Here is a 56,938-nt window from a genome sequence, read left to right as displayed (position 1 = left end):
GCCGACGGTCTGGCGGATGCTGATCCAGGCCGATCTCACGCAGCTGAAGCGCCCTCCGCGCGAGGTCGTCGCCGCGGGCGAGCCGCTCAACCCGGAGGTCATCGAGTCCGTACGCCGGGCCTGGGGCGTCACCATCCGGGACGGGTTCGGCCAGACGGAGACCGCCGTCCAGGTCTCAAACAGCCCGGGCCAGCGGCTCAAGGAGGGCTCCATGGGCCGGCCGAGCCCCGGCTTCCGGGTCACCCTCGTCGACCCCGTCAGCGGGCGCGCGGACGTCGACGAGGGCGAGATCTGCCTCGATCTCTCCAACGACCCGGTGGGCCTGATGACCGGCTACCACGGCGACCCCGAGCGGACGGCCGAGGCGATGGCCGGGGGCTACTACCGCACCGGGGACATCGGTTCCCGCGACGCCGACGGGTACATCACCTACATCGGCCGGGCCGACGACGTGTTCAAGGCCAGTGACTACAAGATCAGCCCGTTCGAGCTGGAGAGCGCACTCCTGGAGCACGAGGCGGTCGCCGAGGCCGCCGTCGTCCCGGCGCCCGACCCGCTGCGGCTCGCCGTCCCGAAGGCGTACGTGGTCCTCGCGGAGGGCTGGACGCCCGACGCCGAGACCGCGAAGGTGCTCTTCGCGCACTCCCGCGCGGTGCTGGCGCCGTACAAGCGGGTGCGGCGCATCGAGTTCGCCGAGCTGCCGAAGACCGTGTCGGGCAAGATCCGGCGGATCGAGCTGCGCGAGCGCACCGCGAAGGGCGAGGGCACGGAGTACGCGGAAGGGGACCTCGCATGACGCTGTCGTACGCCCACGGGGCGAGCACCACCCCGCTCCTCGGCGACACGATCGGGGCGAACCTCGACCGGGCCGTCGCGACCTGGCCGGAGCGCGAGGCGCTGGTCGACGTCCCCGCCGGGCGCCGCTGGACGTACGTGCAACTCGGTGCGGACGTCGAGCGGTTGGCCGACGCGCTGCTCGGCAGCGGGGTCGCGAAGGGCGACCGGGTGGGGATCTGGGCGGTGAACCGCGCCGAGTGGGTGCTCGTGCAGTACGCGACCGCCCGCATCGGCGCGATCATGGTGAACATCAACCCCGCCTACCGCGCGCACGAGTTGGCGTACGTCCTTCGGCAGGCCGGCGTCTCGCTGCTCTTCGCCTCGCTGAGCCACAAGACGAGCGACTACCGCGCGATGGTCGAGGAGGTCCGCGCGGAGTGTCCGGAGCTGCGCGAGGCCGTCTACTTCGGCGATCCGAGCTGGGACGCGCTGTTCGCCCGTCCCGCGGGGGACCGCCGGCCGGCCGAGCTCTCCTGCGACGAGCCGGTCAACATCCAGTACACCTCCGGTACGACGGGCTTCCCCAAGGGGGCCACCCTCTCCCACCACAACATCCTCAACAACGGTTTTTCCGTCGGGGAGATGATCGCCTACACCGAGCACGACCGCGTCTGCGTGCCCGTTCCCTTCTACCACTGCTTCGGCATGGTGATGGGGAATCTCGCGGCCACCTCGCACGGCGCCTGCCTGGTCATCCCCGCCCCGTCCTTCGACCCCGCGGCCACCCTCCGCGCGGTCGAGGAGGAGCGGTGCACCTCGCTGTACGGCGTGCCGACGATGTTCATCGCGGAGCTGAACCTCCCCGACTTCGGGGCGTACGACCTCTCGACGCTGCGCACCGGGATCATGGCGGGTTCCCCCTGCCCGGTGGAGGTGATGAAGCGGGTCGTCGCGGAGATGAACATGGCGGAGGTGTCGATCTGTTACGGCATGACCGAGACCTCTCCCGTCTCGACCCAGACCCGCCGCGACGACGACCTGGAGCGGCGGACGGGGACGGTCGGCCGGGTCATGCCGCACGTCGAGGTGAAGATCGTCGACCCGGCCACGGGCCTGACGGTGGAGCGCGGGACGGCGGGCGAGCTGTGCACCCGGGGGTACAGCGTGATGCTGGGCTACTGGGACGAGCCGGAGAAGACCGCCGAGGCGATCGACCCGAGCCGCTGGATGCACACCGGGGACCTCGCGGAGATGCGCGAGGACGGGTACGTCAGGATCGTCGGCCGCATCAAGGACATGATCATCCGGGGCGGGGAGAACGTCTACCCACGCGAGATCGAGGAGTTCCTCTACGGCCACGAGAAGATCGCCGACGTCCAGGTCGTCGGCGTGCCCGACGAGCGGTACGGCGAGGAGATCCTCGCCTGCGTGATCCCGCGCGACCCGGCCGACCCGCCGACCCTGGAGGACGTCACGGCCTTCTGCCGCGACCGGCTTGCGCACTACAAGATCCCGCGCCGGGTGGAGATCCTCGCCGAATTCCCGATGACCGTGAGCGGGAAGGTACGGAAGGTGGAGCTGCGACGGCGGTACGGGGGTGAGGGCGGGGGCGGCGCGCACTGATCCTCCCGGGGTCGGCTTCGGGGAGCGGAAGCGCTCACCCAGCCCCCGGCCGGGCACCCGTCTCCGGGGCCGTCGGCATCCGCCCCGCCGCGCGCCCCCCTCGTCACCCGCCCGGCCGGAAGCCGGGAGCGCCGGCCCCGGCCAGGTCCCGGCGCATGCACACCCGCGGCCAGGTCGCCAGGCCGTGCGCCGCCTCGGCCCGTTGGATGGCCCGCAGGCCGGCGGTGAGCGCCGGGTCCGCGTCGGTGAGGGCGCGGAAGCCGAGGCGGGTGTAGTACGGCGCGTTCCACGGCACCTCGCTGAAGGTCGTCAGCGTCAGCGCGGTCAGCCCCCGCCGCCCCGCGCCCGCGGCCAGGTGCTCGATGAGCGAGCGTCCGATGCCGCGGCGGGCGGCGGCCGGGTGCACCGAGACCTGTTCGATGTGGGCCGCCCCGTCGACCGGGTCCGTGAGCAGATAGCCGATCGGGAGGTCGGCCGCGTCGGCCGCCACCCAGGCGCGGCCGGCCCGCCGGTAGGTGTCCAGGACGTCCAGGGAGAGCGGTTCGTCGTCGGCGATGGCCGCCATGCCGAGGGAGCGGAAGGGCTCGCCCGCGGCCCGTTCGATGTCCTGGAGCACGGGGAGGTCGGTCGGTGTGGCCGCTCGGATGCGCATACGACGAGTATGGCGCGCGGCCTCAACGGGTGTCGCGGGTCAGCAGACCGCCGTCGCGGGAGAACCGGGGCAGGAACAGGGCGAGGGCGGGGTCGCCGTACAGCGCGACGTACAGCTGGACCAGCTCCCCGTCCGAGACCTCGGCGCGGTCCGCCGGCAGCGGGTGCCGCTCGCGGAGCCCCGCCAGGAGCCGGTGCGCGGCGCGCGAGGTCGGCGGCAGCCGGAGGAGCACCGCCGCCCCCGCCAGCGGGACGGCCACCAGGGCGAGGGCCAGGACGAGCCCGCCGCCGGACGGCATGGCGGTCAGCAGCCCCGCCGCCAGCGTGAGCGGTACGCAGCCGAGCAGGGCCCGCACGAGCGGCGCGCGCCCCGGAGGCCGTACGAGACCGGCGCGCCCCAGCTCGCCCCACAGCGCGTCGACAGCCCGGCGCGCGGCCGGGCGGGCCGCCAACACCCTTATGTCCAGAGCGCGTTGAAGTGAGCGGTGCACTCCGAGCTGTATCGGGTCGCGGGTCTGTCCCGGGCCGCCGTTGGCGCGAATGGTGCCCTTGCGCCCGGCGGCCACGGCTCCCCGCTGGTGCAGGGCGACGAGGGCCACGGTGACGGCGGCCCGCCGTCCGCCCCGCAGGAGGGCGAGCGCCTGCGGGGACAGCTCCACCCCCTGCGGGCTGCGGTTTCGCAACAGAACCGCCGCCGCGACCAGTTGGCCGCAGGCCGCGGCGAGGAACCACCACATCTCGATCGGCATCACGCCCACCCCCCAAGGGAGTTGTGCCCACGAGAAGCTTGATCGTCACGCGGCGCATGGCCGGATTCCATGGCCCGTAACGCCCGTTTGTGGGGTGGTATCCACCCTTTCTGAGCTCGGAATCATTTATTCCAAGCACCGCACAACTTTCGAGTAGCGTAATTGGCCGATCGCGAAAGGTTGACGGACGGCATTCCCGATCATTAGCTTGTCGGATGCCGCGCACACCATGCCCGGCCGCACGGCCTGAAATACTGCTCGACTCCCTGTAGAGGATCACCCCTTCCTCGCAGGTCCGAATACGGTCACCCGCCAGCCGGAGGCAGTACGTTGTATGAACACCCGAAAACGGGTGGGTTTGCGCTCGTGGCGTTCCCCCCACCCGTACAGTCCTTCACGCACCTTTCCCGCCCCCGCCGGGCCCCCCTGATCTGCGTCGGGGCCCCTGTAGCGAGCCAGTCGGCGGTGTTCTGACGGTCGTCCCGGTAGACGGCCCATCCTCTGCGGTTGCGAACCCATATCACGTCCGGCGTGCCTAGTGCGTCCTTTTTCCGCACTCCGTCACATGCCTGAGATGTGTCATGCCCATGCCCTTTTGAGGTCCATTCCGCATCACCTTTTCCCGACCCTTTACTGACGATCATTTTGCCTGGCTGGAAATCGCCTGCCTTGGTCCGGACTTTTATCGGACACGGGTGAATTCCGGCTGTCCGCCGTACACGAGTCGAAAGGTCCCGGCTGCGATGACCCACGCCCCCACGAAGGTCCTCACCAGGAAGCGCGTCCTGCCCAGCGGCGAGAACGGATCCCTCTGGGCCGCGCGGCCGTCCTACGGCGTCTTCGAGTTCCGCGGCAGGAAGCTGCGCATCGGCGTCGACGACCCTTCCGAGGTGCTGTTCCCCACCGACTGCGGCCTCAGCCTGGTCGCCGCGCTCGACGGTGAGCACGCCCTGGACCTCGAAGGCGTCCGCGCGCTCGACGTCGGCTGCGGTTCCGGCCTCTACACCGTCGCGCTGCTCGCCGCCGGCGCCGCGCACGTGACCGCGCTGGACATCAACGCCGCCTCGGCGCCCGAGACCCGGTCCAACGTCGAGCTCAACGGCCTGGACACCGGGCGCCTCTCCTGCGTGACGGCCGACCTGGCGCAGTACACCCCCGCCACCAAGTTCGACCTGGTCGTCACCAACCCGCCGCACCTGCCGCACGACCCGAGCTACGCCACCGACAACGGGCTCGAGACCGCCCTGGTCGCCGGCCGGAACGGCCGCGCGCTGTACGACGCCGTCGTCGCCCGCATGGACGACCTCCTCGCCCCCGGCGGCCGGCTGATCATGGCGCACTCCTCGCTCGCCGACGTCCCGCGCACCATCGCCGATCTCGAGATGCGCGGCTACGAGTGGCGCACGCTCGAAGTGTGCGAGATGGACATTCCGCTGCTGGCCTACGCGGAGCACAAGGAGACCATGCTCGGCATTCTCGAGGCCCAGCGGGCGATCGGCAGCGCCGAATTCGAAGGAGAGCGGTTCTCGGTCCACGCGCTGGAGTTCCGGCGGCCGGCCGACGCCGCGCTGTGAACCCCCGGAACTCCGCCGCGCGTTCCGAGCCGCAATTCCGCCCGCAGAGCTCCGCACCGCACCACCACACCACGAGGGACATCAGATGACCGCTGAGACCGCTGAGGGAAGCACGCTGCGCGTCACGGCAGCCGAGGTGAACGGACTGCTCGGCCGCTATATCACGGAGACGTTCGACGCCGACCGGAAGGCCGCGCTGCGCGAGCAGTTCGCCTCGGAACACATCGTCCCGCTCCGGCAGCTCTGTCCGCCCGAACTCTTCGCGCCGATCAAGGACGAGGCCTGCTCCATCATGGACAGGTACGGGGTGAACCACGACCTCGTCTTCGAGATCACCGACAACACGCCGCGCAGCATGACCACGGTCGGGCAGCCGGTGATCAAGGACGAAGGCCCGCTGATCGACGCCTTCTACTTCTCGTCCGAACTCCTCGGATTCGTCTCCGACATCGTCGGCGAGCAGGTGCACTCCTGCCCGTACGCCGGCGAGCACTACGTCATCAGCCGCCTCGGCAAGTCCGGTGACACCCACGGCTGGCACTGGGACGACTACACCTACGGCATCATCCTGGTCCTCGAAGCCCCGCACTACACCGAGGGCGGATTCGTCCAGGCCGTCCCCCACACCTCCTGGGACAAGGAGAACCCGGACGTCTACGGCGCCCTGATCAGCAGTCAGGTCCGTTCGTACGCGCTGGAGGCGGGCGACGCGTACGTCGTCAAGACCAACACCACGATGCACCGCGTGCACCCCATCCGCGGCGAGGGCCGCCGCACCATCGTCAACATGACGCTGGCCAGCTCCGAGGACCTGACCAAGTCGCTGACGCACGAGACCAACGACACCCTCTTCGGTGGCGTCCGGGACCCCCGAAGTGCCGGCTGAACCGATGCGGCCGTCCACCGAGGAGCCGTCGGTGCCCTCCCGTGAGCCGATGCCGTCCCACCGCACCGAGACCCCGCGCGCCGGCGACGGCGCGCGCCCCGGCCGGTCGACACAGCCGCGTGAGACGATGCGCGGCCTGCCGCGCGCCGTGCAGCCCTTCCTGACCTGGGTGACCGGAGTGCCCCTGGCCGGTGCCCGGCCGCGGGTGCTCTGGCGGCCGACCCTGGCCCTGATCGCCGGCGCCGTGCAGACCGCCTTCGGCATCGCCCTCGGCGTCTACGCGCTGACCTGCCCGTGGTACGTCCTCGTCCCGCTGGTGCTGCTCTCCTGGCCCACCACCGCCGGCGGCATGCGCCGCCTCGACGTGGTCGTCGTCCACCAGACGCTGCACAAGATGTTCACCGGCTCCACCGCCGGGAACCGCGTCGTCAGCGAGATCATCACCACCCTGCTGTGGCGCCCGCCGTACGACGGGAACCGCCAGGAGCACCTCACCCACCACGCCTTCCCCTGCTCCCTCAAGGACGGCGACACCGTCTACCTGCAGAGCACCGGCGCCCGGCCCGGCATGACCCGGCGGGAGTTCCGGCGCTACCTGCTCAAGGCCGTCCTGTCCCCGGCGCACCACTGGGGTTTCCTCTCCAGCCGGATCCGCGCCAACTTCCTCGCCCGGTCGCCGCTCTACCGCATGGTGATGGCGTACACCTACCTCGCCGGCACCGCCGCCTTCCTCTGGTTCACCGGCTGGTGGCTCCCCTGGCTGCTCTTCTGGTTCCTCCCGGCCACCTTCTTCTTCCAGAACCAGACCCTGCTCTACACCCTCAGCGAGCACCGCTGGTGGCTGTACGACAACGCCGAGCGGCTCACCAAGGCCCAGCGCGACCAGCTCACCTTCGGCCGCTTCTGCGGCGCGCCCGTCCCGGACACCACCGGCGCCGGACCGCTCGCCCGCTGCGGCGCCTGGACCGGCTGGTGGCTGCGCATGGTGCTGCTCTACGCGCCGTACCGGACGTGGATCCTCGTCGGCGACACCGTCCAGCACGACCTCCACCACGTCCGCCCGAAGGTCGACTGGGCGAACTCCTCCTGGATCCGCAACGAGGACCTGGCGACCGGCAACGCCGAACGCTACTTCGAGGCGTGGGGCGGCCTGCTCACCCACGTGTACGTCGGCAACAGCGTCCGCGACTGGGTCACCGCCACACCGTCCGCACCACTCACCACCACCAGGACGGGGTGACCCGATGACCTCCGGACCCCACTCCGTGCTCGTCGTCGACGGCACCGGACGCGGCCACGCGATCTGCGACCTGTTCACCCGCACCGACGCGCACGTGACCGTCCACTACGGCCCCGGCTGCGACGTCGTCAACCACCCGCGCATCCTGCCCGCCGGCTCGATCAGGCTCGACGATCCCCGCACGGCCCTCGACTACCTGGCCGCGCACCCCGTCGAGTTCGTCTTCGTCTCCAACATCGACGCCCTGTCCCAGGGGTACGTCGACGAGCTGCGCCGGGCCGGCCACCGGGTCATCGGGCCCACCGCGGCCGCCGCCGCCCTGGAGTCCAGCAAGACCCGCGGCAAGGAGTTCTGCCGCGACCACGGCATCCCCGTCGCCGAGTTCGAGGTGTTCACGGACGCGGCGAAGGCGAGGGAGTACGTCGCCTCGCGGCCGTACCACTGTGTCGTCAAGACCGACGGGCTCACCCCGGACGGCGACGGATCGGTGGTCTGCGACACCCCGGGCGAGGCCCTCGCGGCGATCGACCGGTTCGAGGCGGAGGCCGCGCGCACCGCCGACGCCGGCGACGGCCCCGGGCTGCGGCTCGTCGTCGAGGAACGCCTCACCGGCCGCGAGATCTCGGTGTTCGCCCTCCTCGACGGCGACAGCGCCCTCGTCTTCCCGACCGCCATGGACTACAAGCGCACCCTGGAGGCCGACGCCGGCAAGAACTGCGACGGCATGGGGTCCGTGGCCCCGCACCCGTACGACAGTCCCGCGCTGTGCGAGGAGCTGCGCGCCACGCTCGTCGACCCGCTGGTGCGCGGACTGCGGGCGGAGGGGCTCGACTTCACCGGCTTCGTCTACATCGGCGCCATGCTCACCCCCCGCGGCCCGGTCGTCATCGAGATCAACGCCCGGTTCGGCGACTCCGAGGCCCAGGTCGTCCTGCCGGGCGTCCGCAGCGACTTCACCGAGCTGTGCCGCGCCGTCCTCGCCCGCGACCTCGCCCGGCACCGGCTCGACACCGACGGCCTCGCCCGCTGCTCCGTCGCCCTGGTCCAGGGCTGCCTGGACCAGGCCGACCCGCAGGCCCTGGTCGGCTGGCCCTTCGGCGCCTTCGCCACCGGCCAGCCGGTCCACGGCCTGGACCGGTCCGACGGGCCCGCCGAGCCCCGTCCGGCCGACGGCCCCGCCGAGACGGTCGTCTTCTGCGCCAACGTGCGCCGCGACACCGCCGGCGTGCCGCGGACCACCGGCGGCCGCGTCGTCCACGTCGTCGGCGCCGGGCGGACGCCCGAGCAGGCCCGGCGCAGGGCCTACGACCGCATCCAGCGCATCTCCTTCCCCGGCATGCGCTACCGCACCGACATCGGGGCCGAACCGGCCGCGGCCACCGCGCCGCACGCCGACGCCGTCCCCACAGGGAAGTGAGAACGCCATGCCCCGCAGAAAAGCGTTCGTCCTCTTCGAGCTGATGAACGCCATGCTCTACACCGCGCAGGAGGCCAAGGCGCGAGGCTTCGACATCGTCGCCCTCAACCACAACCCCCTGTGCGCGGCCGGCCCCTTCACCGTCCCGGACGGCCTCGTCGACGAGCGCGTCACCATCGCCTCGTGGACCGACACCCCGGCGCTCGACGCCGTCCTGAAGGACCTGGCCGACCGGTACGACATCGTCGGCACGCACAGCATGTTCGAGCCGACCCTGCCCCACCAGGCCGCCCTGCGGCAGCTCGCCGGCCTCCCGACGACCGACCCGGCGACCCTGCTGCGCATCCTCGACAAGACCCGGGTGCGCGCCACGCTGCACGACGCGGGCCTCTCCGCGCTGCGCGGAGTCCCGCTCGACGAGGCGCTGGCCTGGGAGAGCTGGGAGTTCTCCCGGGCGGCCGTCCTGAAGCCCGCCAACGGCACCGGCAGCGCGCTCTGCTTCGAGGTCTCCACCCTCGCCGAACTGCGCGACACGGCCGAGCGGGTCCGCACCGCCGACGTCGTCAACCCCCTGATGCGCGACTACATCCGGGCCCACGGCGGCTTCGTCCTGGAGGAGAAGGCCGAGGGCGAACTCCTCTCCGTCGAATCCGTGGTGCACCGCGGCGAGGTCGGCTTCGTCACCCTCACCGGACGCTACGTCCTCGCCGCCGACCCGGTCGTCGAGCAGGGCATGCAGACCCCCTACCACCACCCGCGCCTCGCCGAGCTGGTGGAGAAGTCGCGCGCGGTCCACGAGTGCCTGGGCTTCCACCACGGGCCCACCCACCTGGAGTTCATGGTCGCCGACGACGGCACCGCCGAACTCATCGACTTCAACCCGCGCGCCGCCGGCTTCGCCTCCCCGGTGTCCATCGGAGAGGCGTACGGACTCGACTACGCGAGCGTCCTCGTCGACGTCGGGTGCGGCGTCGCCCCGGACCTCGGCTTCACCGCCCGGCCGCCCCGGTACGCGGTCGAGATGGTGGTCCTGCCCCCGCCGGGCACCACCGAGTTCCGCACCATCGAGTTCCCCGCCGACAGCATCGCCGCCCGCGCCACCAAGAGCCCGGGGGAGCGGCTCAGCGGCCGCGCCGACCAGCTCGACGCCGTCGGCATGTTCATCGTCACCGCCCCCACGGCCGCCGAGGCGCACCGGCGCGGCCTCGCCGCCCGCCAGGAGGTCGTCGTCAACGGCGTTCGGCTCGGCGACAACCCGCACAACACCGTCGCCTTCTCCGAGCACATCGGCCGGGAGCTGCCCGCGCCCGCCGGACCGCAGTCGTGACCGCCCCCGCACCCGACAGAGAGGGAACCATGAACCAGGGCCCAGGCCTGGCCGAGGTGTACGAGGACCGTGAATCGGCGGTCCGCTCCTACGCGCGGTCCTTCCCCGCCACCTTCGAGACCGCCAGCAGGGAGTTCCTGGTCAGCGCGGACGGAACCCGCTACCTCGACTTCCTCGCCGGGGCCGGGGCCCTGAACTACGGCCACAACCCGGAGTTCGCCAAGCGGGCCCTCATCGACCACATGGAGCGCGACGGCCTGACCCACGGCCTCGACCTGGCGACCACCGTCAAGCAGGACTTCCTCGAGACCTTCCGGGACCTCGTGCTGAGGCCGCGCGGCCTCGACCACAAGGTGCAGTTCTGCAGCCCGTCGGGGACCAACGCGGTCGAGGCCGCCCTCAAGGTCGCCCGCCTGGTCACCGGGCGGACCAACGTGATCGCCTTCGGCGGCGGTTTCCACGGCATGAGCACCGGCGCGCTCGCCGCGGTCGGCTCCGACTTCTACAAGCAGGGCCTGCGCCCCACCCTCTCCGGGGTCACCCACGTGCCCTACCCGGACTCCCCGATGGGCCCGTTCGACAGCCTGGACCTCCTCGACCGGCTGGTGGGCGACCCCAGCTCCGGCGTCGAGAAGCCGGCCGCCGTGCTCCTGGAGACCGTCCAGTGCGAGGGCGGGGTGTACGTCGCCCCCGACGCGTTCCTCACCGCGCTGCGCCGCTGGTGCGACACCCACCGGGTGCTCCTCGTCGTCGACGACATCCAGGTCGGCTGCGGCCGTACCGGCTCGTTCTTCTCCTTCGAAGAGGCCGGCATCGCCCCCGACCTGATCACCCTCTCCAAGTCGATCAGCGGCTACGGCCTGCCGATGGCGCTGCTGCTGCTCAAGCCCGAGTACGACATCTGGAAGCCGGGCCAGCACAACGGCACCTTCCGCGGCAACCAGCTCGCCTTCGTCGCGGCCACCGCCGCCCTGCGCGCCCACTGGGCGGACGGCGCCGACCCGGCCTTCGGCGCCGAGGTGCGCCGCAAGGGCGAGCTGGTCACCGACCTCCTTCGGCGCGAGGTCGGCACCCGCTTCGGCGCCCTGCTGCGGGGCCGCGGCCTCATCCAGGGCATCGACCTCAGCGGCACCAACATTTCCGGCGCCAAGGTCTCCCGCCGCTGCTTCGACCACGGACTGATCGTGGAGACCTGCGGCCGCGACAGCGAGGTCGTCAAGATCCTGCCGCCGCTGATCGCGGAGGACAGCAGCCTGCTGCGGGGCCTGGAGATCATCGTCGAGGCCCTCTACGACGAGGCGGAAGGCGCCCGCAGGCGCCCCGCGACCGACGGACGCGCCCCGGTGGCCGCGGCCTCATGACGACGAGCGAAGGAGCGGCCCACGTGGACACCGACACCCCCTCCCGTACCCCCGACGGCGGCGACACCCCCGCCACCATCCTGATCATCGGCGGGCGGCTGGAAGCCCTGCGCAAGGCCAAGGAGCTCGGCCTGCGGATCGTCTTCCTCCAGCACAAGGAGCGCCTGCTCCCCGGCCAGGCCGAGGTCGCCGACGTGCTGCTGCTGGTGGACTACCTCGACTGGGAGGTGACCCGCCCCCTCGTCCGCGCCGCCCACGAGGCGTACGGCTTCACCGCGGTCATGACCCTGGTGGAGCAGGCCACCGAACTGGCCGGCCGGATCAACGACATGCTGGGCTTCGACGGCACCTCGTACGAGGTGGCGCGGCGCTTCCACGACAAGCTGCGGATGCGCGAGTGGCTGCACAGCACCGGCTTCGAGTCGGTGGGCTGCGCCGAGGTCGCCTCCGCCGACGACGTGCGCGACTTCGCCGGACGGTACGGCTTCCCGGTCATCGTCAAGCCGCTGGACGGCACCGCCAGCCGGGGCATCGCGGTCATCGACGGTCCGGAGGAGGCGGACGAGGCGTGGGCGGAGCTGACCGGCCTGCGCGGCCGCGACGACCTGCCGATGGCCACCTTCTACCCCGTCGACCGCTTCATCGCCGAGGAGTACATCGACGGCGTCGAGTACAGCGTCGAGAGCTTCTCCTTCGACGGCCGGCACATCGTCGTCTCGATCACCGACAAGTTCGCCGACGGCTGCGTCGAGATGGGCCACGCCCTCCCGGCGATCCTGAGCGCCGAGGACGAGACCGTCATCGAGGACCACGTCGTCGGCTTCCTCACGGCCATGGGACTGAAGGACGGTGTCGGCCACACCGAGATCAGGCTCTCCTCGAAGGGCCCGCGGATCATCGAGGGCCACGACCGGGTCGCCGGCGACCGGCTCCTGGACTTCATGGCCGTCACCCACGGCTTCGACATCGAGCGGTACGCCTCCGGCTGGCCGACCCGCGTCCTGCCCGCTCTCACCGCCCGCCCGGAGCCCGTCCTCGGCGCCGCCACCAAGTGGGTCAACGGCGAGCCCGGCATCGTCGAGGGCGTCGAAGGGGTGGAGGAACTGCGCGCCGAGCCCGGGGTGTTCGGTGTCGACGTCCACGTGGCCCCCGGCGACGTGATCGAGCCGATGAGCGACAACTTCGGCCGCCACGTGCAGGTCCTGGTCACCGCCGACACCACCGCGGCCGCCATCGAGCGCATCGACGCGCTCATCGGCCGGGTGCGGGTCGTCACCCGTCCCGCCGCGGGCTGAGCCCGACGCCGCCCCCACGAGTCAACGAGAGAGAGCCGGGACAGTGGCAACCACCCTCGCACCCGAGACGGTCTGGCAGAGGCTCGGCGTACCGCGCCTGAAGGGAAACGGAAGGTTCGTCTCCGCCAGCCTCATCGACAGCCTCGGCACCGGGCTGATCATGGCGTTCACCCTGGTGTATTTCGCCAGGACGACCTCGGTCTCCGTCACGGCCATCGGCGCCGCGATGACCGTCGCGCGGCTGATCGCCCTGCCCGCCTCGATCGTCGTGGGGCCGCTGATCGACCGGTTCAGCGCCCGCCGGACCGCCGCCTGGGGCAACCTCGTCTCGGTCGCCGGATACCTCGGCTTCCTCATGGCCCACTCCGTGTGGCAGATCATCCTCGTCGTCTTCCTGGTGCAGGTCGGCCACACCACCTACTGGACCTCCAGCAGCGGTCTGGTGGTGCTGGCCTCGCCGGAGGACCGGCGCACCAGCTGGTTCGGCTTCATGACGGCCCTGCGCAACACGGCGATGGGCATCGGCGGCGCGCTCGCCGCCTTCGCCTTCACCCTGGGCGAGGGGACCGCCCTGCACGCCATCGTGGTCGGCAACGCGGTCAGCTACGTCCTGGCCGCGACCCTGCTGTTCTCGTGGCGGCCGGCCCGGCAGGAGCCCGCCGCACCGGCCGCCGGCGCCGACGTCGCGGATCAGGTGCAGCAGGTCAAGGCCGGTTACGCGACGGTCCTGCGGGACGTCTCGTACACCCTCCTCATCGGCGTCAACGCCACCCTGGTCTTCGGCCAGATGCTGATCAAGGTGCTCCTCGCGATCTACATCGTCGACGCCCTGGAGCTGCCCGCCTGGACCGCCGGCACCCTCATCGTGGTCAACGCGGTCCAGGTCTCGCTCACCCAGACCCTCGTCTCCAAACGGACCGAGGGGTCCCGGATGACCCGGGTCATCATGCTGGCGGCGGTGCTCAACGCGGCCGCCTTCGGCCTGTTCGCCGTCCTCTACACGACCCCCGACGCCGTCACCTACGTGGGGCTCTTCCTGGCGATGGTCGTCTTCACCCTCGCCGAGGTCATCGCGTTCCCCGCCGTCGAGACGCTCAGCGTGTCGATGGCACCCGCGCACATCCGTGGCCGCTACCTGGCCACCTACCAGTTGTCCTGGACCGTCGGCGAGGTCGCCGCGCCAGGTCTGCTCACCTTCCTGCTCGCCAGGGGCGAGGTCCTGCCGATGCTCTTCCTGCTGGGGCTGAGCCTGCTGGCGATCCCGCTGCTGCTGGTGCTGGAACGGCGAGCGCAGCACACCACGAAGTCGATCGGAGAAACCGCATGAGGACAGTCGCAGTGATATCGACGCGTGGCTTCGGAGTCTTCCGCCACGACCTGCTGGTGGAGCCGGAGAAGGTCCACTTCGTCGGCATCTTCTCCGAGCAGGACAGCGCCAACGTCTCGGACGCCGAGCGGGCCTACTTCCACCGGATCCACGTCGTCCCGTGCGGCCTGGAGGACCCGTCGTACACCGAGTCCTCGATCGTCGACCCGGCCGCCACCCGGGCCATCGTCCGGGAGCTGGCCGCCGGGGCCGGGCCCGGCGAACTCACCCTGCACTGCTTCGACGAGCGCAACCTGCTGCTGACGGCCGAGCTGCGCGAGGAGTTCGGCCTCGCCGGGCCGACGTACGAACAGCTCCTGCCGTACCGCGACAAGTGCCTGATGAAGGAGAAGCTGGCCGGAACCGGGCTGCGCGTGCCCCGCTTCGGGCGCTTCGACCAGCAGGCCTTCCAGGACGACCCGGCCGCCTGCCTGGACCGCATCGTCGCGGACGTCGGCATGCCGTTCGTCCTCAAGCCGGTCGACGCCGCCTCCGCCGACGGCGTGTACAAGGTCTTCACGGCGGAGGAGTTCCACGCCCTCCCGCGCGACCTCGGCCGCAGCTACGAGTACGAGGAGCACATCGACGGCACCATGTACAGCGTCAACCTCGTCGTCCAGGACGGCCGGACCGTCTTCGGCGGGGTGACGGAGTACCTGGTCAACTCCACCGAGGTGCAGCGCGGCCGGGTCAACGCCGACATCAACCTCATCGACTCCGACCCGCGCGTCCCGCGCATGATCGACTTCGCCGAGACGGTCCTCGACGCGCTCGGCAAGCTCGACGGGGCGAGCCACCTGGAGCTGTTCCACACCAAGGACGACGAGCTGGTCTTCCTGGAGGTCGGCGCCCGTTTCAAGGGACTCGCCGGACTCGCCGCCATGCAGCAGAACTACGCGATCGCACTGCTCAACCTGGCCTTCGAGATCGAGGCGGGCCTGCCGAGCCACCCCTGGGACCAGGAGCAGATGTACTGCTTCGACGCCGTCATGCCCAAGCGGCCGGGGATCGTCGCCGAGCTGGTGGACCCGGACGTGGAGAGCGAGGTCGAGATGAGGTGGAAGGTCCGCGTCGGCGAGGAGATCAAGCAGGGCGCCTCCCTCATCGACAACGGCGGCATGTTCCTGGTCCGCAACCACGACTACGAAGCCCTCTACCGCGACTTCGAACGGCTCGCCTCCTACGAGCCCATCCGGTACGAGGACTGAGCGTGCTCCGCAGACGACGCCCCGAACCCGTCGACATCGCACCGGTCCGTTCCGCGGTGGAAAACATTGTCGAATCGGACCGGTTCGACGGATGGCTGATCGAGACCCCGGACCATGTCCTGGTCCAGATCGCCGCCCCGTTGGAGATGCTCCAGTTCCAGTACTTCCTGACGCCCCCTCAGGACCATCTCCTCGTCCGGGCGTCGCGGGTGGTGTGGGAGGCTGTCGCCGGCCTCCTGGACGACTGTCCGGACGATCTGGCCGCCGCCTTCGCCGCGCTCGGCGCCTCCCTTGGGGAGCGCGCCCCCGAGCCGGATCCCGCCACGGCGGGGGGTTCCGCCCCGGCGGGCGGCCAGGGGTGAGCCACCCGCCCCCCGCTCCGGCCCCGCGCCGGGCGAGGAACGACAGGAGAACCTCCGTGCACTACACCGGGCTCGACCTCGACCGGGCCGGCGGCCGACGCACCGACGCCGCGTGGATCACGGGCCTCGCCGCCCGCCCCGGCACCCGGGTCGTCCCGCTCTGGCAGGACCAGTGCCTCGTGCGGGACGGCGCGCCGGTGACCCTCGGGGCGGGGGAGGCCCGCGCGCTCCTCGACGCGGTCCCGGAGCCGGTGTTCCTGGGGCTGGACGGCGAGACCGCGATCCTCGCGGCCGACCTGTCCGGCCTGCCCCGGGAGGAGGCGCTCACCCTCGCGGGGGCGGACGCCGCGCAAGACGTACGCGCCCTGGTGTCGTCCATCGACACGGCGCAGGCGGGTCTCCTCGCGTACGCCCGGGGCATCACGCACTGGGCGCGGGGCCAGCGGTTCTGCGGGGCCTGCGGAGGACGGGCGGAGAGCCGCGACGGAGGTCACCTGCGGGTCTGCCGGGACTGCGGCAAGCTCCTCTTCCCCCGGATCGAGCCGGCGGTGATCGTCCTGGTGGAGCGGGCCGGCGAGCCCCGGCGCTGCCTCCTCGGCCGGCACGCGGGCTCCGGGCCGGAGGCCTTCTCCACCCTCGCCGGTTTCGTCGAGATCGGCGAGAGCCTGGAGGACGCCGTCCGCCGCGAGGTTTTCGAAGAGGCCGGTGTGGTGGTCAAGGACGTCGTCTACCAGGGCTCGCAGGCCTGGCCGTTCCCGGCCGGGCTGATGGTGGCGTTCCGGGCCGAGGCGGTCTCGGACGAGTCGGTCGCGGACGGCGAGGAGGTCGTCGAGACCCGCTGGTTCACCCCCACCGAACTGCGCGCGCACATCGAGGCCGGCCACGGCTACCGGCCGGACTCCATCGGCAGATTCCTCATCGAGAGCTGGATTGCGGAGAACGAGAACGCGGATGACGACACCACAGAGAACACAGCCCCCTACGGACCCGAGCGGTGACGACGAGTCGGCGCGCGGGAACCCCGCCTCCGGGGTTCCCGGCGCCGGCCCCGGCCCCTCCCCGGAACCCGGTTCCGGGCCTTCGCGCCCCGGAATTCCCGGATCGCGCGTCCTGGGAATTCCCGCCGCCTCCCCGGAAGCGGCGCTCGGCTATTTCCTCCATGCCCGGCTGGCCTGCGAGACCGACCCCTACGACGTCCACCACGACCTCGCCGCCGGAGTGCCGGGCTTCGTCCTGGTCGACGCCCGGTCGAAGGCCGCGTTCGAGGAGGAGTGCCTGCCCGGCGCCCTCGGCCTGCCGCACGCCGAACTGACCGACGCCGTCCTGAGCGGGCTCGACCCCGAGCCGGTCTACGTCACCTACGGCTGGGGCCCCGCCTGCAACGCGGGCTCCAGGGCCGCCGCGAAGCTCGCGGCGGCCGGTTTCCGGGTCAAGGAGATGCTCGGCGGCCTCGAGTACTGGAAACGGCAGGACCATCCCACGACGAAGGCGAGGCGGTAGCGGTGGTAGCGGTGTCGAACGAGATCAAGCTGGTCATCGACGAGGTCAACGAGATACGCCGGGAGCTCGTCCCCGGAGCGGATGTCACCGGCCCCGTCTTCCTCGCCGAGCTGCTGCGCCGGCTGGAGGCCTCCGAGCACGTCCGCGACCAGCCGGCGGCCCGGGCCTTCATGGACGACCTGCGCGAGAACCTGGGCGAGGACCTGCGCGAGGACTTCGGCGAGAGCGCCGAGGGGCAGCGGGAGCTCCGGCTGCGCCGGACCAAGGAGCACATCAACACCGAGCGCGACCGGCATCTCTTCTCGCTCTTCAACGCCTCTTATTTCCCGCGTCTCTCCCTTGACTACCTCACCTATGAGCCGCTGCCGACCCATCCCCACCTGGCCCGCCGCTACGGCAGCAACACCATGCCGGTGAACATCACCGCGTGTACGGACGGATTCAATTCCCGGGTGGTCGTCGCGCTCTTCCCGGAGAACCACATCGACGGCCGTCAGGACCCCGACGACCTCATTTTCTATTTCATCGACAAGTTCGTCGAACGGCACAACCGCATCACGCGGAAGATGATCGACGAAGTGATGGCACCGGGCAGTTTCCCGCTCATCCAGGGGGCCGACGACGAGCTGGTCGAGGCGGCCTCCTCATGGTGGGTGCGCCTGCACGAATTCCACCACCGGCAGGGCGACATGCCGATCCCGGACTATCTGCACGCGAAGAAGCTGAAGCCCCTCGCCGGCCTGGAGGAGCTGCGGGTCGACGTCTCCTCCATGCTGGTGTGCCTGGAGGACCGCGAACTCCCGGCGGAGGAGGCGCGGCGCGCGTACGAGTACATCCTCGCCGAGCGGCTGCTGCGGTACGCCGTCGAGGGCATACCGCGGCCCAACTACGACGCCGTCGCCTCGCAGTTGCTCTTCAACTACCTCTCGGCACACGGCGGGATCGAGCTGCGGGACGAGCGCATCCACCTCCGTCCGGAGCTGCCCGCGGTCCTGGCGAGCTTCCTCGGGGAGATCCAGGCCGTGGAGCGGCGGATCCACAGTGCGTCGGTGGCCGAGGTGAAGTCCGGGCTCCTGGAGTTCACCAACCGGTACACCGAGTACGACGAGGAGGCGGGGGACTACCGCCACATCCCGTTCTTCGCCGACGTCAAGCAGCGGCTCGGGGTCTGAGCGACGGTGCGGTCGCTGCCGGCGGAGCTGGTGCTGAGGGCGAGCCGCGACCGCGCGTTGCGGTCGCCGCTGCGGAGGACGGAGCTGGGCTACGGCACGGCCGGCGCGGCGCTGCACGAACTGGCCCTGACGGGGAGGATCACCGTGGCGCCCGACGGGATCCTCGTCTGCCGCGCGGAGCGCTGTCCCGACCGGGCGGTGGACCTGGCGCTGGAGCGCCTGCTGTTCGCGGAGCGCGCCCGCGGCCCCCGGGCCTGGGTGGAACGCCTGGGCGCCGAGCTCCTCGACGTGACCCGCGCCGAGCTGCTGACCCGGGGGCTGCTGGTGCCGGTGCGGCGCCGGATGCTGGGCGTGGTGCCGGTACGGGAGTACCGGCCCGCGGCCGTCCGGGAGCGGGACGAGGGCGCGGCGGCCGAGGGGTCGCGGCGCGAGGCGTGGCGCGACGAGGTCGTCACGGAGCTGCTGCACGCCGTCCGCCACCCCTGCCGGCCCCGCCCCGTCCCCGCGCACACGGGCCCGATCACGGACGCGGTGGCCTCGGCGATGAAGGCGGCGACCTACCGGCTGGCCTTCCCGGGCTGACCTTGCCGGGCCGACCGTGGGCGGGCGCGGCCCGCGCCCGCCCACGGTCGGTCCGCCCGCCTTCGGTCAGCGGGCCGTGGCGGTGATCAGCTCCTCGGCGTGGGTGTTCACCGCCTGCGGGGTGCCCGTCAGGTCGAGGACGAAGAGGGGGACTCCCAGGCCGTCCGCGCGGGCGCGGGCCTCGGGGGTGTAGCCCGCGAGGGAGAAGAAGACGCTGACGGCGGCGTTGCTGAGGCCGTTCAGCCAGAGGCACTCGACGGCGCGGAGCGTGGCCGGCCGGGTGCTCGGGTCGACCTGGGCGACGAGGCCCGGCGCGCGGAGATCGGCGCCGGAGGCGGACCGTTCCTCGGGCTGCACGACGTCCCGGAATCCCAGCCACCGCAGATATCCGGCCGCCGCGGCGACGGCGTCGCGCGCGGTGCGGATCGTGACGGGCCGGAACGCGCCCCTCCCCTCGGCCACGATCGGCACGGACCGACGGCCCCGGCCCTGACCGGTGCTCTCCCACAGGGGCGCTTCCTGCGCCGGCGGCACGGCGGCCCCGTCCCGGCCCTCGCCCCTGCGGTCCGCCGGGGCTCCTCCGCCGAGCAGGACCTCGCCGCCCGCGCCCACCGCGGCGGCCACCCCGCCCCGCCCGGCGTCCGCGGCGCCGCTCGCGCCGTCCCCGTGGCCCGCGGCTTGCCGCTCGGACCCCGCGGCGGCCTCGGGATCGGGCCGCGGACCCGTGGTCCGGGTGTCCGCCGGATCCGGCCCGTCGGCGCCGAAGCCGTGCGCCGCGTCGGGCCCGTCGCCGTGCGAGGGGTGGACCGGGACCCGCAGCACCGTGCCGCAGGTGCAGCCCAGCTCCGGATGGGGCCATTCGTCCTCGCGGCCGCAGGCCCCGCAGCGCACCAGGACCCACTCGTCCGTCCAGTTGCGGTGCGTCACCGGCTCCGCCGTCGCCCCTTCGACGACCGGCGGCACGACCGGAGCACCGCAGGCGCACGGGAAGACCGGTGGCGCGTAACTCTGCGTACGGAGGCATGCCGGGCAACGCACCGGTACCGATTCACCCAGACCCACACCGAACCCCCTGTCGTCCCGACCCCATCGTCCACCAATCCGGCCGCCAAGGGGAGGGAGTTCGGCCATCGTCCCCCGCTGCTCCCTTGACGGCTCTCGGCCCCTCGACCTACATTGCTTCCGTATAGCAGAACATTACTTCCGCAATACGGAAACGAGCTCGTCGAGACGAGGAGCCCGGATCCGCCTGGCCGAAGCAGGAGCCCTCCCATGCCCCGTATGACCGCCGCCGCAGCGGCCGTTGAGATCCTCAAGCGCGAAGGCGTCACCAACGCGTTCGGCGTGCCCGGCGCGGCGATCAACCCCTTCTACCGCGAGCTCAAGAACGTCGGCGGCGTGAGCCACACCCTCGCCCGCCACGTCGAAGGCGCCTCGCACATGGCCGAGGGCTACACCCGCGCCAAGGCCGGCAACATCGGCGTCTGCATCGGTACGTCCGGCCCCGCCGGCACCGACATGATCACCGGTCTGTACTCCGCGATCGCCGACTCGATCCCGATCCTGTGCATCACCGGCCAGGCCCCGGTCTCGAAGCTCCACAAGGAGGACTTCCAGGCCGTCGACATCGCGTCGATCGCCAAGCCGGTCACCAAGGCCGCCACCACGGTCCTGGAGGCCGCCCAGGTCCCCGGCGTCTTCCAGCAGGCCTTCCACCTGATGCGCTCCGGCCGTCCCGGCCCGGTCCTCATCGACCTGCCGATCGACGTCCAGCTGACCGAGATCGAGTTCGACCCGGAGACGTACCAGCCGCTGCCGGTCTACAAGCCGTCCGCGACCCGCGCGCAGGCCGAGAAGGCCCTGGGCTTCCTGCTGGAGTCCGAGCGTCCGCTGATCGTCGCCGGTGGCGGCATCATCAACGCCGACGCCTCCGACCTGCTGGTCGAGTTCGCCGAGCTCACCAACATCCCCGTCATCTCCACCCTCATGGGCTGGGGCACCATCCCGGACGACCACGAGCTGGCCGCCGGCATGGTCGGTGTGCAGACCGCGCACCGCTACGGCAACGCGACGTTCCTCGAGTCGGACTTCGTCCTCGGCATCGGCAACCGCTGGGCCAACCGCCACACCGGTTACAACATGGAGGCCTACACCAAGGGCCGGAAGTTCGTCCACGTCGACATCGAGCCGACCCAGCTCGGCAAGATCTTTGCCCCGGACTTCGGCATCGCCTCCGACGCCAAGGTCGCCCTGGAGCTCTTCGTCGAGATCGCCAAGGAGTGGAAGGCCGCGGGCAAGCTCCCGGACTTCGGTGCCTGGGCCGCCTCCGCGCAGGAGCGCAAGGCGACGCTGCAGCGCCGTACGCACTTCGAGAACGTCCCGATCAAGCCGCAGCGCGTCTACGAGGAGATGAACCGGGCGTTCGGCCCCGACACCCGGTACGTCACCACCATCGGCCTCTCCCAGATCGCCGCCGCGCAGTTCCTGCACGTCTACAGGCCGCGCCACTGGATCAACTGCGGCCAGGCGGGCCCGCTCGGCTGGACCATCCCGGCCGCCATCGGTGCCGCCACCGCGGACCCGGAGACCCCGATCGTCGCCCTCTCCGGCGACTACGACTTCCAGTTCATGATCGAGGAGCTGGCGGTCGCCGCCCAGCACAAGGTCCCCTACGTCCACGTCCTGGTGAACAACGCCTACCTGGGTCTGATCCGTCAGGCGCAGGGCGGTCTCGGCATCAACTTCGAGGTCAACCTCGAGTTCGAGAACATCAACACCCCGGAGCTCGGCGTCTACGGCGTCGACCACGTCAAGGTCGCCGAGGGCCTGGGCGTCAAGGCGATCCGCGTCACCGACCCGGAGAAGCTGGGCGAGGCGTTCGAGCAGGCCAAGAAGCTGGCCGTCGAGCACCAGGTCCCGGTCGTCGTCGAGGCGATCCTGGAGCGCGTCACCAACATCGCGATGAGCAAGACGGTCGACATGAGCGACGTCACCGAGTTCGAGGAGCTCGCGACCGAGCCCGGTCACGCGCCGACCGCGATCAAGGCCCTCCAGGTCTGATCCGCCCCGGCCCCCGCCCCGTCAGCACCGGGGCGGGGGCCACGGCGCGCCCGGAAAGGCCGCCCTACGGAGCCTTCCACGGCCCCGGCCGGCTCCCCGGGGCCCCCGGCAGTACCCGAAGACCGCGCGAGGCGTCTCCACGCCTCACGCGGTCTTCTTCATGCCGCCGTCCACTAGGGCGTGTGTCGAAAGTCCCGTCTGGCCGGGGACGCCTGGCACGCACTCCCCCGTAGCCCTTCGGGCACGGGAGGTGCCCCCACGCTGCGTTGTCGGTCGTCGGCGCAGCCCGCTGCGCTCTCCTTCCTCCGCCTTGCGATCGCACGTACCAGACGCCCCCGGCCCCGCCCTGCGGGCGGACGACGCTACTTCCGACACACGCCCTAGGTCAGCGCGGCGCCTGCGACCTCGCCACGACGCTGTCCTCGCAGGGGCCGTCCGCCAGCAGCTTGACGGCCTCGACCTCGTCCTTGTCCGCGGACAGGCCCCAGCGCAGCTTGGTGCCCACCCACTCGGCGGCGTAACGGCAGTACTGGCCCGTCATCGAAGGGAGCCATTCGGCGGGGTCCCGGCCGGCCTTGTCCTTCTGGCTGCGGGCGGTCACCGCGACGAGCGTGGCGGCCGCCCCCTGGTCGTTGGCGTACTTCTCGCGGCGCGCGGCGGACCAGCCGGACGCGCCCGACTCCCAGGCCTCGCTCAGCGAGACGAGGTGGTCGACGCGGAGCGCGGCGGGGTCCGTGACGCTCTGACCGTCGTAGTACGACGTCCACTTGCCGTCCATGAGCGCGCAGACCACGCCGGTCTTGGGGGCGTCCACGGCCTCTTCCAGGAGCACCTCGCCGCGGGTGTCGCAGCCGTCGGCGGGGTCGAGGCCCTGATTCCAGTGGCGGAACGCGGAGGCGGTGTACCCGGCCGCGTCCTCGGTGGCCACGTCGAGTTCGGCGAGGGCGTCGGGAAGCAGCACGACGCTCGCCGAGAGGGCGGGGGAGGGGGCCGCGAGAGGGGAGAGGATCAGGGCGACCGGGGCGAGTCCGCGCATCAGGTTCTTGATCATGTCGCCGTGGATAGCGGTGGCGGCGGGGGCGCGGGGACGAAACGCGGGTGTGTTCGCCCAAGCGGGTGTGGATCTTCACCGCAGAAACGATGCGCTGACACCACTGCCCCCGTAAGGGTCCGCGCACGTGAAAGAGCGCGGAACCAGGGACCGTAAACCTGGTTCCGCGCTCTCGTGATGCCCGCCCGACGGTGCGAGGCTGGCGCGACAGGACGTTCGCACCGCCGGGCGGAGTCTCGGGGTGTGCCCCCATGGGGGCGTTGGGACCGCGGCGGCGGCGACGGGCGTCGCGGACGGTCCTCTTCCTTCAGGTCAGGAAGAGGGTCCGGACGTCCTTACCACCGCACTGGCTCGCTCGCCGCCGCGGTCCTCACGCTGTCCGTACCGCCGGCCACCCCTCATCCGGGCCGCCGGTCCGGACGGCGTACGGCTTCTGACCTCCCGTCATCCGCCGTACGCGGTCTGGTACCGCGTGGGATCAGTCCTCGCGCAGGGCGCGGACCGCCTCCTCCACGCGCTTGCCGTACTCCGGGTCGGCCGCGGCGAAGTGCGCGATGTTCTTCTCGACGACGTCCTCGCGGGACACCTGGGAGAGACCGCCGGCGATGTTGGCGATCAGGCGGCCCTTCTCGTCCTCGGACATCAGGCGGTAGAGCTCACCGGCCTGGAAGAAGTGGTCGTCCTTGGCGTGCTCGGGCGCCGCGTGGGTGCCGGTCCAGCCGTGGATCGCCAGCGGGGCGGAAGGCACCTCGTCGCTCTGCGAGGGGCCGGAGTACGAGTTGGGCTCGTAGTTCTTGTCGTGGCGCGAACCCTGACGGGTGGCCATGAGGCCGTCGCGGCCGTAGTTGTCCGCCACGGTCGCCTTGGGCGCGTTCACCGGCAGCTGGGTGTGGTTGACACCGAGACGGTAGCGGTGGGCGTCGGCGTAGGCGAAGAGACGGCCCTGGAGCATCTTGTCCGGCGAGGGACCGATGCCCGGCACGAAGTTGTTCGGGGAGAACGCGGCCTGCTCGACCTCGGCGAAGACGTTGTCCGGGTTGCGGTCGAGGACCAGACGGCCCACGCGCTGCAGCGGGTAGTCCGCGTGCGGCCACACCTTGGTGAGGTCGAACGGGTTGAAGCGGTAGTCCGCGGCCTCGGCGGCCGGCATGACCTGGACGTAGAGGGTCCAGGAGGGGTTCACCCCGCGCTCGATGGCCTGGAGCAGGTCCGTCTGGTGCGAGTTGGCGTCCTTGCCGACGACCTCGGCCGCCTGCTCGGCGGAGAGGGAGCGGACGCCCTGGTTCGTCTTGAAGTGGTACTTGACGAAGAAGGCCTCGCCGGCCTCGTTGGTCCACTGGTAGGTGTGGGAGCCGTAGCCGTTCATGTGACGGTACGAGGCGGGGATGCCGCGGTCGCCCATCAGCCAGGTGATCTGGTGCGTCGCCTCGGGGGCGTGCGCCCAGAAGTCCCAGACGTTGTCCGGCTCCTGCTTGCCCGTGAAGGGGTCGCGCTTCTGGGAGTGGATGAAGTCGGGGAACTTGATCGGGTCCTTGATGAAGAACACCGGGGTGTTGTTGCCGACGAGGTCGTAGTTGCCCTCCTCGGTGTAGAACTTCAGCGCGAAGCCGCGCGGGTCCCGGACGGCGTCCGCGCCACCGAGCGAGTCGGCGACGGTCGAGAAGCGGATGAACGTCTCGGTCCGCTTGCCGACCTCGGAGAGGAAGGCGGCCTTCGTGAAGCCGGTGACGTCGTCGGTCACCTCGAAGTGGCCGTACGCGCCGGAGCCGCGGGCGTGGACCACGCGCTCCGGGATGCGCTCACGGTTGAAGCGCGCGAGCTTCTCCAGCAGGTGCTGGTCCTGCAGCAGGATGGGGCCACCGACGCCGGCGGTGGCGGAGTTCTGGTTGTCGGCGACAGGTGCGCCGGACTCGGTCGTAAGCACGCGCTTCGACATCGTGACCTTCCGTACGGGAGCTCTGCAGACGGTGCGAGGAGCGTAAATTCGCCTCGAACATCACGTCAACAGTTTGTTGAAGATGAAGGGAGGTGTTCCGGTCGGCGGCGGCGCCTGGGCGCGACAGGACAGGTGTCAGCGCCACCGCCGACCGGAAATCTGGGTCAGACCTGCTGGCCGGAGAGACGCTCGACGGCGCGGAGCAGGGCCGAGTGGTCCAGGCCGCCGTCACCCTGCGCGCGCAGGGAGGCGACGAGCTGGGCGACGACGGCGCCGACCGGGAGGGCCGCACCGACGTTGCGGGCGGCGTCGGTGACGATGCCCATGTCCTTGTGGTGCAGGTCGATCCGGAAACCGGGCTTGAAGTCGCGGTTCAGGAAGTTGTCCTTCTTGCGGGTCAGGACCGTGGAGCCGGCCAGACCGCCGTTGAGGACGTCCAGGGCGGCCTGGAGGTTCACGCCGGACTTCTCGAGGAAGACGACGGCCTCGGCGCAGGCCTGGATGTTGACCGCGACGATGAGCTGGTTGGCGGCCTTCACCGTCTGGCCGGAGCCGTGCGGACCGCACAGGACGATGGTCTTGCCGAGGGCCTCGAGGACCGGCAGGGCCGCGTCGAAGTCGGCCTGCTCGCCACCCACCATGATCGACAGGACGGCCTCGATGGCGCCGGCCTCGCCGCCGGACACCGGGGCGTCCAGGACGCGGATGCCCTTCTCCGCGGCGTTCTTGGCCAGGTCGACCGAGGTCTGCGGGGTGATCGACGACATGTCGATGATCAGCGCGCCCTGCCTGGCGTTCTCCAGGATGCCCTCGGGGCCGTAGGAGATGGCCTCGACCTGCGGGGAGGCGGGCACCATCGTGACGATCACGTCGGCGTCCTTGACGGCCTCGGCGATCGAGCCGGCGACGGTGCCGCCGGCCGCGGCGAGACGGTCCAGCTTGTCCTGCTCCAGCGTGAAGCCGGTGACGGAGTAGCCCGCCTTGATCAGGTTCTCGGACATGGGCGAGCCCATGATGCCGAGACCGATCCACGCGACCTTGGGGAGATTGCTCATGGTGAGGGTGCCTCTCGAAACTGGTGGTACGGAAGGAGGTCAGCGGGCCGCGCGGGCCTCGGCGGGGAGCCACTCGAAGGACGCTGCGGCGTCGGCGGCCTTGTACTCCAGGCCGACCCAGCCGTCGTAACCGGCCTTCTTGAGCTCGTCCAGCAGCTGCTCCAGCGGCAGCTCGCCGGTGCCCGGCGCGCCACGGCCCGGGTTGTCGGCGATCTGCACATGGCCGGTCTTGTCCGCGTACGCGGCGATGACCTGGCTGACGTCCTCGCCGTTCATCGACAGGTGGTAGATGTCGAGGAGGAACTTGGCGTTGCCGAGTCCGGTGGCGGCGTTGACCTTGTCGACGACCTCGATCGCGGAGGGGGCGCTCACCAGCGGGTAGAGCGGCGACTCCGGCTTGTTCAGGGTCTCGACCAGGAGGATCGCGCCGACCCGGTCGGCCGCGCGGGCGGCCAGGACCAGGTTCTCCAGGGCGAGGGAGTCCTGGATCTGCGGGTCCACGCCCTCGACGCGGTTGCCGTAGAGCGCGTTGAGCGCGGTGCAGCCGACCGAGGCGGCGAAGTCGGCCGCCACGTCGATGTTGGCGCGGAAGCGGTCCGACTCCTCACCGGGTACGGAGAGGGCGCCGCGGTCGGGTCCGGGCAGCTGCCCGGCGTAGAAGTTCAGGCCCACCAGCTGGGTGCCGGCGTCGTCCAGAGCCTTTTTGAGGGCGTCGAGCTCGCTCTGGTCGGGGGTGGCGGTGTCGATCCAGGGCCACCACAGCTCGACCGCGGTGAAGCCCGCCGCGGCGGCGGCCGCGGGGCGCTCCAGAAGCGGGAGTTCCGTGAAGAGGATCGACAGGTTCACATCGAAGCGCTGGTCCGTGTATCCCATGAGGGGCGGCGCTCCTTCCGTATTGCGGAAGTAAGTTTCTGTCTGACGGAATGTTGCACGGAGGGGTGCGGGGGTGTCAAGGGGGCACCCGCGCAGGTCGGCCCCGCGCGGGGTCCCGGCTGATCGTCGAAGCCCGTGGCCGCCTTCTCCGCGGACCGGCCTCCCGGGCGGGTTCCGCGCCCAGTAGCGTGGGGCCATGGTGCGTTTGAAAGTGGAGTTCACGACCGAGCCGTTCGACCTCGACGAGGCACCGGCCCACGCGGTCGTGGCGCGCGAGGTCATCCAGGCGGCCGAACTGGACGCGGTGGACGTCGGCCCGTTCGGCAACACGGCGGAAGGCGCCGCCGACGAGGTGCTGACCGCCGTCGACGCCTTGCTGCGCAGGTCCCTGGCGGCCGGCGCGACCCGCGTCTCCCTCCAGGTCAACGTGATCGGGGAGGACGAGAAGTGACCGAGCACCCCCTGGTAGCCGCGGTGAAACCGCTCGTCGACGCCATGGGCGCCGAGATACTCGGCCCGGAGCAGGCCGAACCGGACGACGTCGTGCTCGCCTGGGAGGGCGAGGACGTGCTCGCCGTACGCCTGCCGCAGCTGTCCGACTCGCTCGACCACATCCTGGCCGCCATGGAGCGCCGGCACGGGATGCCATTGGCCGAGCTGGACCGCAAGGCCAAGCAGGAGGCCGTCCGGATGCTGGAGGCACGCGGTGCCTTTTCCGTACGCCACGGGGTGGAGACGGTGGCCGGGGCGCTCGGTGTCAGCCGGTTCACCGTGTACAACTATCTGAACAGGGAAACCGCCCTGAACAGGCAAAAGACCGCCCAGGCCGACTAGGGCGCGTTCCGATAGGCCCGTCCGGCCGGGGTGTCCCCGGCCGTGCCCGGTGCAAGCCGCCGTCCGGATGTCGGGACGGCGGCTTTTGTGTGGCCGAGTTTTCAACAAAGTGTTGACGGGATGTTGCGCCAGGGCGTTAGCTATCCGCAGCCCGTCCGACGCACAGTGAAAAACAGCCACGGAGGCTTCCCGTGACTTCAGGTACGACTCCGGGCCTCGCCCGGTTCAACACCTCGGCGGACAGCGACGCTGTCGCCGCGCTCCACGAGGTGTGCTCCAGCTCGGCGTGGGGGAGCAAGCTCGTCGCCCAGCGCCCGTACGCCACCGTCGAAGCCCTCTTCCTCGCCAGCGACGCCGCCATGGCCGAACTGACCGCCGAGGATCTGGCCGAGGCGATGGCGGGCCACCCGCCGATCGGTCGTCCGAAGGCCGGGGACCCGACCTCCTCCCGCGAGCAGAGCGGGATGGCCGGGGCCTCCGAGGAGCTCAAGGCGGAGATGCTCGAACTCAACCTGGCCTACCAGGACAAGTTCGGTCATGTCTTCCTCATCTGCGCCACCGGCAAGACCGGCGAGCAGATGCGGGACGCGGTCCGCGAGCGGATCGAGCACGCGCCCGAGGAGGAGCGGGAGATCGTCCGCACCGAACTGGGCAAGATCAACCGTATCCGCCTGACCCGTCTCGTAGAGGAAGAGAGCGCCGCATGAGCACCGACACCACCGCCTCGGTGTCCACCCACATCCTGGACACCAGCGTCGGCCGCCCCGCCGAGGGCGTGGCCATCACGCTCGCGGCCCGCAGCGGCTTCGACGCACCGTGGGTGGCGCTCGGCGGCTCGGCCACCGACGCGGACGGGCGTTGCAAGGACCTGCCGGCGCTGCCGGAGGGAACGACCCATGTACGTCTCGACTTCGAGACCGAGGCGTACTTCTCCAAGAAGCAAGCCGAGGCGCAGCAGGACGCCCCCCGCGTAAGGGACAGCGGTGCGTTCTTCCCGGAAGTGACCATCACCTTCGCGGTGAATCCGGGCGAGCACTATCACGTACCGCTGCTGCTCAACCCGTTCGGCTACTCCGTTTACCGAGGGAGCTAGCAGACATGCCCACGATTCTCGGCCAGAACCAGTACGGCAAAGCAGAGAACCGCGTCGTCAAGATCACGCGGGACGGCGAGACGCACCACATCAAGGACCTGAACGTCTCCGTCGCCCTCTCCGGCGACCTCGACGACGTCCACCTCACCGGCTCCAACGCCCACTGCCTGCCCACCGACACGACGAAGAACACCGTCTACGCCTTCGCCAAGGAGTACGGGATCGAGTCGGCCGAGCAGTTCGGCATCCACCTGGCGCGTCACTTCGTGACCAGCCAGGAGCCGATCCGCCAGGCCCGGATCCGGATCGAGGAGTACTCCTGGGAGCGGATCGCGACCTCGGACGCCAACTCCAAGTTCATCGGCGCCGACGAGGTCAACCACTCCTTCGCCCGCAAGGGCCAGGAGACCCGCGTCACCCAGATCACCTACGACGGCGAGAAGTGGGAGGTCATCTCCGGCCTCAAGGACCTCATCGTCATGAACTCCACCAACTCGGAGTTCTGGGGCTACATCAAGGACAAGTACACGACGCTCCAGGAGGCGTACGACCGCATCCTGGCCACGCAGGTCTCCGGTCGCTGGCGGTTCAACTGGACCGACGACGACCAGCGGATGCCCAACTGGGAGAAGTCCTACGAGCAGACGCGCAAGCACATGCTCCAGGCCTTCGCCGAGACGTACTCGTACTCGCTCCAGCAGACGCTGTACCAGATGGCCACCCGGATCATCAACCACCGTTCGGAGATCGACGAGGTTCGCTTCTCGCTCCCGAACAAGCACCACTTCCTGGTGGACCTGGAGCCCTTCGGGCTCAAGAACGACAACGAGGTCTACTTCGCCGCCGACCGCCCGTACGGCCTCATCGAGGCCACCGTGCTGCGTGACGGAGCCACGGCGCAGATCCCGGTCGACATGACCAACCTCTAAGCGGCACGCGTGGCCGCCCCCGCCGCCCGCAGGAGGGCGGGGGCCGCCACCACCGGAGGGACAAACCATGGCACAGCCCGCAGTCGGGCCGGCAACCGCCGAAGGCCCGTGTACCACCCCGCCGGCCACCTCGGCCGAGGTCCACCCGGTGGACGAGAAGCTCCCCGCCTCGCGACTCGTTCCCGCCGCGCTCCAGCACATCGCCGCGATGTACGCGGGCGTCGTCACCCCTCCGCTGATCATCGGCCAGGCGGTCGGCCTGGACGCCGCCGGGATGACCCGTCTCATCGCCGCCAGCCTGCTCATCGCCGGATTCGCCACCATCCTGCAGACCATCGGCGCCGGCCGCTTCGCCGGAAACCGGCTCCCGTTCGTCAACGCCGCCTCCTCCGCGGGCATCGCCCCCATGCTGGCGATCGCCGAGACCAGCGCCCCCGGACACCAACTCCCCGCCATCTACGGCGCGGTGATGGTCGCCGGAGTCTTCTGCCTCGCCGTCGGCCCCTTCTTCGGCCGGCTGCTCCGCTTCTTCCCGCCGCTCGTCACCGGCGTCGTGATCACCCTCATCGGGGTCACCCTGATGCCCGTCCCGGTGAGCTGGGCCCAGGGCGGCGACCCGACCGCGGGCGACTTCGGCGCGATGAAGTACCTCGCGCTCGCCGCCTTCACGCTCGTCGTCATCCTGCTCTTCCAGCGCTTCGGCAAGGGATTCGTCAAGCAGATCGCCCTGCTGCTCGGCCTGTTCATCGGAACCCTCGCCGCGATCCCCTTCGGGATGGCCGACTTCGGCGCCCTGCGCGAGGCGCCCGTCGCCGCGCTGCCCAGCCCCTTCGCCTTCGGCGCCCCCGAGTTCCAGCCCGCCGCGATCCTCTCCCTGTGCATCGTGATGCTCGTCCTCATGACCGAGTCCAGCGCCGGCATGCTCGCCCTCGGCGAGATCTGCGACCGCAGGAGCGACGGCCGGACGATCACCCGCGGGCTGCGGACCGACGGCATCGCCACGCTGCTCGGCCCCGTCTTCGGCGGCTTCCCCACCTCGGCCTTCGCCCAGAACGTCGGCGTCGTCTCGCTGACCCGGGTCCGCTCCCGCTACGTCGTCGCGGTCGCCGGCTGCGCCCTGCTCGTCCTCGGCGCCTTCCCGGTCCTCGGCGCGGTCGTCTCCATGGTCCCGATGCCCGTCCTCGGCGGCGCCGGCATCGTCCTCTTCGGCTCGATCGCCGTCTCCGGCATCCGTACCCTCTCCGAAGCGGGCCTCGACGACAGCTCCAACATCATCCTGGTGGCCGTCGCCCTCGGGGCGGGCATCATCCCGCTCGCCGCCCCCACCTTCTACGCCGGCTTCCCGGCGTGGGCCCAGACCGTCCTCGGCTCCGGCATCAGTGCCGGCGCGCTCGTCGCGGTCACGCTCAACCTGTTTTTCCACCACCTCGGCACCCGGAGCCGTCACACGGCCCCGGCACTCAAATCCTCCTAGGGTCCTGCCGTGCCCGCCCCCTACGACTCCGTCGTGGTGGGACCCCCAACCAAAGAGGAATGAAGGAACCACCGCCATGGCAGCACCTTCGGCAGCCCAGCGCATCGTCATCGAGAACTGTGCGATCGCGACCGTAGACGCCAACGACACCGAGTACGCCTCCGGTCACCTCGTCGTCGCCGACAACAAGATCGAGTCCATCGGAGCCGGCAAGGCGCCCGAGGGCCTGGAGAACGTGGTCCGCAGGATCGACGCCACCGGACACCTGGTGACGCCCGGTCTGATCAACACGCACCACCACTTCTACCAGTGGATCACCCGGGGCCTGGCCACCGACCACAACCTCTTCAACTGGCTGGTCGCGCTCTACCCGACCTGGTCGCGCATCGACGAGTCGATGGTGCGCGTCGCCGCCCAGGGCTCGCTGGCGATGATGGCCCGCGGTGGTGTCACCACCGCCATGGACCACCACTACGTCTACCCGAAGAACTCCGGCGACCTGTCCGGCGCCATCATCGGCGCCGCCTCCGACATGGGCGTGCGCTTCACCCTCGCCCGCGGCTCCATGGACATGAGCGAGAAGGACGGCTTCCTCCCGCCGGACTTCGCCGTCGAGACGACCGAGGGCGCGCTCGCCGCGACCGAGGAGACGGTACGGAAGTTCCACGACGCCTCCTTCGACTCGATGACCCAGGTCGCCGTCGCCCCCTGCTCGCCGTTCTCCATCTCCACCCAGCTGCTCAAGCAGGGCGCCGAGCTGGCCCGCCGCCTCGGTGTGCGCATGCACACGCACGGCTCGGAGACCGTGGAGGAGGAGAAGTTCTGCCACGAGCTCTTCGGCATGGGCCCGACCGACTACTTCGAGTCGACCGGCTTCCTCGGCGAGGACGTGTGGATGGCCCACTGCGTCCACATGAACGACTCCGACATCGAGGCCTTCGCCCGTACGAAGACCGGTGTCGCCCACTGCCCCTCCTCCAACGCACGCCTGGCCGCCGGCATCGCCCGCGTCCCGGACATGCTGAAGGCGGGCGTCCCGGTCGGCCTCGGCGTCGACGGCACCGCCTCCAATGAGTCGGGCGAGCTCCACACCGAGCTGCGCAACGCGCTCCTCGTCAACCGGCTCGGCGCCCACCGCGAGGCCGCCCTCAACGCCCGCCAGGCCCTCCGCCTCGGTACGTACGGCGGCGCGCAGGTCCTCGGCCGCGCCGACTCGATCGGCTCGCTGGAGGCCGGCAAGCTCGCCGACTTCGTCCTGTGGAAGATCGACGGCCTCGGCCACTCCTCGATCGCCGACCCGGTGACCGCGATCGTCTTCGGCGCCGCCGCGCCGGTGACGGCCTCCTTCGTCAACGGCAAGCAGATCGTCGAGAACAACCGCCTGCTGTTCGCGGACGAGGAGTCCATCGCCCGCGACGCGCGCGCGGAGGCGCAGCGCCTGGCCCGCATCACGGCCCAGGGCTGACCCTCCCCAAGGAGTCCGACCGAGGGGGACGGCCCTCGGTCGGTCGCCACGGACCCGAGCGGGGCCCGTGGCCGGCCGGACGGGGGGTGCCCGTACGAAAAGAGGTACGGCACCCCCCGGACGGTCGACATCGTGTCCACCCCTCCCCGGGCACACCGAGCGCGGCGCCCCCAGGCCGACGCGAGCACACGTCCTCATGAGCCGCACTTCGTGAGGCGCCTTCACCGCACGACTGCACCACCTCCCTGACATCCGCGTCACCGCCGACGTGTAACCGACCGGAGGAACCGCCGTGGCCACCAAGCCCAGGTTTCGCAATGATGCACAAGACGCAGGCGCCGATACCGAGACCCGGAGCAAGCATCCGGTCGACGAGACGCTGCCGCCCCTGAAGATGTTCACCAGCGGTCTGCAGCACGTGGCCGCCATGTACGCGGGTGTGGTGGCCCCGCCACTGATCGTCGGAGCGGCCGTCGGCCTCTCCGGCACCGAGCTGACCTTCCTCACCGGAGCCAGCCTCTTCACCGCCGGACTCGCGACCTTCCTCCAGACCCTCGGCGTCTGGAAGATCGGCGCCCGGCTGCCGTTCGTCAACGGCGTCACCTTCGCCGGTGTCGCCCCGATGCTCGCGATCGTCGACACCACCGACGACAAGGCCGACGCACTGCCGCTGATCTTCGGCGCGATCATCGTCGCCGGCGTCCTCGGCTTCATCGCCGCGCCCTACTTCTCCAAGCTCGTCCGCTTCTTCCCGCCCGTCGTCACCGGCACCGTGATCACCCTCATCGGTGTCTCGCTGCTCCCGGTCGCGTTCGGCTGGGCGCAGGGACCCGATCCCGGTGCGAAGGACTACGGCTCCACGACCTACCTCACCCTCGCCGCGATCACGCTGGCGGTGGTCCTGGTCCTGCGCCGGTTCACCCGCGGCTTCCTCAAGCAGATCGCCGTCCTCGTCGGTCTGGTCATCGGCACCCTGATAGCCATCCCCTTCGGGGTCACCGACTTCAGCCCGGTGACGGAGGCCGACATCGTCGGCTTCCCCTCGCCGTTCCACTTCGGCGCACCGCAGTTCGCCCTCGCGGCGATCATCTCGATGTGCGTGGTCATGCTGGTGTCGATGACCGAGTCGACCGCCGACATGCTGGCGCTCGGCGAGATCGTCGACCGGCCCGCGGACGAGAAGACCATCGCGGCAGGACTGCGCGCCGACACCCTCGGCTCGGCGCTCAGCCCGCTCTTCAACGGCTTCATGTGCAGCGCCTTCGCCCAGAACATCGGCCTGGTCGCGATGACGAAGATCCGGAGCCGGTTCGTGGTCGCCTGCGGCGGCGGATTCCTCGTCCTGATGGGCCTGTCGCCGGTGATGGCCTCGCTGATCTCGGTCGTCCCGCGGCCGGTCCTCGGCGGCGCCGGAGTCGTCCTCTTCGGCTCGGTCGCGGCCAGCGGCATCCAGACGCTGGTCAAGGCCGGTCTGGAGAAGGACAACAACGTGCTGATCGTGGCGGTCTCGCTGGCCGTCGGCATCATCCCGATCACCGAGCCGGAGTTCTACCACGCCTTCCCGGAGACCGCGAAGATCATCCTGGACTCCGGCATCTCGACCGGCTGCGTCGCCGCCGTCCTGCTGAACCTGGTCTTCAACCACCTGGGCAGGCGCGGCGACGAGGACACGGTCACCGCGCCGATGGAACCGGGCGAGGAGATCTCCGAGACCCGGGGCGCCAAGGCGGTACACGTCCACTGAGCCCTCCTCCGCCGTCCGCCGAGCCGGTCCCCGCGTACGACGCGGGGGCCGGCCGCGGGCGTTCGGTGGTGCTGGTCAACCCGAACACCTCCGCCGCCACGACGGCGATGATGACGGCGATCGCCCGGCGGACCCTGGGCCCGGCCGTACGCGGGGTGACGGCGAGGCACGGCCCTCCGATGCTCACCGATCCGGCCGCGCTGCGGGCCGCCGTGCCCGAGGTCGTCGCGGCCGGCCGCCGCGCCCTGGCCGCCGGCGACTGCGCGGCCCTGATCGTGGCGGCCTTCGGCGACCCCGGCCTGGACGCGCTGCGGGCCGTGGCGGGGGAGGTCCCGGTCGTCGGCATCGGCGAGGCGTCCCTGCGGGAGGCCTCCGCCGGCGGCACCCGTTTCGGCATCGCGACGACGACCCCGCGCCTTGCGGTCTCCCTCGCGGACGGGGTCGCCGCGCTCGGCCTGACCGGCCTCTTCACCGGCGTCCGCCTGACCGACGGGGACCCCGCGACCCTGTCGGCCGACCCGGACGCGCTCCTGGAGGGCCTGGCGCGCGCGGTCCGGGAGTGCGTCGCCCGCGACGGCGCCGAGGCGGTCGTCATCGGCGGCGGCCCCCTCGCCGCCGCGACCGAGACCCTCGCCCCCCACAGCCCCGTCCCCCTGATCGCCCCGGTCCGGGCGGCCTGCCGAAGGGTGCGCCGGCTGCTGACCGGATGACACGCTCCGGGGCCCCGGCAGCCACCGGCGCGGGGCGGCGCACAGCATGGCCGCCCGGGGAGAGGCGTCCGGCGGTGGGCCGGTCGGCGAAGGCCCCGACGCCCTCTCCCGGGTGGGTCCCGCGGCGAGGCGGCCGACGAAGGGCCGGTCGGCGAAGGCCCCGAAGCCCTCCCACACCGGTCCCGCGGCGAGGCGTCCGACCGTGGGCCCGTCGGCGAAGGCCCCGAAGCCCTCCCACACCGGTCCCGTGGCGAGGCGTCCGACCGTGGGCCCGTCGGCGAAGGCCCCGACGCCTCTCCCGGGCCGGTCCCGTCGCTGCCCCGCCGCCCCCCTACGCCGCCCCCTCCGGGCGCCAGGCCGGGTCGCGGCCGCTCAGGCCGATCACCCGGTCGAGGAGGGGCGCCTCCGGGGGGACCGGGACGACCGGGCCGAAGAAGCCGTCGTCGGCCGGGGCGTCCGCCTCGGGGGTCAGCAGCTCCTCGGAGACGGCCAGGTCCTCCTCTCCCGGGGCGTAGGCCTGGTGCGTCGCGCGCGCCAGGTCCCAGCCGTGGATGACCAGTTCGTTGAGCGCGATGCGGCCCATGACGGCGGCCGGCAGCTCGACGCCGCCCGCCTCGGTGTCCCCCTCCCACGCCCCCGGCTCGCGCCAGGCCGCGGCCAGCTCCTCCAGGGCCTTCGGCAGCTCCGACCGCCAGCCCTCCGACAGGACCGGCCGCACCGAACCGGGCGGGGTGCCCGTCGTCGGGCCGAGGTCCTTGCGGGCCGCGTCCCGGAAGGCCACGCTCAGCGAGGCGAGGTGCGCCAGGATCTCCCGTACCGCGTACTCCGGACACGGCGTCGGATCACCCAGCCGCCGGTCGTCGATGTCCTCGGCGAGCCGCGCCACGCGCGCGGCGGCCGCTCCCAGATCGATCTGCGTCGACTTCTCCATGCAGGGCAGACCGCCGCGAGCCCCGGAACTCATCGCTCCGCCCCGATCCGCCGTCGGCACTCCCACTCCAGCGCGGGATAGGCCGCCGCGATCGCCTCGTACAGACGCAGCCGCAGCAGCCGTTCGGCCTCGGCCCGCCCGGTCGCGCCGTACAGCCCGTCGAGCAGCGCGTCGTACCGCGCCAGCGCGTGGCGCAGATAGCTCACCTGCCACCGCACCAGCGCCCCGGCGGCCGCCTCGCCCGGCCCGCGGGCCCCGAGCAGATGGCGGTGGCGGACCGCCCGGCGCTCCAGCTCCGAGGCGGCCAGGCGCGGCACCTCGATCGGCTCCGCGCGGATCGCCGCCAGCACCGCCCGCCGCCGGCGCTCCGCCCCCTCCTCGGTCGCGGACGGGCACCGCCCCGCCGCTGCCGCGCACCGGACGAACTCGGGGGTGCGCGCCACCGCCTGCACCCGGGCCAGGAGGAAGAGCCGGACCGGCGCAAGCGACCAGCGGCGCGGGTCGCGCCCCTGCACGTCCGGCTCGCCGAGCAGGCGGCTCACCATCGCGTCGGTCCAGCCCCGCTCGCGCAGTCCGGCGAGCGTCACATAGGTCGTACGGTCCGTCATGGTCCCCCCTCAGGACAGTCACGGAGAGTGACGAATCCAGTGAAGCGCACCCCACTGACAACGACCGCCCGCCGCCCCCTTGCCGCATCCCTCGTCCAGGTGCCATAAAGGTCTGGACCAAGGTCTGGACCATGTCGACGGACGGAGGCATTTCCGTGCAACGCCCGCCCGCCACCACCCCGTGGGCCCTCGCCCTCGCCGCACTCCTGACCGCCGCGCCGGTCCTCGCCGGCTGCTCCGCGGGCCCGCCCGAGGACACCGCCGCCCCAGCCGCCCCCACCGGCGTCACGGCCGCCTCCGGCAGCGCCCGCACCGTCCACGTCATGTGGAACGCCGCCGCCGACGACCGCGCCGTCACCGGCTACGAGGTCTACCAGCAGGGCCGCAAGGTCAGGGACCTGCCCGCCACGACCCTCATGACCGACGTCCTCGGCCTCACCCCCGCCACCCCCTATTCCTTCACCGTCCGCGCCCGCGACGCCGCGGGGAACCGCTCGCCGCACAGCGCCGCCGTGCCCGCCACCACCCTCGCCGCGACGGCCGAGGACCGCACGCCCCCCACCACCCCCGGCGCCCTGCGCGCCGCCCCCGACGGCGCCCGCGCGGCCACCCTGACCTGGAAACCCTCCCGGGACGACACCCGGGTCACGGCCTACGACGTCTACCAGGCGGACGCCCGGGTCCACACCGTCCCCGGAACCGCCACCACCGCCCGGGTCACCGGCCTGCGCCCCGGCACGATCTACTCCTTCACCGTCCGCGCCCGCGACGCCGCCGAGAACTCCTCGCCGGACAGCGCCCCCGCCGACCTGACCACCGCCCGGGCCGCCGGCGCCCCCGGCGGCACCGCTCCCACGGACCTCACCGTCACGGCCTCCCCGGGCTCGATCACCCTGACCTGGGCCCCGCCCCGCGCCGACGCCCCCATCACGTCCCACCAGCTGTACCTGAACGAGAAGTTCGCCACCACCATCGTCTGGGGCGCCGCACCACCCCCCGGCCGCGCCACCTACACCTTCACCGTCCCCGACCCCCCGGGCACCCGCTTCAGCGTCAAACTCCGCGCCCGCCTCCCCGACGGCACCTGGGGTGACTTCTCCGCCCAGCGGACCGTTGTCGTCCCATGACGGCGCCGTCCCGCGCGTCGGCGTCCGGCCCCCGCCGGAACTACCCTGGGAAAGGTGGCTGGCACCGTGCTCACCAACACCGGGCTCGACGCGTTCCTCGACGGAACCCCGGAGACCCGTGACCCCTCGTACGCCCGCGCCGCCGACGCCGTCCTCGGGCTGCTGTCGCTGAGAGGCGCCGACCGGCGGACCGGGCTCCCCGAGCCGACCGTGGGGCTGGTGCGGCACCTCCTCGTGGAGGACGCGCCCGCGTTCGTCTACGCCACGCCCGAGGAGCTCGCCGCCTACCCCGCCGTCCTCGCCGCCCTCACCGAGCGCGTCCGGCGGGCCGGCCGGCTCAACGCCAAGCGCCAGGCCCGGATCCTCGCCGCGATCGACGAGACGGTGCCCGACTTCGAGCGGGCCATGAACGACCCCGGGAACCTCACCTGGCAGCGCTGGTACGCCTCCCTGCTGCGCGCCGACGGCACGGACCCCTCCGACGCCGACGCCGTACGGAGCTGGCTCGCCGCCCACCGGGGCGGCACGCCCCCGGACGGACTGCACCGCGCCGACCTGATGAACCGCACTGTCCTCGCCGACATGGTGCTCGCCGAAGTGCTCACCGGCGCCTACGTCCGGGACACCGAGACGCCGTCACCCGCCGGGCCGCTGCTCTCCGACGCGGACGTCTCCCACGGCGTGAGCCGGGTCGGCGGCCTCCTGATCGACCGCTGGACCGCCGAAGGGCTCGCCGAAGCCCTCGCGGGACCGTACGCCCACCTGGCCCCCGGGCCCGACGCCTTCCCGCACCTCGCCCTCGCCGACACCCTCCTCGACGAACACCTCGACTACTACGGCGACTCCTGGACCCCGCTGCCGCCCCCGCCCGTGGAGGCCGACGACCCCGAGCCCTCCGTCGAGGCCGCCGCGGACCGGCTCGCCGCGACCGTCGAGGAGATGAAGGCCGAGGACGGCGGCCTGTTCGACGGCGAGGCCACGCACCTGCTCTACGCCCTCTACCAGCGCGGCTCCTGCGCCGAATCCGTAGCCCGCCGGGCCGCCGAGTTCGAGGACTGGCCGGTCGACCCGCGCCAAGAGGACGCCCCCGTCCTCGTCCCGGCGGAAGCGCCCGACACCTACGAACTCCCCTCCGCCGAGGAGCTGTCCCGGCTGTGCGGCACCGCCGTCTCGGTGACCGAGGCCGACCGGGCCGGCCTCGAAGCGGCGGCGAAGGCCATGGCGGCGACCGTCGACCGGCTCGCGGCCGGCGGCACGGTCTTCCGTACCGGCGACGCCTTCGGACTCACCGCCCACGGCATCGAGGTGGTCCGCTACCTCCTGCGCGCCGGACACGTGGCCGCCCCCGACGCCGCCGAGGCGGCCGCCTGGGACGCCCCCGCCGTGGTCGCCGCCGCCGAGGGCTGGTCCGCCTCGGCCGCCGCGCGCGTGCTGGCCGACTGGCTCCACGCGCGCGGGGACACCGCCGCGGCCTGGTCGGAGCTGCTGGCGGCGCTCGGCACCGTCAACGCCGGCACCTGGGAGGCCGCCGACACCCGCGCCCTCTTCGGCTTCCTGGACACCGGCGCCATCCCCGCCGAGGCCCTACGCGGCGTCCTCGACGACCCTGCCATGGGCGCGTACGCCTACGAGGTGCTGCACGCCCGCGGCGAGCCCGCCGACGAGGCCCGCGTGCCCCGCTCCGCCCAGGCCGTCCTGCTCCTGGACCGGCTCCGCGGACCCGACGCGCGCACGCTCCTCGACGCGGCCGCCGCCGACTGGCCGGGAGGCGGCACCGCCCTGGTACGGGAGATGGCGGCGGCCGACCCCCACCGCGCCGAGCGGGTCCTGCCCACCCTCGGCATCGACGTCCCGGCGCCGTCCAAGGGACGGGCACGCCGCCGCCGGGGCCGCCGCCGCGTGCGCTGAGCCCGCACCGGCCCCTCCCGCCCCCGTCGGACACCGGACACCGGGCACCGGGCAGGAAAACGGCTCCGCCCCCGGTGCTGTGCGTACACCAGGGGCGGAGCCGGTTCAGGGTGCTGTTCGGCCGCTGTGCGGTCAGCCGATCAGCTGGTCGTACGCCGGAAGCGTCAGGAAGTCGGCGTAGTCGGCGTCGAGCGAGACGTGCAGCAGCAGGTCGTGGGCCTGCTGCCACCGGCCGGCCGCGAAGGCCTCCTCGCCGATCTCCGCGCGGATGGCGGCCAGTTCGGCCGCCGCCACCTCGCGGGCCAGCTCGGGAGTGGCCGCCACCGCCTTGCCGTCGTGCTCGAAGACGACACCGGCGTTGATCCACTGCCAGATCTGCGAACGCGAGATCTCGGCGGTGGCCGCGTCCTCCATCAGGTTGAAGATGGCGACGGCACCGAGGCCGCGCAGCCACGCCTCGATGTACCGGATGCCGACCTGGACGGCGTTGCGCAGACCCTCGTAGGTGGGCCGGGCGTCGAGCGAGTCGATGGCGATGAGGTCGCCGGGCGCCACGGAGACGTCCTCGCGCAGGCGCTCCTTCTGGTTCGGCTTGTCGCCGAGGACCGCGTCGAAGGAGGCCATCGCGATCGGCACCAGGTCCGGGTGGGCGACCCACGAGCCGTCGAAGCCGTCGCCGGCCTCGCGGTCCTTGTCGGCCTTGACCTTCTCGAAGGCGACCTTGTTGACCTCGGCGTCACGGCGCGAGGGGATGAAGGCCGCCATGCCGCCGATCGCGTGCGCGCCGCGCTTGTGGCAGGTGCGGACGAGCAGTTCGGTGTACGCGCGCATGAACGGGGCCGTCATCGTGACCGCGTTGCGGTCCGGCAGGACGAACTTGGCGCCGCCGTCACGGAAGTTCTTGACGATGGAGAAGAGGTAGTCCCAGCGGCCGGCGTTGAGGCCCGCCGCGTGGTCGCGGAGCTCGTAGAGGATCTCCTCCATCTCGTACGCGGCCGTGATCGTCTCGATGAGGACGGTGGCGCGCACGGTGCCCTGCGGGATGCCCACGTAGTCCTGGGCGAAGACGAAGATGTCGTTCCAGAGGCGGGCCTCCAGGTGCGACTCCGTCTTCGGCAGGTAGAAGTACGGGCCCTTGCCCAGCTCGATGAGGCGCTTGGCGTTGTGGAAGAAGTACAGGCCGAAGTCGACCAGCGCGCCGGGGACCGGGCGGCCGTCGACGGTCAGGTGACGCTCCTCCAGGTGCCAGCCGCGCGGCCGCATCACGACCGTCGCCAGCTCGTCGGCCGGCTTGAGCGCGTACGACTTGCCCGACTTCGGGTCCGTGAAGTCGATGTTCCGGGTGTACGCGTCGATCAGGTTGACCTGACCGAGGACCACGTTCTCCCAGGTGGGGGCCGAGGCGTCCTCGAAGTCCGCCAGCCACACCCGCGCGCCCGAGTTCAGCGCGTTGATCGTCATCTTGCGGTCGGTCGGACCGGTGATCTCGACCCGGCGGTCGTTCAGGGCGGCCGGGGCCGGCGCGACCCTCCAGGACGCGTCGGCGCGGATGGCCGCGGTCTCCGGGAGGAAGTCGAGGGTGGAGGTGCGGGCGATCTCGGCGCGGCGCTCCGCCCGGCGGGAGAGGAGCTCGTCCCGGCGGGGGGTGAACCGCCGGTGCAGCTCCGCCACGAAGGCGAGGGCCGCGTCGGTGAGCACCTCCTCCTGCCTCGGCAGGGGCTCGGCTTCGACGACGGCCAGAGCGGACGGCGCTGGTGCGGACATGAACTGTCACTTCCTTCAGCGGGCTTCACGAGCGGTGCCTTGTGGCCGCCGGGCGTCACGGTCGGCACGGAGTGCCGCAGGCGCCGAGATACGGCCACGAGCGCCGTCAGAGGTTTCAGGCGCTTCTGAACAGTGGATATTAGTTTCCTCATAGTGGAAGTTCAAGGTGTGTCGATGTCGAGATTCTCCGGATCGACACAACGTGGCGCTCAGTGCCACCCCCTTCACTCCTGGTGTGTCCGCTCCGGCCGGGTTCATTCCAGATGTGCCAGGTCCGCCTCCGTGTCGATGTCGTAGGGCTCGGCCACATCCGAACAGTCCACCAGGGTGATCGCATCCCGGTGCGCCTGCAGATAGTGGCGCGCCCCCTGGTCCCCGGTCGCCCCCGCCGCGATCTCCGCCCACCGGTCCGCGCCGAACAGCACCGGATGGCCGCGCTTCCCGTCGTACGAGGCGGCGGCGAGCGCCGCCCGGGAGGCGTAGGCCGACCGGACCCGCGCCACCGCCTCGGCCCCGATCCCCGGCTGGTCCACCAGGGAGACCAGCGCCGCGTCCACCGGCAGCGCCGCCGCCGCCAGCGAGGCCAGGCCCACCCGCAGCGACGAGCCCATGCCCTCGGCCCACTCCGGGTTGTCCACCAGCACGCACCCCGGCAGCCGGGCCCGCTCCCGCACGGCCCCGGCCGAGGCGCCCAGCACCACATGGACGACCTCGCAGCCGCCCTCGCGGAGCACCCGCACCGCGTGCTCGACCAGGGGCCGGCCGCGGTGGGACAGCAGCGCCTTCGGGCGGCCGCCGAGCCGCCGCCCGCCGCCCGCGGCGAGCAGCAGCCCGGCCACCACCGGCGCGGAGGAGGCGTCCGGGGGAGGGGCGGAGGACGGGGCGGACGGAGAGGAGGAAGGGGGCGTGTGCGTCATGAGGACTGCATACCTCATCCCCACGGGGGACACCGAAGCCCGAATTACGTCCACGGAGTGGCGCGCCGGGCGGACGATGGCGTTAACTGACCCGCGACTCACGGCGCCTGACGGCCGTTCGACGGCCCGCCAGGAGCGTGGAGATCGGCGCACAGAGTCGTGCGAGGGGGAGAAACTTGTTGCGTAGCGTGGGGCAGAGGCGTGTGACAACAGGCGGCGACGAGGACCCGAGGGTGGCGGAGCTGCGCGCCGCCGTCTCGCGGCTCCGTCGTGAACTCGCCAATCATCGGGTGGAGTTCGCCGACCGGGGCATCGCCGAGGACGAACTGGCCTCCCTGGACGCCATGGCCGCGGGCGGCCTCCCCGAGGTACGCCGCCTGCGCCGCTCCCTGCTGCTCATCGCCGGCTCGATCGGCTCCGTCAGCGCCCTCGGGGACGGCCTCTCCGGGGTCCGCAAGGCCGTGGAGATGTTCGGCGAACCGCCACGCGACCTGCCACGCGACCTGCCCTGACCCAGGCGGTACGGAGCCCGTCGCGACCCGGACGGGAAACGCGGCGCGCCGGCGTGGCGCCGTCGCCGCGGCCACCGCTCGGGCCCGGCGGGTCCGGTCCGTACCGGCCCCCGGCCGGACCCGCGCGCGGCTTGCGGGGCGGCGGGCGTCGGGTCATAGTCCGAGGTATGGACGCGCGCGAGACGGCGCTCCGCCAGGCCCACGCCCATGCCGTCCGCTGGCTGGCCGGCCTGTCCGACCGCCCGGTCCCCGCCCGCGCCTCGGTCGACGAGATCGTGCGCGCGCTCGGCCCCGCGCTGCCCGACCGCCCCACCCCGCCCGCCGACGTCGTCGACCTGCTCGCCACGGCCTGCGAACCCGGGCTCACCGCGTTCCCCAGCGGCCGCTTCTACGGCTTCGTCGTCGGCGGCGGCGAACCGGCCGCCCTGGCCGCGGACTGGCTGGTCAGCGCCTGGGACCAGAACTGCGTCATGCGCGCCGTCACACCCGCCTACGCGGCGGCCGAGGAGATCGCCGGCGACTGGCTGCTCGATCTGCTCCGACTGCCCGTCGGCAGCTCCGTCGGCTTCACCACCGGCGCCACCATGGCGAACTTCACCGCCCTCGCCGCCGGGCGCGACGAGGTCCTGCGGCGCGCCGGCCGGGACGCCGCCCGCGACGGGCTCGCGGGCGGTCCCGCCGTACGCGTCCTCGTCGGCGAGGCCCGGCACATGGCCGTCGACCTGGCGCTGCGCTACCTCGGCCTCGGGCAGCCCGAGACGGTGCCGGCCGACGCGCAGGGACGCGTGCGGCCCGAGGCCCTGCGGCGCGCCCTGGCGGCCGGCGAACAGGCGCCCACGCTGGTGGTCCTCCAGGCCGGGGACATCCACTCCGGCGCCTTCGACCCCTTCCCCGACGCGATCCGCGCCGCCCGCGAGGCCGGGGCATGGGTTCACGTCGACGGGGCCTTCGGCCTGTGGGCGGCAGCCTCGCCGCGGTACGCCGCGCTGACCGAGGGCTGCGAGGACGCCGACTCCTGGGCGACCGACGCCCACAAGACCCTCAACGTCCCCTACGACTGCGGTCTCGCGATCGTGCGCGACCCGTCCGCGCTCCGGGCGGCGATGGGCCGGCACGGCGACTATCTCATCCACGACGCGCTCGGCGACCCCATCGACAAGGTCCCCGAGCTGTCCCGGCGGGGCCGGGCCTTCCCCGTATGGGCCGCGCTCCGCTCCCTGGGCCGGTCGGGCGTCGCCGACCTCGTCGACCGGCTGTGTCGGCACGCCGCGGCGTTCGCCACGGGCATCGCCGGCATCGACGGCGTCACCGTCCGCAACGACGTGGTCTTCACCCAGGTCTGCGCCGACTTCGGCGACGACGCGCGCACGGACCGGGTCCTGGCCCGCCTGCTCGCCGACGGCACGACCTGGATCAGCGGCTCCACCTGGCACGGCCGCCGGGTGATGCGCATCTCGGTCAGCAACTGGTCCACGACCGACGACGACGTGGCGCGGGCCCTCGCCGCGATCCGCCGCGCCGCCGCGGAACCCTGAGACGCGCCGCCGTCACCCCGACCGACAGCGCCACCGCCCGCGCCGATGCCCCGGCCCGCGCCCGCCCGCGTCCAGGCCCGCCCCCCCGCCCTGCCGCCCGGAGCCCCGCCCGTCAGCGCCTGATCAGGCGGCGGGCCGTCGCCGCGGCCACCGCCGCCGTGCGGGAGTCCACGCCGAGCTTGGCGAAGACGTGCACCAGATGGGACTTCACCGTCGCCTGGCTCAGGAAGAGACGCTTGCTGATCTGCTGGTTCGACAGGCCCTCGCCCACCAGCTGCAACACCTCCAGCTCCCGTCTCGTCAGCGCCTCCGACGGCATCCGCATCCGGTCCATCAGCCGGTGCGCCACCGCCGGCGCGAGCGCCGACCGGCCCGCCGCGGCCGTACGGACCGCCGCCGCCAGCTCCTCCGGCGGCGCGTCCTTCAGCAGATAGCCGCAGGCCCCCGCCTCGACCGCCGCCAGGATGTCGGCGTCCGTGTCGTACGTCGTCAGCACCAGCACCCGCGGACCGCCCGCCACCGCCGTGATCGCCGCCGTCGCCTCCGAGCCGTGCATCCCCGCGCCGAACTGCAGGTCCATCAGCACCACGTCCACCCCGCCCGCGGCCGCCAGTTCCACCGCCCGCTCGGCCGTGGCCGCCTCCCCGACCACGGTGACGTCCGGCTCCGTGTCCAGGACCGCGCGCAGCCCCGCCCGTACGACCGGGTGATCGTCCGCGAGCAGCAGCCGGACCGTCATGCCGCCACCTCCACCGGCAGGGGAAGACAGACCGCGACCGCCGTGCCCTGCCCCGGCGCGGACTCCACCGTGAACGTGCCGCCGAGCGACCTCGCCCGCGCCCGCATCGCCGGCAGCCCGAAGCCGCCCTCCGCCGTCGGCGGCGACGGCGCCGCCGGATCGAAGCCCTCCCCGTCGTCGACCACGTCCAGCGTCACGGAGGCCCCCATGAACGACAGGGTGATCTCCGCCCGCGAGGCGCGCGCGTGCCGGACCGTATTGGCCAGCGCGGACTGGGCGATCCGCAGCAGCGCCACCTCGTACGGTGTCGGCAGCTCCACCGGGGCCCCGCTCACCGTGAACCGGGCCCGCACCCCGGTGTCGGGGGCCGGCCGGCACAACCGCTCCAGCGCCCCCGCCAGCGAGCCGTGCTCCAGGTCCGCAGGGGACAGCGCCCGGACGAAGCGCCGCGCCTCCGCCAGGTTGTCCTGCGCCGCCTGCCGCGCCTGGGCGAGGTGCCCGGCGGCGGGCGAATCCCCGGGCAGGGCCCGCTCCGCCGCCCGCAGCAGCAGCTGGATCGAGGAGAGCCCCTGCGCCAGCGTGTCGTGGATCTCCCGGGCCAGCCGTTCCCGCTCGGCGAGCGTCCCGGCGTGCCGCTCGGCCGCCGCCAGCTCCGCCCGGGTCGCCACCAGCTCCTCCACCATCCGCCGCCGCCGCTCGCTCTCCCGGTACAGCGCCTGGTAGCCGAAGACCGTCGCCACCGCGACCGCCGCGCCCAGCAGCGGCCCGATGAAGACGCCCGGGTTGAGCGGGTCGCCCTGGCGAACGTACGAGAAGATCGCCGCCCCCGCCGTCAGCGCGACCGATGGCAGCGACCAGCGGACGGGCAGCAGATGGAGCTGGAGGAAGTAGAGCGGGAACGCCAGCCAGAGCCCGTCCGGTGTCAGCCACAGCAGCGCCAGCCAGGCGACGCCCAGCACGACAAGCCATCCCGCGGCGGCCCGCGGGGAGCGCCGGACGGACGGCAGGAGCGAGCCGGTGGCATAGACCGCGGCCGTCACGGCCGCGGCGATCACGCCCGCCGCCGTGTCCGACCGGAGGGCCGCCAGCGCGAGCAGCCCCGCCACCATCAGATGCAGACAGAGGCGCAGCGCGCGCAGGGCGGGGGTGAGGGCACGTGAATCCATGGCCCGTCCAGCGTAGGCGGGCGGCGCCGGTCCGGACTCAACCGAAAGTTTGATCACGGAGCCATCCGTGGCGCGATGTCCGCGCCCGCCCCGGCCCCGCAGGCTTGGTCCCATGTTCGTGGCATGGAGAGACCTGCGCTTCGCCAAAGGGCGATTCACCTTGATGGGCACGGTGGTCGTGCTGATCACCCTGCTCGTCGGACTGCTGTCCGGGCTGACCGCCGGACTCGCCCGCGAGAACATCTCGGCGATCACCGGTCTGCCCGCCGACCGGCTGGCGTTCGCCGCCCCACCCGCCGGCCGGTCCGTCTCCTTCACCGGCTCGACCGTGACGGAGCGGCAGTGGCGGGAGTGGTCGGGGCGTCCCGGTGTGACGAGCGCCCGGCCGCTCGGCATCCGCACCCTCGAGGCCGCCGCCGGGGACCGTACGGCCGCCGTCTCCGCCTTCGGTACGCGGCCGGCGGACGCCCTCGCCCCGGAGAGCCGACGGCTGGGGCCCGGCCGGGTCGTCCTCTCCCGGTCGGCCGCCGCCGAACTGGGGGTCGCGGACGGCGACACCGTACGGATCGGGCCGCTGGAGGCGACCGTCACGGCGATCGCCGGCGACGCCTCGTACAGCCACACGCCCGTCGTCTGGACCTCGCTCGACGACTGGCAGCGGCTCGGCCACAACGGCAGCCCGCCCGAAGAACAGGCCACCGTCATCGCGCTCACGACCGCCGAGGGGGCGGACCTCGCGGCCGCGGACCGGGCGATCGGCACCTCCGCGCGGACCGTCGACGAGGCGCTCACCGCCCTGGGGTCCTACCAGGCCGAGAACGGCTCGCTCCAGCTGATGCGCGGGTTCCTCTTCGTCATCTCCGCGCTCGTCATAGGGGCGTTCTTCACCGTCTGGACGATCCAGCGCGGCGGTGACATCGCCGTCCTCAAGGCCCTCGGCGCCTCCACCCCCTATCTGCTGAAGGACGCGCTCGGCCAGGCGGTGCTGATGCTCAGCGCCGGGACCCTCCTCGGCACCGGCCTCGCGGTCGGGATCGGCGCGCTGGTGAGCGGAGGGGACGTGCCGTTCCTCCTGGAGCCGGCGACCGTCCTCGGCCCGGCCGCCGTGATGATCGTCCTCGGCGTCCTCGGCGCGGCCCTGTCCATCCGGCGGATCACCGCCGTCGACCCCCTGACCGCTCTCGGGAGCGCGCGATGACCCTCCTCCTCGACGACGTGACCCTGACCTACCCGGACGGCGAAGGCCGGCTCACCGCCCTCGACTCCGTCCGGCTGGACGTGCCCGCCGGGTGCCTCACCGCGGTCGTCGGGCCCTCCGGCTCCGGCAAGTCCAGCCTCCTCGCCGTCGCGGCGACACTGGTGACCCCGGACCGGGGGCGGGTGGTCGTGAGCGGTACGGACACCGCCGGGCTGGACCGGGCGGGGAAGGCGGCGCTGCGGCGGGAGCGGATCGGGATCGTCTTCCAGCAGCCGAACCTGCTGCCGTCGCTGACGGCGGTCGAGCAGCTCCTCGTGATGGCGCACCTCTCCGGCGGCCGGCCGAAGGCGCTACGGGAGCGGGCCCTCGCCCTCCTCGACGCGGTCGGCCTCGCGGACCTGGCGGCCCGCCGCCCGCACCAGCTCTCCGGCGGCCAGCGCCAGCGCGTCACCCTCGCCCGCGCCCTGATGAACGAGCCGGCCGTCCTCCTCGTCGACGAGCCCACGAGCGCGCTGGACCACGAGCGGGGCGCCGCGGTCGTCGACCTCCTGGCCCGCCTCACCCGGGAGCGCGGCACGGCGACGGTGCTGGTCACGCATGACCGTACGCATCTGTCCCGCGCGGACGTGACGGTCACCGTCCGGGACGGCCGCCTGTCGGAGCCGGCCGGCGTCTGAGCCGTGACCGTACGGAAGGGGCGGTGGCGGCGCGGGCGGTCGGGGCGGGGATACGCGGAGCGCCCGGGGCCTGAGGCTCCGGGCGCTCCTTCGGTGCGTGGCAGGCCCTACGCCTGGCCGTTGCCCGCCGTGTTGGCGAGGGCCGTGGACAGCTCCTTGGCGACTTCCTGGAGGATCGGGACGATCTTCTCCGTCGCCGCCTCGGTCACGCGGCCCGCGGGACCCGAGATGGAGATCGCGGCCGCGGTGGGGGAGTCGGGGACAGACACGGCGAGGCAGCGGACCCCTATCTCCTGCTCGTTGTCGTCGACGGCGTACCCCGCGTCGCGGACCAGGGCGAGCGCGTCCAGGAAGCCCTCGGGCGTGGTGATCGTCTTCTCGGTCGCGGCGGGCATGCCCGTACGGGCCAGCAGCGCGCGGACCTCGTCCGCGGGGGTGTAGGCGAGCAGCGCCTTGCCCACGCCGGTGGAGTGCGGCAGCACGCGCCGGCCGACCTCGGTGAACATGCGCATCGAGTGCTTGGAGGGGACCTGTGCGACGTACACGATCTCGTCGCCGTCGAGCAGCGCCATGTTCGCGGTCTCGCCCGTCTCCTCGACCAGACGCGCCAGATACGGACGCGCCCAGGTGCCGAGCAGCCGTGCGGCGGACTCGCCGAGCCGGATGAGCCGGGGCCCGAGGGCGTACCGCCGGTTGGGCTGCTGACGGACGTACCCGCAGGCCACCAGCGTGCGCATCAGCCGGTGGATGGTGGGCAACGGCAGCCCGCTGCTGGCGGACAGCTCGCTGAGCCCGACCTCGCCGCCGGCGTCGGCCATCCGCTCCAGGAGATCGAAGGCACGCTCAAGGGACTGGACGCCGCCGGCGGCGGGCTTGGCGGCGTCGGTGGTGCTGGCGCTGGACGTCGGCACGTCAAGGTCCTTTCGAGGCAGGCGGGCAAGGCAGCAGCCTACCGGGCCGTCCCGCCGGACACACGGCCCCGGCCCCGGCGTACGAGCCGGTCAGGGGGGTGTTTGTCCGGTGTCGGCGGGCACCGGTCGGCGTGCGGGTCGACCACGCATGTGGGGAGCTACGTTCTACTGTACGAAATTTTCCTTCCACTTCATGGAAACCTCCAAGCGGAGTTCCGGAAGGCCCGTGGTGGCGCCGCAGGAAGCCCGCGAGCGCACCGCTGGCGGGGCGCTCCACCCGGGTCATGCTGAAAGTGTGCCCTTGACGACATGTCGTCCTGAGTGAAGACTCCTTCAACAGTTCGTTGAATTTCTGCTGGTGGAAGAAGAAGGGGTACGGGTGGACGTCAACCTGGTACTGCGCTCGACAAGGGTCATCACCCCCGAGGGAACGCGCCCCGCGTCGATCGCCGTCTCCGGCGGGACCATCGCCGCGGTGCTGCCGTACGACGCGGAGATTCCGGCCGGCGCCCGGCTGGAGGACGTCGGCGACGACGTCGTACTCCCCGGCCTCGTCGACACCCACGTCCACGTGAACGACCCCGGCCGCACCGAGTGGGAGGGCTTCTGGACCGCCACCCGCGCGGCCGCCGCCGGCGGCATCACCACGCTCATCGACATGCCGCTCAACTCCCTGCCGCCGACGACCACCGTCGAGCACCTGCGGATCAAGCAGGAAGTCGCCCGCGCCAAAGCACACGTCGACGTCGGCTTCTGGGGCGGCGCCCTCCCCGACAACGTCAAGGACCTCCGCCCCCTCCACGACGCCGGCGTCTACGGCTTCAAATGCTTCCTGTCGCCGTCCGGAGTCGACGAGTTCCCCGAACTCGACCAGGAACAGCTGACCTCCTCGCTCGCCGAGATCGCCGGCTTCGACGGCCTGATGATCGTGCACGCGGAAGACCCCCACCACCTCGCCGCGGCCCCGCAGCGCACCGGCGGGAAGTACGCCGACTTCCTGGCCTCCCGGCCGCGCGACGCCGAGAACACCGCCATCGAGAACCTCATCAACCAGGCCCGCCGCCTGAACGCCCGCGTCCACGTCCTGCACCTGTCCTCCTCGGACGCGCTGCCGATGATCGCCGCCGCCAAGGCCGAAGGCGTCAAGATCACCGTCGAGTCCTGCCCGCACTTCCTCACCCTCACCGCCGAGGAAGTCCCCGACGGCGCCACCGAATTCAAGTGCTGCCCGCCCATCCGCGAGGCCGCCAACCAGGACGCCCTCTGGGAGGGACTCGCCGACGGGACGATCGACTGCATCGTCTCCGACCACTCGCCCTCCACCGCCGACCTGAAGACCCCCGACTTCGCCTCCGCCTGGGGCGGCATCTCCTCCCTCCAGCTCGGCCTCCCCGCCATCTGGACCGAGGCACGCCGCCGCGGCCACGACCTGACCGACATCGTCCGCTGGATGTCCGCAGGCCCCGCCCGCCTCGCCGGCCTGGACCGCAAGGGCGCCATCGAAGCCGGCCGCGACGCCGACTTCGCCGTCCTCGACCCCGAAGCCACCTTCACCGTCGACCCCGCCGAACTCCAGCACCGCAACCGCGTCACCGCCTACGCCGGCCGCACCCTCCACGGCGTCGTCACCTCCACCTGGCTGCGAGGCGAACGCATCGCCGACCGCGGCACCCTGGCCGAGCCCTCCGGCCGCCTCCTCGAAAGGAACAACTGACGTGTCCGCCATACCCAGCTTCACCGGTGACGCCAGCCCCTACGGAGGCGGCGACCCGTACGCGGACTACCGCACCGCGGACTTCCCCTTCACCCAGTACGCCGACCTCGCCGACCGCCGCCTCGGCGCCGGCGTCATCGCCGCCAACGACGAATTCTTCGCCGAGCGCGAGAACATGCTCAAGCCGCAGGCCGCCGAGTTCGACCCGGAGCACTTCGGACACAAGGGCAAGATCATGGACGGCTGGGAGACCCGCCGCCGCCGCGGCGTCTCCGCCCAGCAGCCGCACCCCACCGACGACGACCACGACTGGGCGCTCGTACGCCTCGGCGCCCCCGGCGTCATCCGCGGCATCGTCATCGACACCGCCCACTTCCGCGGCAACTACCCGCAAGCCGTCTCCGTCGAAGCCACCTCCGTCGCCGGCTCACCCTCCCCCGACGACCTCCTCGCCGACGACGTGAAGTGGACGACCCTCGTCCCGCGCACCGCCATCGGCGGCCACGCCGCCAACGGCTTCGCCGTCGACATCGAACAACGCTTCACCCACCTCCGCGTCAACCAGCACCCCGACGGCGGCATCGCCCGCCTGCGCGTCCACGGCGAAGTCGCCCCCGACCCCGCCTGGCTCCGCGTCCTCGGCACCTTCGACCTCGCCGCCCTCGAAAACGGCGGCCAGGTCGAGGACGCCTCCGACCGCTTCTACTCCCCGGCCACCAACACCATCCAGCCCGGCCGCTCCCACAAGATGGACGACGGCTGGGAAACCCGCCGCCGCCGCGACAAGGGCAACGACTGGATCCGCTACCAGCTCGTCGCCGAATCCGAGATCCGCGCCATCGAGATCGACACCGCCTACCTCAAGGGCAACAGCGCCGGCTGGGCCGCCCTCTCCGTCGCCGCCGACGGCTCCGACGACTGGACCGAAATCCTTCCCAGGACCCGCCTCCAGCCCGACACCAACCACCGCTACGTCCTCGACACCCCCGCGGTCGGCTCCCGCGTCCGCATCGACATCTACCCCGACGGCGGCATCTCCCGCCTCCGCCTCTTCGGCTCCCTCACCGAAGCGGGCTCGGCGCGCCTGACGGCCCGCCACCAGGAACTGGGCGGGTAACGACACCCCGCCCGGCACGCGAGGGCGCACCGGCCCGACAGCACCGGTGCGCCCTCGCGTCTTTTCTTTGTTTTTGAGGCTCGGTTCCCCTCCGGGCGCTGAGAGCCGGGCTCACAGACCCGTACGTGCTCGCCCCCTCGTTCCTCGGGGGCTCTGCGCGTTCGGGTCTGTTCCCCCGGCGCGCCCTTCGGATCACTCGCCTGTCGGGGCTGTTCCCCCGGCGCACCCTTCGGGTCACTCGCCTGTCGGGGGCCGCTTCCGCCGGTCCCGGCGTTCGGGGTCACTCGCCGTCCGGGGCGCTCCCTCTGGGCGCTCGGACGTGGGTGTCACGCCGCGTGGCCGCCGTCCACCGCGAACTCCGCGCCCGACACGTACGCCGCGTCCGGGCCCGCCAGGAACGCCACCATCGCGGCGACCTCGTCCGGCGTGCCGAAGCGGCCCAGCGCCGTCCCCGCCGCCTGGGGCTCCGCGTACGGGCCGGCCGCCGGGTTCATGTCGGTGTCGACCGGGCCAGGGTGGACGATGTTGGCCGTGATGCCATGGCCGCCCAGCTCCCGCGCGAGGCCCTTGGTCAGCCCGATCAGCGCCGACTTGCTCAACGCGTAGAGCGTCGCCCCGGGCCCGGGAACCCGCGCGGCGACACACGAGCCGATCGTCACGATCCGCCCGCCCCGCCCCATCCGTGCCGCCGCCGCCTGCGAGGCGAGGAAGACCGCCCGCACATTCACCGCGAGCACCCGGTCCACGTCGGCCAACGACAGCGACGCCAGCGGCCCCAGCACCCCCACCCCCGCGTTGTTGACCAGGACGTCCAGCCGCCCGAGCGCGTCCGCCGCCCACTCCACCGCGCCCGCCGCGTCCCCCGCGTCGGCCGCGTCGGCCCGCACCGGGAAGGCCTTGCGCCCCGCCGCCTCGATCGCCTCGGCGACCTCCCGCGCCCGCTCCTCTCCCCGTACGTACGTGAACGCCACGTCCGCCCCCTCCCGCGCCAGCCGCACAGCCGTCGCCGCGCCGATCCCCCGGCTGCCGCCCGTCACCAGAACCGCCCTGCCGTCCATCGTGGACATCCCGAACCTCCGTCGATGCGTACTCATGTCATGACTGGTTGCGGGTTCAATGAAAGTCGGGTGGGGCTCCGGGCACCGGCGGGAAACGGACACCGATGAGATCCGCCGGGCGGTGGAGTCGGAGTGAGTGGGACACGATGGACCGGGGGACACCCGGCCGACACCGAAGGGCACCCGCCATGGCCACGCTCAGCCTCACCCAGTTCCTCTCCCTCGACGGCGTCTACCAGGCCCCGGGCGGCCCGGACGAGGACCGCAGCGACGGCTTCGGTCAGGGCGGCTGGTCCGTGCCGTACGGAGACGAGGACTTCGGCCGCTTCATGGACGGGGTCTTCCGGCGGCCCAGCGCCTTCCTCCTCGGCCGGCGGACGTACGAGATCTTCGCCGGCCACTGGCCGCGGCAGACGGACCCCGCCAACCCGGTCGCCTCGAAGCTCAACGCCCTCCCGAAGTACGTCGCGTCGAGAACCCTCGAAAAGGCCGACTGGGCCGGGACCACCGTCCTCGGCGGCGACGTGATCGCGGAGGTCACCGCGCTGAAGGAGGGCACCGACGGCGAGGTGCAGATGCACGGCAGCGGAGGCCTCGCCCGGACCCTGCTCGCCCACGACCTGATCGACACACTCCACCTGCTCGTCTTCCCCGTCGTCCTCGGCGAGGGCCGCCGCCTCTTCGCCGACGGCGCCAGGCCCACCGCGTTCCGGCACGTCGAAGGCAGCACCACCGGCTCCGGCATCGCCATCCACACCTACGAACTGGCGGGCCGCCCGGAGTACGGGAGCTACGCCTGAGCGGCCGCGGACGGGCACGTCCAGGAAAGGTGTAGCCGCCACGCGCCGCTCCGGGTACGGTGATCGTCCCCGTGCGAGCCGCCGAAGTCTCCACCCCGGACCACGCGTTGAAGCAGGCCCGCCCATGACCGCCACGTCGCCGACCGCCACCCCCCTGCCCCTGCGCGCCCCCCGCCCGGCCTGGCTCACCGACCTTCCGGTGCTCCTCGTCGCCGTCGTCTGGGGCGCCAGCTACCTCGCGGCCAAGGGCATCACCACCACCCACACGGTCGTCGCGGTCCTCGTCCTGCGCTTCGCCGTCGTCCTGCCCGCCCTCGTCGTCGCCGGATGGCGGGGGCTGCGCGCGCTCGGCGCCGCCCAATGGCGCGGCGCCGGGATGCTCGGCCTGGTCCTCAGCGGGATCTTCCTCCTGGAGACCTACGGCGTCGTCCACACCTCCGCCACCAACGCGGGCCTGATCATCAGCCTCACCATGATCCTCACCCCGCTCGCCGAGGCCGCCGTCACCCGCACCCGCCCGCCCCGCGCCTTCCTCCTCGCCGCCGCGCTCTCGGTGACCGGCGTCGTCCTGCTCACCCAGGGCGGCGGATTCACCACCCCGTCCCTCGGCGATCTGCTGATGCTGCTCGCCGCCGTCGCCCGTACCGTCCACGTCCTGGCCATGTCCCGGATCAAGGCGGTCCGCGGCGCCGACTCGCTCTCCCTCACCACCGTCCAACTCGGCGCCGCCGTCGCCGTCTTCGCCCTGCTGGCCGCCGCGCCCGGCACCGGTGCATCGCCCTGGTCCGTGGCGCTGGACTTCGGCCCCCGGGAGTGGGCCGGGCTGCTCTTCCTCTCCGTCTTCTGCACGCTCTTCGCGTTCTTCGTCCAGATGTGGGCCGTCCGCCGCACCTCCCCCTCCCGGGTCAGCCTGCTCCTCGGCACCGAACCGCTCTGGGCCGCCGCCGCCGGCATCGCGCTCGCCGGCGACCGCCCCGGAGCCCTCGGCATCGCGGGCGCCGTCCTCGTCCTCGCCGGCACGACCTGGGGCCGCCGGACCGCGGACGAAGGCACCCGCTAGGGGGCCCGGGCCCTACGCCTTCCGCACCCGGTCCGAGACGATCAGGATCACCAGGCCGAGCACCGCTATCACGATGTTCGCGAACAGCTCGCGGCCCTGGAGGAACCAGACGTTCTCCGTCAGGAAACGGGTCAGACCCATCAGACGGAACCAGCCGTCCGTCAGCTCACGGATCACGCCGCAGACGCCGAACACCAGGGTGAGGAAGCCGACGACTTCCAGGAATCGCTTCATGGCACCAGCATGATCCTTCCGGCCTCGCGCCCGCGTCCACCCCCCGGACATCCCCCGTCGACGGAAGTCTTGCGTCCCGCGACTTTGGTAGCCGAGGCCCCTTCCTACCCACTCCCGGGGCCCTCACCTGCGTACGTTGGTGGGTATGACTCGGACGGACCGCCACGCCTGGCTGCTGCCCTCGGCGATGGCCGACCCCCCGGCGGACAGCCCCCCGGGCCGTCGGCCCCGCCGCACCGTGCGCGACTGGTTCGTCGACACCCTCCTCTTCCTCCTCGCCGCCTTCGTCGGACTCATCGCCGCCGACTCCACCGAGCAGCTCACCAGCGAGATCGTCGCCTTCGCCGACCAGATCGTCGGCGCCGCCGCCTGCTGCGCCCTCTGGCTCCGCCGCCGCTGGCCCGCCGGAGTCGCCGTCGTCCTCACCGTGATCAGTACGGTCGCGCCCGTCGCCGGCGGAGCCGCCCTCGCCGCCCTCTTCGGCGTCGCCGTCCGCCGCCCCTTCCGCGAGACCGCGCTCATCGGCGGACTCGCCGTCGCCTCCTCCACCGCCCAGGTCTTCCTGCGGCCCGACCCCAGCCTCCACCCCGCCGCGGCCGTCGTGATCGGCATCGTCATGACGCTCCTGGTGACCGCCTGGGGCATGCTCGTCCGCTCCCAGCGGCAGCTCCTCGTGGCACTGCGCGAACGCGCCCGGCGCGCCGAGGCCGAGGCGGAACTCCGCGCCGAACAGGCCCAGCGCCTGGCCCGCGAGGCCATCGCCCGCGAGATGCACGACGTCCTCGCCCACCGGCTCACCCTGCTCAGCGTGCACGCCGGAGCGCTGGAGTTCCGGCCGGACGCCCCGCCCGAGCAGGTCGCCCGCGCCGCCGGCGTCATCCGGGACAGCGCCCACGAAGCCCTCCAGGACCTGCGCGAGATCATCGGCGTCCTGCGCGCACCTGGCGAGGACGGCGGCGGCGACCGGCCCCAGCCCACCCTCGACACCCTCGACGAACTGGTCGCCGAATGCCGCGCGGCCGGCATGAAGGTCGCCCTCGACCTCGCCCTGGACGGCGCCGACGGCCCCCGCGCCGTCCCCGCCGCCACCGGACGCACCGTCTACCGCATCGCCCAGGAGGGTCTCACCAACGCCCGCAAGCACGCCCCCGGCGCCGATGTCGACATCACCGTGCGCGGCCGCCCCGGCGACGGCCTCACCGTCCACATCCGCAACGCGGCCCCCACCGGCCCCGTCCCGCACGTCCCCGGATCGGGCCAGGGACTCATCGGACTCACCGAGCGCACCACCCTCGCCGGCGGACGGATGGACCACGGCCCCGCCCCCGACGGCGGCTTCGCCCTGCACGCCTGGCTACCGTGGCCCGCATGACCATCCGGCTGCTCATCGTCGACGACGACCCCCTGGTCCGCGCGGGCCTCACCCTCATGCTCGGCGGCGCGGAGGACATCGAGATCGTCGGCGAGGGCGCCGACGGCCGCGACGTCCCCGAACTCGTCGCCCGGCTCGCCCCCGACGTCGTCCTCATGGACATCCGGATGCCCCACGTCGACGGCCTCACCGCCACCGAACGGCTCCGCGCCCGCCCCGGAGCCCCCGAGGTCGTCGTCCTCACCACCTTCCACGCCGACGAACACGTGGTCCGCG

Annotated in this window: 54 protein-coding genes (2 of these 54 only partly in view); 38 read left to right on the top strand and 16 right to left on the bottom strand. The window is 72.2% G+C overall.

Features of this window, described 5'->3' with window-relative positions:
• Both ACZ6RC_RS13760 and ACZ6RC_RS13755 read left to right on the top strand, forming a co-directional pair.
• Positions 1-796: the final stretch of an AMP-binding protein gene (locus ACZ6RC_RS13760; RefSeq protein ID WP_469582171.1), read on the top strand. The gene continues 881 nt to the left of window position 1, outside the view; 796 of the gene's 1,677 nt are visible here — the last part of the coding sequence; its start codon lies off the left edge, out of view; it ends in the stop codon at positions 794-796.
• Positions 793-2,400, top strand: a complete 1,608-nt coding sequence (locus tag ACZ6RC_RS13755) for an AMP-binding protein (RefSeq protein ID WP_469582168.1) — start codon at positions 793-795, stop codon at positions 2,398-2,400. The genes ACZ6RC_RS13760 and ACZ6RC_RS13755 overlap by 4 nt, the downstream gene beginning before the upstream one ends.
• A 103-nt stretch (positions 2,401-2,503) precedes the next feature.
• Here the strand turns inward: ACZ6RC_RS13755 and ACZ6RC_RS13750 are convergent, their stop codons facing one another.
• Positions 2,504-3,052: a GNAT family N-acetyltransferase gene (locus tag ACZ6RC_RS13750; protein WP_469582165.1), complete on the bottom strand. Its 549-nt coding sequence runs from the start codon at positions 3,050-3,052 to the stop codon at positions 2,504-2,506.
• A gap of 22 nt (positions 3,053-3,074) precedes the next feature.
• The gene (locus tag ACZ6RC_RS13745; protein ID WP_469582162.1) at positions 3,075-3,800 is read right to left on the bottom strand and encodes a TIGR04222 domain-containing membrane protein; all 726 of its coding nucleotides are present in this window, start codon (positions 3,798-3,800) and stop codon (positions 3,075-3,077) included.
• 743 nt (positions 3,801-4,543) lie between these two features.
• Here ACZ6RC_RS13745 and ACZ6RC_RS13740 point away from each other — a divergent pair.
• The 14 genes from ACZ6RC_RS13740 (at position 4,544) to ACZ6RC_RS13675 (ending at position 19,090) form a co-directional block, all read left to right on the top strand.
• Positions 4,544-5,374 carry a methyltransferase gene (locus tag ACZ6RC_RS13740; protein WP_391142164.1) on the top strand — a complete coding sequence of 277 codons (831 nt, stop codon included), beginning with the start codon at positions 4,544-4,546 and terminating at the stop codon, positions 5,372-5,374.
• A gap of 85 nt (positions 5,375-5,459) precedes the next feature.
• A complete protein-coding gene (locus ACZ6RC_RS13735; protein WP_453611812.1) occupies positions 5,460-6,260 on the top strand; it encodes a HalD/BesD family halogenase in 801 nt (266 codons plus the stop codon).
• Positions 6,261-6,291: 31 nt separating this feature from the next.
• Positions 6,292-7,500 (top strand): fatty acid desaturase, encoded by a 1,209-nt coding sequence (locus ACZ6RC_RS13730; RefSeq protein ID WP_469582158.1) that lies wholly within the window; start codon positions 6,292-6,294, stop codon positions 7,498-7,500.
• Between the two features lie 4 nt (positions 7,501-7,504).
• Entirely contained in the window at positions 7,505-8,917 is a 1,413-nt protein-coding gene (gene purD / locus ACZ6RC_RS13725; RefSeq protein ID WP_469582155.1) for a phosphoribosylamine--glycine ligase, read from the top strand.
• Positions 8,918-8,924: 7 nt separating this feature from the next.
• Positions 8,925-10,244 carry an ATP-grasp domain-containing protein gene (locus tag ACZ6RC_RS13720; protein ID WP_469582153.1) on the top strand — a complete coding sequence of 440 codons (1,320 nt, stop codon included), beginning with the start codon at positions 8,925-8,927 and terminating at the stop codon, positions 10,242-10,244.
• Positions 10,245-10,273: 29 nt separating this feature from the next.
• On the top strand, positions 10,274-11,605 hold the full coding sequence (locus ACZ6RC_RS13715; protein WP_469582150.1) for a diaminobutyrate--2-oxoglutarate transaminase: 1,332 nt from the start codon (positions 10,274-10,276) through the stop codon (positions 11,603-11,605).
• 23 nt (positions 11,606-11,628) lie between these two features.
• Positions 11,629-12,900, top strand: a complete 1,272-nt coding sequence (locus tag ACZ6RC_RS13710) for an ATP-grasp domain-containing protein (protein WP_453611799.1) — start codon at positions 11,629-11,631, stop codon at positions 12,898-12,900.
• 43 nt (positions 12,901-12,943) lie between these two features.
• Positions 12,944-14,227 (top strand): MFS transporter, encoded by a 1,284-nt coding sequence (locus ACZ6RC_RS13705; RefSeq protein ID WP_469582146.1) that lies wholly within the window; start codon positions 12,944-12,946, stop codon positions 14,225-14,227.
• A gap of 11 nt (positions 14,228-14,238) precedes the next feature.
• Positions 14,239-15,474, top strand: coding sequence for an ATP-grasp domain-containing protein (locus ACZ6RC_RS13700; RefSeq protein ID WP_469582144.1), 1,236 nt, complete (start codon positions 14,239-14,241; stop codon positions 15,472-15,474).
• Positions 15,475-15,530: 56 nt separating this feature from the next.
• Positions 15,531-15,836 carry a hypothetical protein gene (locus tag ACZ6RC_RS13695; protein ID WP_391142185.1) on the top strand — a complete coding sequence of 102 codons (306 nt, stop codon included), beginning with the start codon at positions 15,531-15,533 and terminating at the stop codon, positions 15,834-15,836.
• A 56-nt stretch (positions 15,837-15,892) separates the two neighbouring features.
• The gene (gene nudC, locus ACZ6RC_RS13690) at positions 15,893-16,834 is read left to right on the top strand and encodes an NAD(+) diphosphatase (RefSeq protein WP_391142187.1); all 942 of its coding nucleotides are present in this window, start codon (positions 15,893-15,895) and stop codon (positions 16,832-16,834) included.
• A complete protein-coding gene (locus ACZ6RC_RS13685; RefSeq protein WP_391142188.1) occupies positions 16,788-17,336 on the top strand; it encodes a rhodanese-like domain-containing protein in 549 nt (182 codons plus the stop codon). The genes nudC and ACZ6RC_RS13685 overlap by 47 nt, the downstream gene beginning before the upstream one ends.
• Before the next feature lie 11 nt (positions 17,337-17,347).
• Positions 17,348-18,508 carry a DUF6421 family protein gene (locus ACZ6RC_RS13680; protein WP_469582138.1) on the top strand — a complete coding sequence of 387 codons (1,161 nt, stop codon included), beginning with the start codon at positions 17,348-17,350 and terminating at the stop codon, positions 18,506-18,508.
• A gap of 6 nt (positions 18,509-18,514) precedes the next feature.
• A complete protein-coding gene (locus tag ACZ6RC_RS13675; RefSeq protein ID WP_469582136.1) occupies positions 18,515-19,090 on the top strand; it encodes a GOLPH3/VPS74 family protein in 576 nt (191 codons plus the stop codon).
• 66 nt (positions 19,091-19,156) lie between these two features.
• On the opposite strand, the gene ACZ6RC_RS13670 is transcribed toward ACZ6RC_RS13675, so the two are convergent.
• The gene (locus ACZ6RC_RS13670; RefSeq protein WP_469582133.1) at positions 19,157-20,053 is read right to left on the bottom strand and encodes a hypothetical protein; all 897 of its coding nucleotides are present in this window, start codon (positions 20,051-20,053) and stop codon (positions 19,157-19,159) included.
• Between the two features lie 318 nt (positions 20,054-20,371).
• Between ACZ6RC_RS13670 and gcl the strand changes: the two genes are divergently transcribed.
• Positions 20,372-22,150, top strand: a complete 1,779-nt coding sequence (gene gcl, locus ACZ6RC_RS13665) for a glyoxylate carboligase (protein ID WP_391142243.1) — start codon at positions 20,372-20,374, stop codon at positions 22,148-22,150.
• 385 nt (positions 22,151-22,535) lie between these two features.
• Here the strand turns inward: gcl and ACZ6RC_RS13660 are convergent, their stop codons facing one another.
• The 4 genes from ACZ6RC_RS13660 to ACZ6RC_RS13645 all read right to left on the bottom strand — a co-directional run bounded on the left by ACZ6RC_RS13660 (position 22,536) and on the right by ACZ6RC_RS13645 (position 27,065).
• Complete coding sequence (locus ACZ6RC_RS13660) at positions 22,536-23,201, bottom strand: HNH endonuclease (protein ID WP_469582129.1); 666 nt, start codon at positions 23,199-23,201, stop codon at positions 22,536-22,538.
• A gap of 478 nt (positions 23,202-23,679) precedes the next feature.
• Positions 23,680-25,137 (bottom strand): catalase, encoded by a 1,458-nt coding sequence (locus tag ACZ6RC_RS13655; RefSeq protein WP_391135794.1) that lies wholly within the window; start codon positions 25,135-25,137, stop codon positions 23,680-23,682.
• A gap of 164 nt (positions 25,138-25,301) precedes the next feature.
• Positions 25,302-26,192: a 2-hydroxy-3-oxopropionate reductase gene (locus tag ACZ6RC_RS13650; protein WP_391135791.1), complete on the bottom strand. Its 891-nt coding sequence runs from the start codon at positions 26,190-26,192 to the stop codon at positions 25,302-25,304.
• Between the two features lie 39 nt (positions 26,193-26,231).
• A complete protein-coding gene (locus ACZ6RC_RS13645; RefSeq protein WP_391135788.1) occupies positions 26,232-27,065 on the bottom strand; it encodes a TIM barrel protein in 834 nt (277 codons plus the stop codon).
• Positions 27,066-27,264: 199 nt separating this feature from the next.
• On the opposite strand from ACZ6RC_RS13645, the gene ACZ6RC_RS13640 reads away from it, so the two are divergent.
• The 9 genes from ACZ6RC_RS13640 (at position 27,265) to ACZ6RC_RS13600 (ending at position 35,314) form a co-directional block, all read left to right on the top strand.
• Positions 27,265-27,516, top strand: coding sequence for a thiamine-binding protein (locus tag ACZ6RC_RS13640; protein WP_391135981.1), 252 nt, complete (start codon positions 27,265-27,267; stop codon positions 27,514-27,516).
• Positions 27,517-27,560: 44 nt separating this feature from the next.
• On the top strand, positions 27,561-27,899 hold the full coding sequence (locus ACZ6RC_RS13635) for a helix-turn-helix domain-containing protein (protein WP_391135978.1): 339 nt from the start codon (positions 27,561-27,563) through the stop codon (positions 27,897-27,899).
• 191 nt (positions 27,900-28,090) lie between these two features.
• On the top strand, positions 28,091-28,606 hold the full coding sequence (uraD, locus tag ACZ6RC_RS13630; RefSeq protein WP_453611782.1) for a 2-oxo-4-hydroxy-4-carboxy-5-ureidoimidazoline decarboxylase: 516 nt from the start codon (positions 28,091-28,093) through the stop codon (positions 28,604-28,606).
• Positions 28,603-28,992 (top strand): hydroxyisourate hydrolase, encoded by a 390-nt coding sequence (uraH, locus tag ACZ6RC_RS13625; RefSeq protein WP_453611779.1) that lies wholly within the window; start codon positions 28,603-28,605, stop codon positions 28,990-28,992. The genes uraD and uraH overlap by 4 nt, the downstream gene beginning before the upstream one ends.
• Before the next feature lie 5 nt (positions 28,993-28,997).
• A complete protein-coding gene (pucL, locus tag ACZ6RC_RS13620) occupies positions 28,998-29,921 on the top strand; it encodes a factor-independent urate hydroxylase (RefSeq protein WP_391135778.1) in 924 nt (307 codons plus the stop codon).
• 67 nt (positions 29,922-29,988) lie between these two features.
• Complete coding sequence (locus tag ACZ6RC_RS13615) at positions 29,989-31,395, top strand: nucleobase:cation symporter-2 family protein (protein ID WP_469582119.1); 1,407 nt, start codon at positions 29,989-29,991, stop codon at positions 31,393-31,395.
• 76 nt (positions 31,396-31,471) lie between these two features.
• Positions 31,472-32,860, top strand: a complete 1,389-nt coding sequence (locus ACZ6RC_RS13610) for an 8-oxoguanine deaminase (RefSeq protein WP_391135772.1) — start codon at positions 31,472-31,474, stop codon at positions 32,858-32,860.
• A 292-nt stretch (positions 32,861-33,152) separates the two neighbouring features.
• Entirely contained in the window at positions 33,153-34,604 is a 1,452-nt protein-coding gene (locus ACZ6RC_RS13605; protein ID WP_453611773.1) for a nucleobase:cation symporter-2 family protein, read from the top strand.
• 68 nt (positions 34,605-34,672) lie between these two features.
• Positions 34,673-35,314 carry an aspartate/glutamate racemase family protein gene (locus ACZ6RC_RS13600; protein ID WP_469582113.1) on the top strand — a complete coding sequence of 214 codons (642 nt, stop codon included), beginning with the start codon at positions 34,673-34,675 and terminating at the stop codon, positions 35,312-35,314.
• A 331-nt stretch (positions 35,315-35,645) separates the two neighbouring features.
• Here the strand turns inward: ACZ6RC_RS13600 and ACZ6RC_RS13595 are convergent, their stop codons facing one another.
• A complete protein-coding gene (locus tag ACZ6RC_RS13595; RefSeq protein ID WP_391135764.1) occupies positions 35,646-36,278 on the bottom strand; it encodes a TIGR03086 family metal-binding protein in 633 nt (210 codons plus the stop codon).
• Complete coding sequence (locus tag ACZ6RC_RS13590; RefSeq protein ID WP_469582109.1) at positions 36,275-36,853, bottom strand: hypothetical protein; 579 nt, start codon at positions 36,851-36,853, stop codon at positions 36,275-36,277. The genes ACZ6RC_RS13595 and ACZ6RC_RS13590 overlap by 4 nt, the downstream gene beginning before the upstream one ends.
• A gap of 155 nt (positions 36,854-37,008) precedes the next feature.
• On the opposite strand from ACZ6RC_RS13590, the gene ACZ6RC_RS13585 reads away from it, so the two are divergent.
• Together ACZ6RC_RS13585 and ACZ6RC_RS13580 are read left to right on the top strand one after the other, a co-directional pair.
• Positions 37,009-37,980, top strand: coding sequence for a fibronectin type III domain-containing protein (locus ACZ6RC_RS13585; RefSeq protein WP_469582104.1), 972 nt, complete (start codon positions 37,009-37,011; stop codon positions 37,978-37,980).
• 54 nt (positions 37,981-38,034) lie between these two features.
• Complete coding sequence (locus tag ACZ6RC_RS13580) at positions 38,035-39,888, top strand: hypothetical protein (protein WP_469582102.1); 1,854 nt, start codon at positions 38,035-38,037, stop codon at positions 39,886-39,888.
• A 132-nt stretch (positions 39,889-40,020) separates the two neighbouring features.
• Here ACZ6RC_RS13580 and aceB read toward each other — a convergent pair whose 3' ends face one another.
• Together aceB and ACZ6RC_RS13570 are read right to left on the bottom strand one after the other, a co-directional pair.
• Positions 40,021-41,652 carry a malate synthase A gene (gene aceB / locus ACZ6RC_RS13575; protein ID WP_391135751.1) on the bottom strand — a complete coding sequence of 544 codons (1,632 nt, stop codon included), beginning with the start codon at positions 41,650-41,652 and terminating at the stop codon, positions 40,021-40,023.
• A 254-nt stretch (positions 41,653-41,906) separates the two neighbouring features.
• On the bottom strand, positions 41,907-42,569 hold the full coding sequence (locus tag ACZ6RC_RS13570; RefSeq protein ID WP_453611762.1) for a nucleotidyltransferase family protein: 663 nt from the start codon (positions 42,567-42,569) through the stop codon (positions 41,907-41,909).
• Positions 42,570-42,745: 176 nt separating this feature from the next.
• Here ACZ6RC_RS13570 and ACZ6RC_RS13565 point away from each other — a divergent pair, with 176 nt between their 5' ends.
• Positions 42,746-43,081: a DUF5955 family protein gene (locus tag ACZ6RC_RS13565; protein WP_469582098.1), complete on the top strand. Its 336-nt coding sequence runs from the start codon at positions 42,746-42,748 to the stop codon at positions 43,079-43,081.
• A 167-nt stretch (positions 43,082-43,248) separates the two neighbouring features.
• Positions 43,249-44,616, top strand: a complete 1,368-nt coding sequence (locus ACZ6RC_RS13560) for a pyridoxal phosphate-dependent decarboxylase family protein (protein WP_469582095.1) — start codon at positions 43,249-43,251, stop codon at positions 44,614-44,616.
• Between the two features lie 112 nt (positions 44,617-44,728).
• Here the strand turns inward: ACZ6RC_RS13560 and ACZ6RC_RS13555 are convergent, their stop codons facing one another.
• Together ACZ6RC_RS13555 and ACZ6RC_RS13550 are read right to left on the bottom strand one after the other, a co-directional pair.
• Positions 44,729-45,355 carry a response regulator gene (locus tag ACZ6RC_RS13555; protein WP_391135740.1) on the bottom strand — a complete coding sequence of 209 codons (627 nt, stop codon included), beginning with the start codon at positions 45,353-45,355 and terminating at the stop codon, positions 44,729-44,731.
• Entirely contained in the window at positions 45,352-46,521 is a 1,170-nt protein-coding gene (locus ACZ6RC_RS13550; RefSeq protein WP_469582093.1) for a sensor histidine kinase, read from the bottom strand. The genes ACZ6RC_RS13555 and ACZ6RC_RS13550 overlap by 4 nt, the downstream gene beginning before the upstream one ends.
• A gap of 112 nt (positions 46,522-46,633) precedes the next feature.
• Here ACZ6RC_RS13550 and ACZ6RC_RS13545 point away from each other — a divergent pair, with 112 nt between their 5' ends.
• Both ACZ6RC_RS13545 and ACZ6RC_RS13540 read left to right on the top strand, forming a co-directional pair.
• Entirely contained in the window at positions 46,634-47,719 is a 1,086-nt protein-coding gene (locus ACZ6RC_RS13545; protein WP_469582089.1) for an ABC transporter permease, read from the top strand.
• Positions 47,716-48,396 (top strand): ABC transporter ATP-binding protein, encoded by a 681-nt coding sequence (locus ACZ6RC_RS13540; RefSeq protein WP_469582085.1) that lies wholly within the window; start codon positions 47,716-47,718, stop codon positions 48,394-48,396. The genes ACZ6RC_RS13545 and ACZ6RC_RS13540 overlap by 4 nt, the downstream gene beginning before the upstream one ends.
• Before the next feature lie 107 nt (positions 48,397-48,503).
• Here the strand turns inward: ACZ6RC_RS13540 and ACZ6RC_RS13535 are convergent, their stop codons facing one another.
• A complete protein-coding gene (locus ACZ6RC_RS13535) occupies positions 48,504-49,307 on the bottom strand; it encodes an IclR family transcriptional regulator (RefSeq protein WP_391135726.1) in 804 nt (267 codons plus the stop codon).
• Positions 49,308-49,686: 379 nt separating this feature from the next.
• Here ACZ6RC_RS13535 and allB point away from each other — a divergent pair, with 379 nt between their 5' ends.
• Positions 49,687-51,021, top strand: a complete 1,335-nt coding sequence (allB, locus tag ACZ6RC_RS13530) for an allantoinase AllB (protein WP_469582080.1) — start codon at positions 49,687-49,689, stop codon at positions 51,019-51,021.
• Position 51,022: 1 nt separating this feature from the next.
• Entirely contained in the window at positions 51,023-52,138 is a 1,116-nt protein-coding gene (gene alc, locus ACZ6RC_RS13525; RefSeq protein ID WP_453611745.1) for an allantoicase, read from the top strand.
• A 326-nt stretch (positions 52,139-52,464) separates the two neighbouring features.
• Here the strand turns inward: alc and ACZ6RC_RS13520 are convergent, their stop codons facing one another.
• Positions 52,465-53,205: an SDR family NAD(P)-dependent oxidoreductase gene (locus ACZ6RC_RS13520; RefSeq protein ID WP_469582078.1), complete on the bottom strand. Its 741-nt coding sequence runs from the start codon at positions 53,203-53,205 to the stop codon at positions 52,465-52,467.
• Positions 53,206-53,384: 179 nt separating this feature from the next.
• Between ACZ6RC_RS13520 and ACZ6RC_RS13515 the strand changes: the two genes are divergently transcribed.
• A complete protein-coding gene (locus tag ACZ6RC_RS13515; RefSeq protein ID WP_453611740.1) occupies positions 53,385-53,996 on the top strand; it encodes a dihydrofolate reductase family protein in 612 nt (203 codons plus the stop codon).
• Between the two features lie 124 nt (positions 53,997-54,120).
• Complete coding sequence (locus ACZ6RC_RS13510; RefSeq protein ID WP_469582076.1) at positions 54,121-55,056, top strand: DMT family transporter; 936 nt, start codon at positions 54,121-54,123, stop codon at positions 55,054-55,056.
• 12 nt (positions 55,057-55,068) lie between these two features.
• Here ACZ6RC_RS13510 and ACZ6RC_RS13505 read toward each other — a convergent pair whose 3' ends face one another.
• Positions 55,069-55,290, bottom strand: coding sequence for a hypothetical protein (locus tag ACZ6RC_RS13505; RefSeq protein WP_391135708.1), 222 nt, complete (start codon positions 55,288-55,290; stop codon positions 55,069-55,071).
• 145 nt (positions 55,291-55,435) lie between these two features.
• Here ACZ6RC_RS13505 and ACZ6RC_RS13500 point away from each other — a divergent pair, with 145 nt between their 5' ends.
• Positions 55,436-56,662 carry a sensor histidine kinase gene (locus ACZ6RC_RS13500; RefSeq protein ID WP_453611734.1) on the top strand — a complete coding sequence of 409 codons (1,227 nt, stop codon included), beginning with the start codon at positions 55,436-55,438 and terminating at the stop codon, positions 56,660-56,662.
• Positions 56,659-56,938, top strand: the beginning of a protein-coding gene (locus tag ACZ6RC_RS13495; RefSeq protein WP_391135702.1) for a response regulator. It continues 392 nt past the right edge of the window; only the first 280 of its 672 coding nucleotides appear in the window; the start codon lies at positions 56,659-56,661; the stop codon falls past the right edge of the window. The genes ACZ6RC_RS13500 and ACZ6RC_RS13495 overlap by 4 nt, the downstream gene beginning before the upstream one ends.

This window comes from Streptomyces sp. NPDC048353 (assembly GCF_055587165.1).
The sequence above is the reverse complement of the archived record's forward strand: the minus strand, read 5'-3'. Positions and strand labels throughout refer to the sequence as shown.

Coding starts and splice junctions, on each gene's coding strand:
- ACZ6RC_RS13755 (WP_469582168.1), top strand. CDS start 793: ATGACGCTGTCGTACGCCCACGGGGCGAGCACCACCCCGCTCCTCGGC.
- ACZ6RC_RS13750 (WP_469582165.1), bottom strand. CDS start 3,052: ATGCGCATCCGAGCGGCCACACCGACCGACCTCCCCGTGCTCCAGGAC.
- ACZ6RC_RS13745 (WP_469582162.1), bottom strand. CDS start 3,800: ATGCCGATCGAGATGTGGTGGTTCCTCGCCGCGGCCTGCGGCCAACTG.
- ACZ6RC_RS13740 (WP_391142164.1), top strand. CDS start 4,544: ATGACCCACGCCCCCACGAAGGTCCTCACCAGGAAGCGCGTCCTGCCC.
- ACZ6RC_RS13735 (WP_453611812.1), top strand. CDS start 5,460: ATGACCGCTGAGACCGCTGAGGGAAGCACGCTGCGCGTCACGGCAGCC.
- purD (WP_469582155.1), top strand. CDS start 7,505: ATGACCTCCGGACCCCACTCCGTGCTCGTCGTCGACGGCACCGGACGC.
- ACZ6RC_RS13720 (WP_469582153.1), top strand. CDS start 8,925: ATGCCCCGCAGAAAAGCGTTCGTCCTCTTCGAGCTGATGAACGCCATG.
- ACZ6RC_RS13715 (WP_469582150.1), top strand. CDS start 10,274: ATGAACCAGGGCCCAGGCCTGGCCGAGGTGTACGAGGACCGTGAATCG.
- ACZ6RC_RS13685 (WP_391142188.1), top strand. CDS start 16,788: ATGACGACACCACAGAGAACACAGCCCCCTACGGACCCGAGCGGTGAC.
- gcl (WP_391142243.1), top strand. CDS start 20,372: ATGACCGCCGCCGCAGCGGCCGTTGAGATCCTCAAGCGCGAAGGCGTC.
- ACZ6RC_RS13660 (WP_469582129.1), bottom strand. CDS start 23,201: ATGATCAAGAACCTGATGCGCGGACTCGCCCCGGTCGCCCTGATCCTC.
- ACZ6RC_RS13655 (WP_391135794.1), bottom strand. CDS start 25,137: ATGTCGAAGCGCGTGCTTACGACCGAGTCCGGCGCACCTGTCGCCGAC.
- ACZ6RC_RS13650 (WP_391135791.1), bottom strand. CDS start 26,192: ATGAGCAATCTCCCCAAGGTCGCGTGGATCGGTCTCGGCATCATGGGC.
- ACZ6RC_RS13645 (WP_391135788.1), bottom strand. CDS start 27,065: ATGGGATACACGGACCAGCGCTTCGATGTGAACCTGTCGATCCTCTTC.
- ACZ6RC_RS13635 (WP_391135978.1), top strand. CDS start 27,561: ATGGGCGCCGAGATACTCGGCCCGGAGCAGGCCGAACCGGACGACGTC.
- uraH (WP_453611779.1), top strand. CDS start 28,603: ATGAGCACCGACACCACCGCCTCGGTGTCCACCCACATCCTGGACACC.
- pucL (WP_391135778.1), top strand. CDS start 28,998: ATGCCCACGATTCTCGGCCAGAACCAGTACGGCAAAGCAGAGAACCGC.
- ACZ6RC_RS13615 (WP_469582119.1), top strand. CDS start 29,989: ATGGCACAGCCCGCAGTCGGGCCGGCAACCGCCGAAGGCCCGTGTACC.
- ACZ6RC_RS13610 (WP_391135772.1), top strand. CDS start 31,472: ATGGCAGCACCTTCGGCAGCCCAGCGCATCGTCATCGAGAACTGTGCG.
- ACZ6RC_RS13595 (WP_391135764.1), bottom strand. CDS start 36,278: ATGAGTTCCGGGGCTCGCGGCGGTCTGCCCTGCATGGAGAAGTCGACG.
- ACZ6RC_RS13590 (WP_469582109.1), bottom strand. CDS start 36,853: ATGACGGACCGTACGACCTATGTGACGCTCGCCGGACTGCGCGAGCGG.
- aceB (WP_391135751.1), bottom strand. CDS start 41,652: ATGTCCGCACCAGCGCCGTCCGCTCTGGCCGTCGTCGAAGCCGAGCCC.
- ACZ6RC_RS13570 (WP_453611762.1), bottom strand. CDS start 42,569: ATGACGCACACGCCCCCTTCCTCCTCTCCGTCCGCCCCGTCCTCCGCC.
- ACZ6RC_RS13560 (WP_469582095.1), top strand. CDS start 43,249: ATGGACGCGCGCGAGACGGCGCTCCGCCAGGCCCACGCCCATGCCGTC.
- ACZ6RC_RS13555 (WP_391135740.1), bottom strand. CDS start 45,355: ATGACGGTCCGGCTGCTGCTCGCGGACGATCACCCGGTCGTACGGGCG.
- ACZ6RC_RS13550 (WP_469582093.1), bottom strand. CDS start 46,521: ATGGATTCACGTGCCCTCACCCCCGCCCTGCGCGCGCTGCGCCTCTGT.
- ACZ6RC_RS13545 (WP_469582089.1), top strand. CDS start 46,634: ATGTTCGTGGCATGGAGAGACCTGCGCTTCGCCAAAGGGCGATTCACC.
- ACZ6RC_RS13540 (WP_469582085.1), top strand. CDS start 47,716: ATGACCCTCCTCCTCGACGACGTGACCCTGACCTACCCGGACGGCGAA.
- ACZ6RC_RS13520 (WP_469582078.1), bottom strand. CDS start 53,205: ATGTCCACGATGGACGGCAGGGCGGTTCTGGTGACGGGCGGCAGCCGG.
- ACZ6RC_RS13515 (WP_453611740.1), top strand. CDS start 53,385: ATGGCCACGCTCAGCCTCACCCAGTTCCTCTCCCTCGACGGCGTCTAC.
- ACZ6RC_RS13510 (WP_469582076.1), top strand. CDS start 54,121: ATGACCGCCACGTCGCCGACCGCCACCCCCCTGCCCCTGCGCGCCCCC.
- ACZ6RC_RS13505 (WP_391135708.1), bottom strand. CDS start 55,290: ATGAAGCGATTCCTGGAAGTCGTCGGCTTCCTCACCCTGGTGTTCGGC.
- ACZ6RC_RS13500 (WP_453611734.1), top strand. CDS start 55,436: ATGACTCGGACGGACCGCCACGCCTGGCTGCTGCCCTCGGCGATGGCC.